Below are 47034 nucleotides of genomic sequence, written 5' to 3' on the forward strand. Positions count from 1 at the left end.
TTCTTTAAGGACAAAGTTTTTTAGCTTAGCCTAAAGATTTTTGGGTGGGTACAAAGAAGATATAAGGGTTAAGGGGGAAAGGTTTTTAGTACATTCAAAAAAATATAGATCTCTGCAACATTTTTGCGAGGGATTGAAACGATATTCATTCACCACTCGATGCCAACAATTTACTAATTGAAATCCCTAAGAGCATTCAGAAATTAACGAGACTTCTAATTGGAATAAATGGTTTAAGTCTTTATCGAAAAACGGAGATTGATCGTAGAGAGACTATAAATGAAAGTCCATTGAAAGACTATGAAATTTCAAATAGGGATTCAGATATGAACATAATCATACTCAACTATATCCCTTTAGTCATTATTTACTGCTTAATTATTCCAATAGTAGTATTATTAAGGTAATACTAAACTTTTTAAAGAGTGGTGATAGTAGTGGAAAATGTACAAATAGATGAAGTCCAACATACCTATTTAGTTTTTAAAAAGCTCGAAAGAGATGACTTTTTATATGAAGAATGGGCAGATTGTCATGATTATGAATCTCTTAATTATAAATTAAGAGATTTATACATTAATCATAATCATAGAGGGATTAAAACACATCTAAAAGATAATCTAATTAATCTAATTACAATTGAATTCAATAGTTACAACTTTGTTTTTACCGAGAAAAAGAACTTATATAGTAATTCCTATCAAATAATTTTAGTGAACTATTTCCCAATCGGATTCTCATTTCCTCCGAACAAAAGAGTTGTTACTGAATTTTTTGATCAAAATGATAAGGATAAATTTATTATCAATGGATCATATACAGAATATATCCCTAAAGAATTAGAAGAAGTAATAATTAATGGAGAATATTTTTTAATTGAAGAAGAAAAGAAATACAATGAAATTGCCAGATATTACTCTGCGATTAACACACATAAGCCCTTTTGTGATTTTTGTGAGGTATATTTTGATGGTAAAAAAACGCTTAGTGAAGGAAAAGAAATGAAACAAGATTTTATTAATTTCAGGGATAATAACCCCTCTAAAGGCGAATACGAATATTTAGACTTGGGATCTTTATTTGTTATCACAAAATTCTTTCCAAAGGAAAAGAATTTTACATAAATTATAGATAAGTCCTACGTGAAAATTTTTCCTTTCATTATATTGGGGGGCATTTTATGGAAAAAACAAACCAAAAAAATGATATAGACAATTATATGGAAATTTTCCAAGACAACTTTATTTTGGCTATAGAAGAAGCCATAAAAAAGCACAAACACAGAGAGATTATGTATTTAAGATTTGGCTTATTTGATGAAGAATTTTATACCCTTCAAGAAATTGGCGAAATGTTTAGCTTATCAAGAGAAAGAATACGTCAAATAATAAATTCTTCAATAAAAAAAATACTTTATCGTGGAAACATAAAGTTTGAGAATTGCAGATACTTTTTAGATACTATTTACAATTGGGTTTCTCCTGGTTGTGAAAATGAGTTATTAAATACGGCCATATTGGTAATGAGATTAGAGACCTTTCCGAGAGTATTAATAATAAATTTATTGTGTAGGTTATGCTTTCATAATGATGATCGCTTTAAAGAAAAGGAAAAAGCAGTTTTAGAATATGTAACTACGATGCAAAATAGTTTAACTGAGTCAAAAGCTGAAAAGGAGAAACAGAAGAAGAAATTTGAACGTATATTCAAACAAGTAATCTGGCAAGATTATCGTTCAACAATTTCTCATACACAGCTCAAGAACATCACACCCAAAAGACAAGTTAATCATAGAATTAGCCATCATTCAGGTTCATTTTATAGTAAAAAAAATGGTACTGATATTGAATACGAATCTTCCTTAGAATATAATTTTTGCTTGTACCTTGAGGAAGTCGATAAGGTAATAGGCTACGTTCAACAACCTGTAAAAATAAAATATACTTATAAGAACCAGATATTCACCTACTATCCAGATTTCTTAGTCGTTTTAGAGGATAAAAGTGGAATTTTAGTAGAAATTAAAACCAGAAACAAAATGGCTTTATTCCAAAATCTAATTAAGTATAAAGCACTTCAACAATTTTGCGGAATTAAAGGTTTCGGATATTTAGTAATTGAGAAAAACCTATCATTATCTGATTATATTCTTCATAAAGTTGATCCAATAAAAAAAGATCAGTTTTTAAAATGTGTCCAACAAAAGGATATTGATTGGATAGAATATAAGAAAATTAGGAATGAATTAGGAATAACAACAAAAGACTTTATTTCATTAGTAATCAACAATAACTTAAAATGGACTTTATTGCCGTTCTCAGTGTCAAAAAGTAACTCTGTTAATACCGATTTCATTGAAAAACATTTATCATTAATGGATAAAAAAGAATTTATTGATTAAAGATCCCCATTTTCTTCTGAAAGTGGAGATCTTTTTAGGTAAAAAAAGTTTTGGGAACCACTAACTTTTACTTTATACTTTTTACAAGTGTATCAATAAAGTCATTATCGTCTACCAATTCAATTCTTTGAACTTGGCCCCACTTTTCAATTTGGATAGGCTCACTAAAAACTTTCATTATCTCTATTTTTCGGTAATGCCTATACGGTTTATGCTGACTATTGAATTCATAATCACCTATTATTCTTCCGATTAATCGCATATTGAACTGTGTGGTTTGACCAACACCAACTATTACATAGTCCCCTGTCTTTGCCCATTTACAAAATTGATCGAACCTTCTAACCAACCTCGGATTATCTAATACACTCGGCAATTGTTGGATATTATAGGTAGTATAATCATTATCAACACCCTTTTCATCAAACCCTATTTCTCTATTACTTACAAATGCATTTGCCCAATCTTTAAATGTTTTCATTGCCCAAAAATTAGACATCGTTAATAACACCTTCCTTTATATCATCACGTTTAATTTTGGAAACTGTCCAGGATACTTACTTAAACACTAAGGGATTGAGTATGGTCAACACATAGAGAGCCATGCTTATTATAAAAAAAGCCGATGTATCAATATAAATGATTACCGTTTGAATAATTCCAAAAAGGAAGGCTTGTCCATAAGCCTCACCTCTTTGTCTTAGAGGAGATTATAAATCAATGTTTTTCTTTATTTTCTCCCATTCTTCTGAAACAGAAGAATTTATTCTATGAAATACCCTACTGGACAAGTGAATACCCATGCTCGCTACAGTCGTTTCATAGCGGAAAACCAAACTTAAAATTAATGAATTAGATTTTCTATTGCCTTTTAAACCATTTGCTAAAAAAACTTGTCTAAGCTCATTGAAAATCTGATTACTGGAATAACGAAGAACTTCTAACCTGATCCATGTCACTAATATGCCCGTTGTAAATATTGTCTGAGCCACTATTGATAAAAGATTAAGATTCGTTTCTCTGAAAAGCAATAACAAAAGCCAAATAATAATATATACAAAAACTTTAATTCGTTCCCACTTCGCCATCTCCTCTGTTACTCTACAGGTAAACAAACTATTTTCGAACACATTCATTCCTAAGCGAAGTAAGGATGGAGATTGAGGGTTATTATAATACAAGTTTGTTTCTTCATCATCAAGCCTTACCCCAAGTGAATTAGATAATAAGTGCGTTCTCCGCTTATTTTGAGCTTCTCTCAATAAGAAGATGCTTACCCAATTACTAAAAGTAAAATATAGAATTGTAATTAAGATAAAAATGATATTCATTGTACTATTAATACCCACATTATTACTTGTAAAAAATACTGCAAACGAGCAAATTACAGACATCCAAAAAAGAATATTGCTTATTTTGCTCATACGAGTTAATCTATTAAAATAGTTTTCAACTGTATCAATTCTTTCTGTAGTCATCTAACTAATGCTCTCCTTTAAAAATCAGGGAATAATTTTTTAATTTCGGATTCTGCGGAAAATGGCATATTATCTTTTTCATATTCTTTTGTTTGTTCTATTATTCTTTTTGCTCTATCCACCTTCTGCTTATACCACTGTGGATCATTATAGCTGTAATTAAGATTTTCAATTGTACTATAAGTAAAGTCTTTTAGACTGTAACAATTCCAATAGTAGTTTCCAACAATCCAGTTTTCCAAGTCATAAGAAGATAAATAACTACCATTCAATCTGTTCCAGTATTTCATTAAACGAACCAAAGGTTTTATTTTTGAATAATATCTAACATTTGCATCAGTCAGGGTTTTATTAAAAGCATTCGGATCAGTTGAAATCCATTCCTCATACAAGGATGCTTTTGATGGAATATAGATTGTTCCCCAAATATCCTTTTTTGCAGGAACCAATTCAAATTTGATATGATTTAGTTCAAGTACAATCGTAGGATGCGATTGATGAATTTCAGAACTACTATAGTAGTAATTAACAAATTCCTTTAAATAGTTTAGTAAGGTTTGTGGCTTATAGCCATTTGGATTTTCAAAAATCACCATATAGTCTACATCAGATCGTTCATCAGCTTTTCTTGGCAAAATTGTTCCTCTTGTATAGGAGCCAAATTTAAAATGATCAATTAACTGCCCTCCGAAATACCTGTTCAATCTATCTGACAAGGTTTCTATAGACCTACTAATCTTATCTTTTTCACCTTGTTTGAGATTCAAATTACTCGACAGATCATCTAAATATGATTGTACGCTCATACATTCCACCCCTTCATATCATTTTAAGAAAATTTTAACATATAACCGTCTATATACAAACGTATCTTCCTCTTCCCCTTTATTAATAACGAAAGACTAATACACTGGATAGGCAATTAGTTCTGCATTAAAGTGAACTTCAAGAAATATATCATTTATTTCAAACTCCTTCATTTGATTAACAATATTTTTTCTGATTCCAAGTAATGTTTTTCTTATTTCCTTCCCATCCATTGAGATAGTGTCTTGTTCTATAGGTAGAAACATTAAACTAAACTTTTCTGGTTCACTGTTATAAAAGTGTTCTACAACCCCTATTTTATAATCTATTAAAAATGTAGTGTGAGGCTCCTCTTTAAAAGGCTTTGCCAACCAATATATCTGATCAAGTGTCATCCACATATCAACATTAATTTTAAGCATCGATATCATCCTTTCATGCTTTGCAAGCTAATCTTAACTTGTACCGTTATGTAGATATTACTCCCTAATCAATTTTATCTTCTATGTATTTAGCACAGGGGTAGTTAAAATAAAAAAGATCTTCTAAAACCACGAAGATCATTTTTATATTTACATCCCTATTCTTCATTATCATTTTCCTTTTTCTTTTTATCAAATACCCTTTTATACGTTTCTTTTACACTATCCGCAGACTTTTCTTCAATAAAATATGCTATGGCCGCTTCACACAAGGCATACGTACCCGCTGAAGCAACAACTCCTGATATTACATTACCCGCAACAGGAATAAATTTTACTATTTGACGAGCAACTTGTCTTAATGCAAATCCTGCGGCCACATTTACTCCTAACGCACTGAAAAACTCAATTACTCCTTTTTTATCAATCTTCTTACCGCCTATCAAAGCAATAGTTGTAACCATTGCGGTCTGTAAACCAGTGATTATGGGTAAATCAGAACCAGGAATAGGATTTGCACCAATCAGCCCCGTAACTCCTGCAACACTTGCTCCAATTCTGCGGGCTACCTTCTTCTGAACGGTTCTTATCTTTGCTAATCTTGCAATTACTACTTGGGCTTCATTGGGTAATTGTTCAATTAAAAAATCTAATAAAGTATCTACGTTCCACCTTATATCGTAAACAATTTCATTATCCTCAAATTCAAGATAACAACAAATTGGTATAACCGTAACAGGATTTGACACCGCTTCACGTAATTTAACTGATAAAACCTCAATTGCATCGGCTATATTTTTTTGTTTTACTGGATGGTCAAAAGGTGGAGTATCAGGTTTTTTGGGACTTAATTCATCGACTTGTGTCACAGCACCGATAATAGGTACATCGTATCCATGTTGTGAATGAATAGTATTCTTTAATTCCAATAATTGTTCTAAATCTTCATCAATTCTTGCACTTACTTCTTTAGCCTTGCTCAAAAACAAAATCGCATCTGGACATTTTTCTTTTATTGATGCCTTGACTTCTTCTAACGCAGATGATTGTGAAAAATCCTCTTCTGGTTTATCCGCTTCACCTAATCCCCTTGTATCAAGTATTTCAAGACTTCCTAATTCTGATTTGTAAGTGTGCCATTTCCCCATACCTGTTTTTGCTTTAACATCGCCAATCTCCGCTCGCATTTCGCCGAAAATAGCATTAATCAGACTTGATTTACCTGCACCCCTTCTACCCACAATTGCAATTCGTGCAGGTCTTGCATCTAATGTAAATGACTTTAAATTATTTATTTCTTCTTTTATTTTACCTTTAATCTTTTCTGGAATCTTTGATTTTAACAATGCTTCATAAATAGATTGCAATAACTCTTCAATTTGTTGATTTTGATTATTTTGACCATCTTGACTATTACTCATTAGATTGCCTCCTCTATCAACTGGTAAATTTGTCCTATCTCAATATTATTATTCCATTATCAAATTATTTTGTCTACTAAACTACCAATGCAAGATATTAATATATAATCCCCTCTACTATACTTTTCCAATAACTATTTACTGGTAATCCCGCTTTTCTTAGGATAACCCAAGTAATTAATTCATCACCATGATTCACCATTTCATCTATTACATAAGTGAGTCTTCTCCTGCGAAATGCTTCAACCGTTTCTAACTGTTTATCCAAATATTCCTTTGTCTTTGGTAGTTTATATAACTTTTTCTCCAACAGTGCTTTCTCTTCAATCATAGTACCCACCTTTGATAGCGTAACACGAACAGGCTTCTGGTCAGGATTTAATAAAGACTCGACAGCCTCCGATATCTTACTTAAAATCTTTTCATCTCGCTCATTCCAATCAATCCTTTCATTATTGGATCTCTTTACTGGTTTTGGGCTATTCAATTTAAGCCACTCACTGTTTGCTCTATACAATCGCATATACAAGGCTTTATTGCCAACTCTTAGTTGCTTAGAGGTTTTACCTGGAAATTCCTTCATTAAATCAAGCCATTTTTGCTGTTCAGGTGAAAGTATCGACTCTGAATTATCCACCTTAACAGTCTTCATATTTAACGAAATCAAAAAACGTTTAACCGTATTAGGATCAGCTCCCATCCTTCGGGATAACTCTCGTAAACTTAATCCGAGCTTTGCCAGTTCTTTCAACTTCGATTCCCAAACTTGTCCATAAGACTTAACTCTCGTTTTCCGAAAACGATCCTGTTTCTCCTTATCTGGCCCTCTCCTTGTATATGTAAATTGGCAGTGAGGACACATAAAAGTCCCAATTGGATTTTTTGTCTTTTCACAAAGGGATAAATCCATTTTCTTAATTACTGCCTGTTTATAGTACTCACATACTGGATTTAAGCAATACCAAGGAGAATATCCAAACGGTAATGATAGTCCTTCATCAAATAATTCTCCTAACGATATATCCAAAGCATTCATAATGAGTATATGACGTAAAGGATGAAAAGACTTTCGATGTTTCTGAACTATCATGGATAACCAGTCGTTTCCACCACTTAACGAACTATAAAATAAGTCTAATACAGATTGGTCATATCGAGTTTGGAAGTAACTTCTCCAATCAACTTGCCTTACTCTACCACTGTAGTATGCTAATCCTTTTGCAATTAATGCCTGTTTATACTTTTTCTCGAACCAATTTAATTCCTTATTCTCAAATCTACTATTTAATAACTCTTTTAGATATGGAGTCAATTGCTTAACATGATGGATGTACTTTTCTTTAATAGCAACCGATAAATTACCTAAAGCATTAGTATCTCCACTTACAACACAGTTATCTTTTGAGGCAAATTCAAAGCGATGCTTACTGCCCCCACTCGCTAAAATTGTACTATTAAATAAAGGAGTAAAATGTTCTAAACAACAATGGATTCCGCTTAATTGATGGGATCTATGGAAATATGGTTCCCCGTATTCCTTTTCCTCCTTTTGAAAACATGATGGGCAAAACCGAATAAACCTATTTTGGGGAATTCCACTTGCATTAATTCCTGAACGTACATAGATGTCTTTACCATCATTTCCTAACATTGACTGTTGAACCTTATCTGCTTGTTTTGTTGGTAAAAAGGCAGAATAATAGGGATAAAGTGTATTTTTGAATACCAACTGGTCTTCACTATACTGTGAAAATAGGGGCATATTAGCAACCATTGCACTAATTCCAGAAGGCAGAAAAACCGAAGTGGTTAAACTTCGGTTGGAAAATAAATCTTGTAAGGTTGCCTTTTCATGTACGTTACCACTTCTCTTGTGGAATCTTGCACACACGCTATAAAGAATTTCATCTGGATATGGTGATGGAAAAAACGTCAAGCTCAATCTAAACAACTCCTTCTATAGTTTTTATTATTCCTGCCTTTTTTAATGACTGATAAGCCGATAAACCTTGTTCTTTTCCCTCTTTTACTATCTTTGGCAAATCAGACTTTGATTCTTCATCAACCTCTTCTTTAATTTCCTTCGTAAGTTCCAATGAATATTGATAAGCCTGTTTCGCCAAGTCATTTACATCCTGAACTTTACTATCCTTTAAAACATCTTTTACCGCCTTTGATGCTTTTTCCTTTGACAACCCTAATAAATTCAAACGAAATATTGCCTCTTCCTGCAACTGTTCCGTTGATACAGTTTTATTAATAGCCTTTGTTGCTTTTATGAAACTGTTCTTTTCCAATACAATTCGTTCTTTTTCAACAGCACTATCAAAAGGAAAATATATATCTTCGTATTTTGCAATTTCATGGATATCTCCCTTACGTAAAGCCTTTAACATTGGTTGTACCAGTTTGAGGTTTTCATTTGCAACCTGAGAAATCAACTTTGGTGAGAGTTCTTCTCTGCCTGTTGAAATTGCCCTAATTTGTGATAAAGCAAATAATTTTACTGCTATATCCAGTATCCCCTGACTCTCCTCATACAAGATATCTACGTATTCTTCTTTAAGTTCTACAGGTTTCCTTACCCACTGATAATTCCAGATAGATTCAATGAATAAACGCCAATACGAATCTTTTTCCATTCTATTAAACACCATGTCCCCTTGACCGCTCCCCCTCCTTGCTTGGCGAAATTCCCTTTGTAAAACAGCCATCGCTGAGGGAGTTCCTATGAGACAAATTGGGATTGAGAGCTGATTTGTCAACCCGACAAAGAAGTTTAACATCAATTTTGCTCCCATTCCTTTCAAGGAAAGATTTTGGATTTCGTCTATTGAGATGAATCCAATAGAATGCCCCCTTATTACCTGGTTCATGATAGGCATTAAAGTGTTTACAGATAACTTGTTTGAACGCCCAAACTTCTCAAAGTAGTTAGTACCTATTAAGTTATCAACAGTAATAAAGAACTGATTTACCAATCCCTTGACAGAGCTATCATGAGGACAATTTAATTGAACGTAAACTAATTGAGTGAACGAGAACGGTTTTCCTTTATAGCCTGAGTGAACAATTGTCTGTGGGTATGTATTAAGTATTCTTGATAAGGTTGTTGATTTGCCCATACCACTTGGGCCGATAATAGTCATACTCCTTGGGATAGAGTCATTTACCCAATTATGATTTTTTTGCTGTATTTCTTCGTATCCCTTCGTAAATCCCTTAGCAAATTCAGGTGTCATAGGATTTCTCCCGACATATCCTTGTCGAATAAGACGTGATATACGATTTTCCAGATCTAAAGTTTGAGGGAAAACCTGATATACATTGAACAAGCGTTGAATTAAATGAAATCGATGATGACCTTCCATCTCTCTTTCCATGGGATCAAAAAAAGGATAATGACTTAATCTCTCAATCACATCTTCCTTTGAAAATATGGGCGGTAATGCCTCAATAAAAGCATTCCCCGTATAATCTCCTATCACTTGGTCATGATAAACAGCTTGAATAAATTTACTCATTCTTTTTTCCCAACCCCTTCTGTTGAAACTTCCTTATTAGAAGCAAGTCATCTGAAAAGTCGATTACCTTTGCCGTTTCATCACGCTTTTCTTGTTCCTGGTTCGATATTAAGGAAGCATGATCTTCTTGAACTTGTTCATTTCTTACCCTATCAATCTCTTTTTTCCTATTATCCTTGATACCTTTGAGGCGTTGATTTTTGCTGACATTTGTTCTATCCCTTTTACTTTGTTTTTCAGCTTCCTTTACAATCGCCTCCACTTCTTCCATCAAGCTAATTTTTTCTTTAAGTCCTGACGTTTTACTTTTTTGTTTAATTCGCTGTTCCGATTCTTGTAAATGCTGTACATCTTCAATAGTTTTATCCTTATAGCGAGACTGATGTTCTAATAAAAAACACCGTTCGAATGTGTGAGTATCTTTATCATGCAGATATATAAAACTAACGTCTCTTGGATCGTAAGTAATAGAAACTTTATAACTTCCAGACATTCTGGCTTTGACAAACCATTGCTCTTTTAATGCTCTTGCAGAACTGTAGTACATCCCTTTCCATTTGATACCATGTCCATTTATTGTTGCCTTAGCTGTAGGTAAGAGCGTTAGCATAAGCTGTTGTTTGCTTATTTCCCTTAGCCTTCCTGCCCTATTTTTCATTCCCCATTCCCACAACTTTACTGGAATTGGCTCAACACCTGCTTCAATCATTTCTTCATCACGAATATAGCCTTCGATAACGTGACTTTGATTGTAATAAATGGCACATCTTATTGCTATTTTCGCCAAATCTTTAAGACAAAGGACTGAGGATAGTCTGTAATCCTTAGCTCCTCTAATCTGGTAATCTGATTGTATAGCTCCTGGAAGTAACGATTTCGCCTGACCGTTAAATATGGAGAATTGCTTTTCGACCAATGATTTAAAATCACCCCTGTACGGAGCAGAATTTTCAATTTTTATATTCAACTGATCAGTTAGAATGGTTGAAGCATTTGATAACAACTCAGCTCTATCAGCAACTATGCATTCTGGCAAATGTGCTGATGGCCATTCATCTTCTGTAATATCAATACCAAAACGTTTACAAAAATCCACCTTGTTTTCTACCATATTCATAAGTGCAATTCTTGCTTGCTCAAAACTTGGCCCTTCAAGGCATACGTGTACAGATAAGACCATTCTGGAAAAGACATCTTTTACAAAATACAACGTACCCCTCCCGATAATAGCCTGCCTATCGAACTCGCTTACAATAAACAGATCTGTTGTGGTAGAATCTATTTGAACCTTTTGCCCTGGTGAACGGACTTCTTGTTGGACACTCCCTAATACAGGTCTATATTGTAATTCATAGCGTCTTTTTCCACGCCTCTTTATTATTTGTTCCGATATATTTTCATTCTTGCGTACCCAATACAAGAATTGATTGTAGCTTGGTAGTTTATCAGGACTGTTTTCCAATTCATCCTTAAAAAACTCTTTAATCATTTGTTCGTAAGTAAAACGGACTGTAACATTACTTTGACGATAATAATATTTCATAACTGCTAACTGAAACTTTTGTTTGGTATCTTCATCAATGTTCGTACCTTCTCCAACAATATCTCCCATTTTTCGAGGGCGGCCCCTTTTTTTATTCCCGCTCTTTTTTTCCACCCCAAGTCCACCACACTTATAATAATCTGGCAGTAAACTGTTTAAATACATCCCCCGCTTCCAGAACCGTTTCAGGATTCTAATAATCTTTTTGTTATTAGTCCTCAACTCCCCTGAAACTTGACGGATAATTTCATTTCTTGTTTTCGAGATTAGTAGCTTTTCAACACCATGTTGTAAAAGGATATTTACAGTTTCCCATGCATTATCACGAATTACTTTAGCTTTTTCAGTAATCTCGTCTTCGGTAATGATAATGCTAAACGGATCATCACTAACAACCGATGCATCTCCAACAGTTAATGCATCCTCAATTTCTTCAACCTTTTTTAACCTTGGTAAAGTATCATCATAAATATTTATTAGAAAGCATGATGTATAAACTTCATTTATCCAGATAATTCTTTCAATGCTATTTGAATCATCTTTATATTTGATTAGCATGTTTGTAGTAAGTATCATATCTATACACCTCATTTTCGCTTAAAATCTTGACTGTATGGCATGGGTACTTAAAGGAAATTGTCTTATTCATATCTACACCGACAATTTTTCTGGCTATCATATGTTTATAGATTGCAATAGCTGTTCCTTGTTCAAGATTAAATTCATCATCAAAACTGGTTAGGATTTCGCTAATCGGTTTATCCTCTCCATTTCCTATCATGTCTACTAATCGCTCTTTGAGAAATGATTGCATTTCATCCTCAATACCGTATTCCTCCAAGTTGTAAAAGGGATGAATAAATTCGATGTTTTTTGCGAGAACCAAAGGAATTTCCTTATTGGTCACGATACCATAATCTACATTTTTCCTATTCCAGTATTCTTGCATTATTTGATATCGCTCAATTACTTGCTTATTCTCTAATTGTCGATAGTCTTTTACGGATCTGGCAAAATAACGTATATCACCGTTGTCTGTTTGCTCAGATAATAAAAAGGTCGTTGTTAGTATGATTGGTTCACCCGTTTTTTGATTAGTCAAACGTTTGATTAACTCAGTATCTAAGTTGGGAACTATTTTATCCATACCTTCAATCAATGGATAATGCTCCTTGATATCTAAAAACTTTCCACTTCCAAGGAACTCATATATATAAAATAATCTTGTCTCAGAGTCAGATAAGAATTCGTGTACTCTATTAGTAATCCAACCTTTAACTCTACTTACTCGACCGCTACTGGAAACTCTTATTGTATTAATAAAAGGCTTATAGTTCTCTTTTTCCCCTTGCCCGTAACCCTCGTTTATCAATTTTGCTATTTTTTTCGTAGTCTGCTCATGTTTCAAAACAGGCATATACTTCATTCCCTTCATTAAATAATTTTCTGAGCAATTATTTAGGCAATAAAAAAGTGCATTTATACCAAAGTCAATACTCCGTCTTTTTTTTACGGAATGACTTGATACAAATGCACTTATTTTTGATTTCTATTAATATAGAAGAAACTCGCAAAAGTTTTTGATATATTAAAGTAATTCAGCCTTTCTTTTCATCTCTTCCCTGCTCGGATTGGTGTAAATCAAACTGGTTTTCAAATCACGATGCCCCGCTTGATTTGCGACTTCATGAATTGAATATCCCGATTCCAAGGCAGTCGTACAGTAATAGTGCCTTAGTAGGTGCGGAGTAATCCTATTGCTATATTTCTTAAAATGTTTATTTATAACGCTTCTGTCCACCTTATCGCTTTCTCTCGATACAAATAAATACTCACTATCGTGAACTCTTACCTTTAGGTATTCCCTAATGGCATTCACAATTTTACTATTTAGGTAAACAATTCTCTGCTTACCACCTTTACCGATTACTACTAACTCTTTACCTTCAAAGCTATAATCACTCAACCTTACATTTAATGCCTCAGTGATTCTTAGACCACCATACGCCAGAAGAGTAACAAGGGCATATAATCTTTTGTCTCCTGCTTCAAGGATCGTTTGTCTAAAATGCTCAACATCTTTTTTTGTAATATCGCATGGGTTTGCATAATCAACTTGAACTTTTACAAAATCCGACTTAGAAATTACATCTTCCTCTTGCACTTTTTCATTTACCAGGAATTTGTTAAAACTATGTAATGAACTTAACTTACTATTTACTGTCTTACCATTCAAGTTCTTACCTTTATGCTTTTTCACATTCAATAAATAAGACTTGTAATCTAAGATATTTTCCCTAAAGAGTTTTTTACAAGAAGTTCCATAAGACTCCTTAAACCATGCAAAGTATTCATTTACATGAGCAACATAGGATTTTATGGTGTTTTCAGATTTGGCTTCATCTTTTAGATAATTCACAAATTGATACACGATATGTAGTTCCATTTGCCAATCTCCTTATTCCATAGAATTATGTTGCACTGGAAATTCGCCTTGCCACAAGGAATTATGTGGCATTCATAATCCATATTTTACTTCAAACATTCTATCAGTGCAACATAAATCCTCTTATGTCGCACTATATTTCTTTTATTTTTTTGCTCCTTAATCAATAAACATTTTGTATAATATTGGATAGAAGGGAGAATAGGTCATGGATTTAGATAAAAAGGAAAAAATTATTATATTAGCTATAATTGCATTTACACCAATTGCTTTAGGAATTATTCTTAATATACCAGGGGGCAGTTTAACAATAGGAGATGAAAATGCATGGGTGGGATTCTTCGGTAACTACTCAGGTGGAATAATTGGTGGATTTGTAGCTTTTTATATTGCAAAGTCACAGGTAAAACAAGAGCAGTATGCAAGATTAAAAGATAAAGAAGATCAAGAACAAGAGAAGATTAGTAAGCATGAAGAACAAGAAAAGTATATTAAAAATATAATTGAATTATTTTTATTAGACGAAATAACCTCCAACTTTAGAACCTTAGCAAAAGAAAAAAGTTACCTTGAAGCATTGGAACGAAGAGCTAAAGGAACTATTAATCCATCTTATACTTTTAATGTACCTTTACATTTTGATGAATTTGACAGAGTTAGGTTTGAACTAATTAAATATAATAATCAAGATGTTAAAGACGTAATTGAATTCTATAGAATCTGCAAAATAATAAGCTATGAACCTGATACGTCAAAAATGTCAAAAGACGATGCAGAGTCAATAGTAAATGTTATTTCAAAATGGAATACTAAGTTGAACAAAAAGAACGGTTAAATAAAGTTTACCGTTCTTTTTTCTGTTGTCATAAACCTATCTTTCAATATCGATATTAAATAACGGCATTAGTTTACCAATTGCATAATCCTCTAAATAAAATCTATTTACAACTTCATCCTTCCCATGCAGGTTTATAAAGCTGTATCCTACATGATTAACAATTAAATCAGCAGTATTAGGATGTTGCATAAACAGCCTCTCAATTCCTCTGCGAAGCTGATCGGAAGTTGATTTTCTTCTATATTTAGACTGATTGATTTGTAAATGCAATGACATTCGCTTCAATATGTTATCAGCACTTTTTCCAACGTATAACGGAATATGTCCTTTATACATTTCAAGCCAACTATCACTTATTTCAATCTCAACTTGGTGGTAATCATCTGATCCACTTTGACCTGAAATCTTTTTCCCTTGTAATGTATATTTTCGGGAACACATTTTCCAATTAAAAGGTTCAAGACTTTCATTTGAATTATTTAGCCACCAAAACACATAAACGCCACCTTTATTTATACCAGTCGGCAATAAGGTATCATTTGAGTTCTTTATTTTCCAACCAGAGGGATACCTCTTATGAAAAGTTCCATCCTTATTTTGTATTCTATCTAATATATCCGTAATAGGTCGTTGTTTAACTAATTCAAGTTGATTAAATAATAGTTCAATATCCTGCGTTAATGATGCCATTTTTTCACCTTTATGTTTCTTTAATTTCCTTATCTTGTTTCAATTCTAACACATAAGCAAAAACACCTACACTTTAGTGAGCAGGTATTTCATGCTTCTTAGCCAAACAAGATTTAGCCCTCTTATTTAGTTTCTCGATTAATCATTCTTGAAAGAATCTTACATATCTCAATGGTTATTCCAGTCAAATCTTGAAAAATTCTTTGGTCTATGGCTCTTTCATTCGAAATAGATAGTAACAACTCATTAACTTTCCTTGCTGAGTTCAATGCCATTTTCAAAGAATAATCTTTCTGATTTTCATAAAACTGACTATTCCCATAGGCGATCCTTACAGGAATGGATGTAACTAATTTCCAAAGTCTTTGTTCTTCTTTTGACGGTAATTTTACTTTTAGCAATTTAATTAAATCAACTAAATCCATTGCCTTCTGATAAACTATTAAATTATGGTAATCTGGCAAATATAACCTTTTATTTTGCATACTATTCCTCCTTGCTGTGGATTTTATATCATATTGTCGGGAATGTTTTTGATAGATAGGGAAATCTCAAATATGAAGAGTTTATCGGGGAACTTTAGAAGTTGAAGTTTATCCTTCCTCTACTTTTGTACAATCTTTTTCATCATTCCAATAATCATTCTTCTGATTTCAATGAGCCTTTCATCGAAATTCTCAAATGTTTTTTCATCTATATAACCGCATCTATAAGATATTTCAAACCACGTCTGTGTTTCGGCCGCAGATCCAAGAGCAATATTCAAGAACTGTAGTTCTTTTTTATAATACATCTGCCCATTTCCTTCACTTAGATTAGCCGAAACTGAGGTTATTGATTTCCATATCTGATTCTTAATAACATCCTTTTCCTCCCATGGTAGTGTCTCAGTAAACTCTTTGACCTCCACCACCAATTGTATTGCTTTTTCATATACAGTGGTTCGCCTTACATCTCGCAAGTATAAATCTTTTAATCGTTCCATAATATCCATCCTCCTAATCTGTTATTGGGTTTAAGAAGCATTATCATATACTTGAAGTTCCCTATGCTTTAATAGGTAATGCCCTATTAAAATTTTTTCTGCTTCTGTTAAATCGAACATGTCTTGAAGACACCAAAGCAAGCCTTCCTTGGCAAACGTCTTCAAAAGTGATTCAATATCAAAAATGCTATAACAAGCACTTTCTCTTGCATTTCTATATTTCCTTTGCGATCTCTCAATAACAACGTTCATGCTATTTACCTCCTAACTCTTTTATGGATTTTCTTTAAAAATTGAATTTCTAATTCTATTTTATTATCTATTGCAACCTATTAATATAGAAAATCGGTTTGAGTATGTCTGAGCTTTTTTAAAATCAAAACCAAAAAATGTTGAGTAAAAATTCAACTTGGTCAAAACATAAACCTATATATGCGGCCGCAAAAATTTATTTGTTGTTTCGATACAGCAATAATCATTGATGTTATGCGAAATCCTTTGTTAATTTCTATAGGTGTCACTCGAAATCCACAAGGATGAAAACCATAACTATTAACTTACAAGCTATGCTTGTTGTTTGAAGTTTCATCCGAAAATCGTAGCTGTCCTTGATTGCAAACTCCTCATAATGTTGAGTAAAAAATCAAGTAGGTCAAAACATAAACCTATATACTGCATCAAAAAAACAATCTACTTCTATCAATGCAGTTATCATAAGGGTTTTACGAATATATCCTTTGTAAATCCTAACAGGGAGATGCGATATCCCATTTCACATTTATGGGTATCTCGTAATTTGATTGGAGGTATAAATCCTATTAGATGTACTATTAACCCTGAAAGGAAAAACATAACTTTTAATAGTCGCTGACGCTTTAAAGATGTGGATAATAAACTCTACTCCGATGTCTATATGGATGCAAACTCTTCATATTGCTTCTGGAAATCAAGTCAATCCTAAAGGCATACGCATTATTACAATAAGTATATCCCACTAAGCAATTATTTGAGCTATTCCTACAGACAATGTGTTGCCTTACAGCGTAATACTGGTTTCTAATGTTATTTGTCTTAGAAGATTATTGTTAAACCATATCGGTACTGTTTTAGACTCCATCACTGTAACTGTAGAGTCATTTAATAGAACTTTTAATTGCAAAGCGTTGCTTTGGTGCAAATCCTACACATATCCTTCAATTTCCTAACGGAGTAGCTTTTTCAATATGCTGACAGCGAACAGTTACGTACAACAGCATATTGCATTCAACCATGGGGGAGGGAGTCTTCAACTTTTTCTGATTATAGTAATTAATACTACAAATTAAAATGAAATAAGTTTAGTTACCCCCTCCCCCCTAAATGATAATGCATATTAGAGTTAGCACAACATCCTTTGAGTTCTGCATATTGTTCGTGACTTTAAAACGTCAGCTTTTTATTAAAATTTGCTTTTCATTAATTGATTACAGTTCTTCTATGTGAATAAAGCAAGGAACAAAAATCAACACTGGATTTACAGCAACCCCAAAGTAGAAGTTGAATTCTATACCATTTAGTGAGCCTTCAAGATATACATAAACAGAAATATCACATTTTAATGCTCGAACATGGTAGAGCAGTTTTACTATATTGTTTCCCTTTGATTAATTGTAAGATTGTGTTGTAATCAATTAAAAACAAGGAGGAAAATGTAATATGCAACAAGTGTTACGTGATTATATTCCAGAACAACTAAAGAAACTAAGCCAATGGATTATTCTTAATAAAGAGAGTGAAGCTCTTTACGATCAAGTGTCAACCGAATCATTGCAAGAATGTTCCAAGATAGACTTATTGTCATTTGAGGAGGCATACAAAATTGCTTATTCAAGAATTTCAAATAGATTAGGATTCGTTTTTACAAAAGATAATCCTTTTGTAGTTGTAACCGTAAAGAACCCCTTCGATTCCCAAGGTGATTTAAACCAACTTGGATCAGAGATATCAGATCAGATTTGCAGTTATACAGAATATATTGACGATGGTATTCAAATCATTTGTGAAGGGATACTTCCCTCTGGAAATCAGAATAAATCATTTGATGATATTGAAATGATTGATAATGGAATCCTTACTATTACAGGTGATGCTATGTATGAAAATGTACAAATATATGAATGCACCAGGGAAGTAGTACAAATCTATAATAAGTATTTCTGTAAAACTAACAATAACCCTAAACAGAAAGTAATTAATTCTTCACCTTCCCCTACTGAGATAATTGATATTCTTCACAATATGGAGCAAGGTACTCAATTAATAGATCTTTTTGAAGGTAATTGGCAACCTTATTACGATTCGCATATGGAGGCAGATATAGCTTTATGCACAGCTCTTGCAGTTGCAACTAATTATAACAAAGAGCTAATAGATGAAACTTTCCGCCACTCAAAATTGTTTAGAGATAGTTGGGACAATAAATATTATGACGAAGGAAGAACTTACGGTGAAGAAGTATTGACCAAAGTGATCAATCCTTCTAATAAGGATAACATTGAGTACCAATCATTCTTAGAACCAACAGATACTTTACCGCCTTGGTATTTAAGTGGAGAAAAAGGTAAGTTATCGTTTATCCCCGCAGTCCTCGCAGAGCATCTTTCAAATAAGGAATCCATTATCTATTCAAATAGCAACTACTATCAATTCCAGAATGGAGTTTACAAGGAAATCACTAATCAAACAGTTAAAAGCATTATTCAAGGTAACCTACTGAAACGTCATGTAAAACCTTCCCATATAAAGGATACAGAAGAATTCCTCAAAATCCTAAATCATCAACCAGACCAAACTCTGAATGGAGAATCCTTGGCTTATTTGATAAATTTTAGGAATGGCATTTTAAATGTTAATACAAAACACTTCTCCCCCCATACTCAACAACACTTTTCTTCAATCCAAATGAATTGCTTCTACGATCTTTCTTCAAAGGCTCCACAATTTCATAAATATTTATCCCAAGTCCTCGATGAAAGCACGATTCCACTTGTCCAAGAATTAATGGGTTATCTTCTAATACCAAATACTCAGGCTCAAAAGGCATTTATCCTCTTTGGGCCAGGTCGCACTGGCAAATCTACTTTATTACAGATAATCGAGATGATAATTGGAAACAACAATATAAGTAATGTTTCATGGCAAGGATTAGAAGATAAGTTTCAACCTGCTACACTTTATGGTATGTTAGTCAATCTTTATGGCGACCTACCCGCCACCTCATTGAAAGATACCGCAAACTTCAAAGCTCTCACAGGAGGGGATACAATTAACGCCCAATTTAAAAACAAACAGATCTTCTCATTTAAAAATAAAGCACGTCTTGTATTTAGTTGTAATCAACTCCCCCATAACAATGTAGATCGAACCGATGCCTTTTATCGCCGAATAATCCTCGTTCCCTTCATTAAACAAGTTCCATCAGACCAAGTTGATCCCAACCTTATCCAACAACTGAAAAAGGAAAAAGAGGGTATCGTTCAATGGGCATTACAAGGCTTATACCGTTTAATGAAAAATAGCTTCAAATTCTCTGAAAGTGAGATTGCAGATTCTATCCTTGAAAAATACAAAACGAATAATGATAGTGTACTTTGGTTTATGAAGAATTATTGTGAACTAAATCTTGATACGAGATGCTATAGCCAAGATTTATATACTGCTTACAAGTCCCAATGTAAAATAAATGGACTGCAAGCTAAAACACAACCACAATTCAACGATGATATTATCAATTATGCAAATGGCAGTGTCCTAAAAGACAAAGAAGGAAAAACGAAAAGAGCTATCTATCGTGGAATTTCACTTTTAAAATTCTAAACTACCAAGATAATCACCATTATTCCCTATGCGACAAAATCGCACTTATTAAGAACTGATTCGACAAAATAAGTGCGATTTTGTGTTATATTTTCGCACTCTATGAAATAGAATAAAGAAACTACTAAAAAAGGAGGAATTTCCAATGAACAAACAGTTTAATTTTGCCATTGATTGCGGAAAATCCGAATGCAAATATGTCGGTAAATTTAATGGCACGTTACACTTAAAAAAGTTCAAAAATAGTGTCATAGAGATTGATGATCTTGGTGCTGAAATTGCACTAAATAGTTTTAATGTAGAATACGAAGGTAGGAATTTCCTAATAGGAGATATGGTTGGTGATAATATAGACTATGAGTTAAGTAAACAAAATCACAGCCATAGATTATCCATATATTTAGGGATTACAAGGCTCCTTGAACAAGCTGAGAAGGCGAAAGAGTCCATAGCTTTTGCCCAAATAAATCTCGCAGTAAATATTCCCCTGAACTTATATAAGTCCCAACAGAAGAAAACAGAGTTTGCGGAATACCTCAGAAATAGCGGTCAACTGATAGCAATGAGCGTTAATGGAAAACCATTCACTTTTCGTATTCAATCCATCCTTTTACTTCCCGAAGGGCTTGGTAATGTCTATCAAAACATGGATGAATATAGGGATAAGAGGCTTTTAATTGTAGACATTGGTAGTCTTAATGTAAATTACCTGGAATTATCTAACCTTGTTCCACAATATGATAAAATGGCAGTCAGCACACTTGGTATTAATATTCTGCGTGGGGAAATTGCCGAAACACTTAGTAGTAAGTATGGCACGATGATTACTGATGAAGTTGTGGAACAGATCTTCAAGGAAAAGTATCTTTACTTAGATGGTATTAAACAACCAGAAAGTAAGGACATTGTTGAAAAACTTATTGAAAATCACTTACAGATGGTATTAAACTACGCTAAAAGTCGTAAGATTTCCTTTTCGAACACGTCAGTAGTTTTTGTTGGAGGCGGTTCGGTTCTTCTTCAAGATTTCATCTCAAAGTTACCCTTCGCTATCATCGCTCCTAACCCTCAATACGCAAACGTCTTATCCTTTCTCAAAGTATTAGAGGCAAAGACCGTTGTCAAAGCGTAAACTTTCCATTAGCATTAAACGGAAGTACGATGATGTCTACACCTTTTTAAACTACTTGAAGGACAACAAGGAGAATGTCAGTGATTATATTTGTGGATTAGTAGAAGCTGATATGAATAAAAAGAATAAACCAGATACTTTTATTCAGGATGAAGTACGGAAAGTTGTAATTGAAACACTTCTTGCAGGTAATTTAACTCTAAACCAACTTGCCGATAATAAAGTAACTCATTCAAATGAGGACAAACAATGTAGCGAAGATATTGATTTGCTTAACCAATTGTTCTAATTAATACAGGGAGACCGTAATTGGTCTCCCTTTTAGCAATATTATCCCACACCCAACGCTTTAAACACTGCGTCAATAGGCTCTGAATAGAAAATAGGTTGAACTTTAATTAACAAATCTGATGGAACAGTTTGAAAATCCACAACGGATGATGCAGGGATTAATACCTTTTTTGCTCCCGCATCCACACAAACTTGCAAGATGTTTGCCAGTTCTTCTACCTTCTCTATTGTTCCCCCCACCGTCATGTTACCTAAAACAACGGTACTTTCTTGTACAGGCTTTTCTAATGCCCCTGAACATAATCCAATTAGCTCTGCTACAGCCAATTGAGGGGTTAAACCTATTCCTTGTAGGTCAGCAATATGCATTAGGTAGTCCTTTGTTTTTATTGCGATAGAACCACTTATGCTTTTACTGTTAGCAGTAAAGTAACGGTATGCTGTGTCTAAACTTTCTTTGACTCCTCGGTTAGATCCTACACCAGACTTTTCAAATTTACCCGAACCAGATACAACCTGATTTTCAAGTTTGAAGACTCCAATCATACCCGATTCACCGACTCCAACCGTATAAACATGACCTGGTTTCCCCATACCTTCTGGAATTAGCTTACCCCCGCCTTGTTCGGGAACTGATACATGTTCTTCTTGTAAAGATTCCTTGTCGATATAGGAAAACATTACATCGTAGAATTCCATACCGCCAATTTTCTTTAACTGTTCCTTTACACGTCTGCGGCCTTCAAGAGCATATTGTAGAACTTCCTCAACATCCTCTCTTGTAAATTCTCCATGAGGATATAATAACTTCATAAGCCCTGAAACAGTTTTTCTTACACCAATAACGTCACGTTGGTTCAAGTTATTGCCAAGTTTAAAGAACTGATCAATCGAATCCCCAAACGATCTCTTTCTCATTTCTCTAAAATACTCAGCTAAATAATCCACTATAAAACCATAGCGATCTGTAAAAAAATCGGGCCGCATTTTCGGAATCTCCCATCCAGGAAGATAATAATGCATTCGATCAAAGAAAGCCGAGTCATTATTCATTCCTTCTGGAAATGGAGCAAATAAGTGGGATGTTTTGATTAAAGAATCAACACTTTGATTGATATTCCCCACAAAAACCATAGAAGCTGATGCTGTTTTCTCTTCCTTTCCTCTGGCAAAGGAGCCACTCGCCATATAGTCTTTCATGATTTGAATACCATCTTTGTCCTTAAACTTTATTCCCGCTACTTCATCAAACGCTACAACATCCCACATACCAACAAGACCGACTGTCCTTGATGACATATTGTAAAAAAGATTGGCAACTGTTGTCTGACCACCAGAAACCAATATGGAATTTGGACTGATTTCTTTATAAACATGCGATTTCCCCGTTCCCCTTGGGCCAAGTTCGCACACATTATAATTGTTTTCTACGAGTGGTACGAGACGTAAAAGTAAATGCCATTTAACACGATCATTTAGTTGAGTTGGTTCCATTCCAGTTGAACGAATAAGTATATCAATCCATTCATCCTTGGTGAATTCCTTTCTCCCCTCGATGACTTCGTTGATATCCATGTTAGGCATTTGGATTGGTTTCAGGTTGCTTATGGTAAAGGGACTCATATTCTTCTGCTCTTCATCGTAGAAGTAGTCGATTTTTAACATCGACCAAATACCTCCCAATAATAATTTGTCATATTCTTTTACATATTGAGCAGAAATCGGAACATCTTTTAATCCTAAATTTGAAAACTCTGCCTCATATATATCCTTCTTCGGATTTAGTCGAACTGTTACTTTATCAATAATGGAATACTGCCCTAACTCACGTATCTTACTTTTGATTTTTTCAGCCTCATCAGGTCTTACAAAATTTTCCGAAAGGATCTTCTTTACCCTTGAAACGCCTTCCTTTATGCTTTCATCATCATCAGTGGCCGCATACATACCTAATAGGTATTCTAAGACATAGACAGGTACGTTTGCCCCCTCTTTAATGAGCTTAGTAAGGTCTTTTCTAACGACACGACCTCCAAATACCGAATTTAGTTTTTTATCTAATTCAAGTGTATTCACTTCATTCACGTTCTCCAATGGTTTCCCTCCCTTATCTTAAAAATCAAAATCACTAACAATTCCCAAGTTAATGTTAAAAGGTATTCTTTCGAGGATTACTCCTGTTTCCACATCTTTCATCGTTAAGTAATAATGTTTATTTTTATCATAAGTAATGGTTTTTAAGGCAAAACGGAGCTTAAATGTCCGTTCTTCTGGATTTTCTGAGGTTCTGTCCCCAATTATAGTCTCCTCATTAGAAATGACAGCTCCATTTTCGTCTGCCATATAAATCATGACTGTTCTTGGGATAACCTTTTCCTCTACCTTTTCCGTCTGGAAGAAAGATAAATGGAAAAGACTGTTTGTTATTTTTCTTGTTGTGTTAGTTAGTTTAATGTCCACTTTCACAATTTCACGACTGTTAGCTTGTCCTCTTCGGATGTTTTTGTATTTGATTAAAGGTACAACTACTTCTTGTAGGCTTGCTCCCCCATGAACAAAATTGACACCAGATCCTTGTATCTTAAAACGTATTGTAGCTTTTGGTACATAAACGTTCAATTGATGCTCGTTTTTAATGATAGAGTCCATGTTAATGTTGAGAATTCCATCCATCTGTCTTTTCTCTTTTGAAAGCATATATCTTCGCTTCACTTCAATTGTTTGGATGTCCTCTTTATCAATCTTATCACTCTCTGCTAATGCATCTCTTTGATAGACAAAGCCATGGTCAGCCGTAATAAGAACATTAGTTCCAGATAAATCATCCCGAATGATCTTTATGAGCGTGGATATTTCGTCAATCGCTCTTTCAACAGCATCGAACGTATAGATTTCTGTCGATGCTTTATCGCCCATAGCGTCAATGGTGTCATGATAAATGTAAATTAATTTTTTCCCTTTAAAATATTCTCTCCTACCTGCCTTGTTCATCGCAAAAACTTCTTGGGCATGGACAGCAACACTATCCGAAACAGATGATTCAATAATAGCCTTACGATTTTCAAGACCACTTGAAGACTTCCCATTTACTAAAACTCTGGCATTTTCATCAAAATCTACCTCTTTGTGTGGTAATAGTGAAGCCATACCGAGCTTTGTAACAGAAGGAGCGACACTAAGGACAGGTTCAATTTCACATGCCCCCATCGTTTCGGCATTTAATTTTTCTGCAATTTCTACCCCAACCTCATAACGAAGGGCATCTGAAATAATCACGAAAATCCTTTCAGCCTTCTGAACCTTTGGAGCAACATATTGCCTATAAAAATGTTGCTGATTTGTGATTCCAGGAAGTGTCCAGTTATCCTTCAAATCTGATTCTACAGCATGTGACCAATGAGAGCTTAAATCTCCCATAAACCAATTAGTATATAGATTTTCTACCATTGCTCTTAACTTTTTCAAGATCTCGCTATTTGGCTCATTATCAAAGGCAACATAAAACTTGCGGTAATATGTATCCATTTCATGATATTCATTCACATAACTCTTCCACATGTCTGTAGCAGATACTTTTGGTATTCCTGAACTATACTTCTTATAGAACTCATACATTTTAACCGTATAGAATAAAGCCTCGTAGATGTATTGGAACTTATCATAAAAGTGCTTTACTCTTCTTAAATTAATTAGTTTAATATACTCTTCATAATCTTCATGTGACGCTTCAAGACTGTTCGCAATATATATGATGATTGCTTTATCAAAATAAGAAAACGTGTCTGCATTTTTAAAGGCTTCAATTGGTAATTGATTAACAATGTTAGCCAACTTAATTTCCTTTTCTACAATTTCCGCTAATTCATTGTAGATAGCATAATCAGACTTATGGTGCATCCAATGGTCAATGAAAACCAATGCATTTGACCTGTTTCTTTCAGCGATAAAACTTTTTATGTTTGAAAGTGATGATTCTTCCACAGAATGACTTAGCGTAGTTACAGTTAAGTGCATAAGTAAAGTCTTCAATGATCTATCTTCTCTATCGTATCCATACAAATTAGATAGGTACTTCCAAAACACATTTATATCAAAATACTTCTCCATTAAAGTTACGTATTTGTTATCTTCGTCGGAAAGACCTTCCTTTAATACCGTTTTAAGAATCTCCTCAAAATCAGGTGTCTTTAAGTTACACAAAACACTCATAATACCTATTTCGATTGTCTCTTCCGTATAGGACTGATACCCATAGGACTTAAACTTCTGTGAGTGTTTTTTGTTGAAAAACTTCTCATACTTCTTCACAACTGCTCGTAATGACGAATCAATTCCTAAATCATCCAATAACAAGGAAATCTTATCTGCATAAAATGTTTTCGAATAGTAAACCGTATCAATAAGCCAATTTTCTTCCACACTTAAATCATTATTTGTATAAATGAGATAATGAGAATTGGGATCTTCCTCTTCAAGTAAATACTTGGAATAGAAATTGTTTTGATCAGTCAATAGATGAACCTTTACATTATCAATAGAAAGATGACCGATTTCTTCTACAAACTCTCTATCCTTATCAACCCAAAATACAATTTTTCTTTGTTCACCATCATTTAGTGGTTCATTAAACGTTGCAGTTAATGTAGAAATTATTTGATCTAAATTCAAGTGCACTCACCCCTTTACAATAAACTCCATAAAACAAGGATACACCAGTCATAACTGGTATATCCTCATGACTGCTCATATTTTTGCTACAAGCCCTTTAAACTTCTCATAATTAACTTTTACACCATCATCTAAATCAATTTCGATTTGCATATCAGCCATATGATGCAATAATTCATCATACTCTTTTAGCTCTTCAATTTTCTTGTCTAATGTCTTCAATTCCTTCTTTGCGTTACTGATTTCTTTGGTTGTTGAGTCACCTTCAATAATACTGACAAGAGACTTTCTCTCAACATCCAAACGAATCTGGTACTCATGAAGATATTCAGTACGAATACGGGATAATGTTGTCTTATCATAGCGATGCATATAAATTAAACATGTAAATGCCTTTTGTTTGCCAGAAGTAAATAACCAATATATCGGTCTCTTCTTATAGGTTTGTACATGATCCTTGAAGAAATCATTGAGTAAATATCTCCTAATCGTTTCCTTTGAGGTTTCCCCTTTTTTCCTTCCAAGCATATCTGCAATATAATCAAGATTTTCAGATAATTTCTCTTCACCGAATGTAGTTTTAACAAATTCAACTAACTGTGAAACTAAATCATCTTCAAAATAAGATCCATACAGGATTGGAAGTATGTTGTCGTTATCAACTTTAAACCTTCTATACTTATCTTGATTAAATTGGCCACCCGCAAAGATAAGACCTTCTTCATCTAATGAATATCTTCCGAACATGCAACCAATTGCATATGACAAAAATGACCTTATTTCTCGTTCATTATCAGCCTTTCTTAGCGTTATGTCCTCTTCATTTACATCTGCTAATATTTCATTTTCCAAGCCAAAAATTTGAATTATTGACTTGTTCAATTCATTTTCATTACCAAGCAAGAGATTGAACCTCTCTAAAGCGATATTTTCCCAATTTTTATAAGCAACTTTGATTTCAGGGGTATTTTGCTTATACCTTAATAAAACATGTTGTTTAAAGTCCCATGATGTCTCAAATGAATCCCAATCTTCTTTTGATATTGATACGTTCTCTTCTGCCAAAGAGGTAACATGATTTTCTACTTCCTTCTCTACATCAACAACGATTGGTAAATTTGCAACATCTCCAACCTGGAAATTCATGGTTGGATTAAAAAACTTCAACATTTCAAACGTCACTTTTGAATTTAAAAACCCAATAAAATAATTAATATTCTTTTTTGGAAAAAGCGATGAACCTGCTACATCGAAGAGTGAACCTTGTGGAGTATATCTACATGAAAAATTAGATGAACTAATAAAGCTCCACGTAATACTCTCTTTAAAATAATAACCTCTATCCTTTACAACATAATCAATATTTCCTTTTAAATATGGATATTTTTTATTAACATAATCTTTTATCTCTTCCCCATCATTAAACCAATTTACAACATATTCTCTATTTCCATACCATTTTCTAATGTTTCCACCTTTATTATAGGGGAACCATTTGTATTTACTTTCCTTTGCTTCGGCATTTGAATTTGCATCTACACACAATTTGGAAATTCCAACTTCAAACCATCTTCTTAAAAACATATCATTATTAGAAGTTTGAAGACCAGGCTGTAAATAAGCGTAGTCCCCAATTTTAGGAAGGTCATTAAATAATGAAAGCATTTTTTTACTTGCCCAATAGGCTATTGTACTATCAGGAATCAAAGCAAAATCATTACTGTTTGAATGAAATCTGTAATCAACATTTTCATCTCTTACAGCTTCAAGAGTCTTTATTGGCTGATTTTCACTTCCAGTGAATTTAGATAAACTAATGAACTCTCCATGCAAATTACCATTGTAGTTTCTTACAGTAAATGTGCAAACTGGTACAGTTACGTCAGGGAATGAGTTATATTCTAATTGGATAAGTGAACTTATATTTTTCTCAGCAATAATATATTCTCTTAACTTCTTATAGGATGAAATAAACATCCATACAAACGGTGTTACGAAACCAAGTTGTCCTTTTAATTTAACCCTACTAAAACAATATTCCATAAATGCAGAGAATGTATCAGCTTTGGCTTCCGAATAATTTTTCTTGAGATATTCTGACAGTTCCTCTTTCATATACTTACTTCCCATATATGGAGGATTGGTTATAAGAATATCATAAGCACTATTCATAATTTTAGATTGTATAATTAAATCAGGTAATACCCCTAATACTTTCTTTCTTTGCTCTTCTTCAAAAAGATCGTTGGCAGGATTCTCCTGAATATAGGCTAACCTGCTCTCGAAATATTCTACATCAACATCTCCAACTTTTATTAAGGAGCCGATGGTTTTGGCATCTTTGAACTTTTCAATAAATTCCTTTGTTTTGTCAAAATATACGCTACTATTATCCCCAACAATATAAGTAATGTCTTCGTCATCTAATGTATTCGTTTCTTGTATTGAAGCTAAGTTAAGTGTTAAACCCTCTCTTTCTATACTTCTAAAGAAACGATTGTTGTACTCCAATGCTTTCATAACTACAGAAAAACATGCAAGCTGATAAGCACGATCATCTATATCTAAACCATAGAGATTATTTTCAATAATCAACCTTGGGATTTCTCTTTCCATGTATCCACACTTACTATAGATTTCATACAACACATCAAACATATAGACAAGGATATGCCCACTACCCATCGCAGGATCAAAACACTTGATTTCTTCTACTTTTAATTCTTTATTGATATAAGGAGAAAGTTTCTCCTCAAAATTAGGCTCTGGATTTGTACTTTCAAGATAGAATTCCCATTTCTTTATGAGATCTTGATGTTCAGGATAGGATTCAACCCAATAACGACCTAATGAATTTTGCACCATATAACGTACTATCCAATCAGGTGTGAAAAGTTGTGTAGCATACGGAATTTCTTCTGTTTTGTACTTCTTTTTTGCTTTAATTACCCGATCCTTTTCCTCAGCTATATAATATTGATAAAGCCAACCAATAATTTCAACCTTTCTCCAATTTTTTTCAGGAATCAACTCAGTATTAGCCATTTGGCGAATGAAGGAGTCTTTTGCTAACAACCCTTCTGGAAAAAGGATTTCTGTATAATCATCAATAGTCTCGAACATAAAAGGAAGAAATCGATTCAAGTCGTTACAATGTTTAATAATTAGGTATTTGAAAAGTTCTTCTGTTTTGTTATTTAACTTCAACTCGTACACGTACTCTTTATCAATCTCTAAATCCAACTCTAACGCATCATTTAACATATCTGGATCGGCACTATTTGGGTTCGTGGATGAAAGAACACGTACTTCTGTTGGAAGGTACTCGTTGACCTCCATGTAACGTAATGCTGTAAAACGGTTAAACCATATATAGGCGACTTCTTCCATAACCTGTTTAAATCCGATTTGATTAATACGAGCAATTAATTTGTCTCTTTGAATTTTTTCTTCTTTTGAAAGCTGTTTGCCATCTATAAAGATGGCATCCGAGCTTTCAATGTCTGCTTTTTTTATGCTGTCTTCCGTAATTCCGATTTTCATTGCCTTTGCTTCAACTTTTTTCAAGAGTTCTTTTCTGGCACTTGTCGCAAAGGTTCTCAGAGCTGATTTATTCATTTGAACATCTCCCGCTTATTCAATAAATTCAATGTGTTTATTTGATTTAATGATTTGCTTTAACTTATTTGAAAGGGTGTTAATGTACTGGTCAACATCCTCCTCAGAATTCAAAGTCCTAACGACAAGTAGTTCAGAGACTTTAACCTGTTGCTTTTGAACTGTTACAACTGTTCCTCCATCATTCGAATCATTTGCTCCATTACCTTCTCCTACTTGTCCTGCTTCTTCCTCTTTTTTTCTTTGCCATTCCTGGATTTCCTGGTTAATTGTACGTTCATATTTTTCCTTAAAACTTACACTTTGCGAAATAGTTGCGTCTACTTTATAGATATCAGTAAATCCATCAACAGAATTTAATAAGTCATCGTAATATTTATCTATTCGATCTTTCGTATCAGAAGAAACCCCATACTGTTTCGCCAATAAGGAAAGGTGATCATAGTCAACCTTGATTTTTTTCTTAGCATTTTCTTTTTTCTCGGTTAGAACATCATTAATTTGATCATTAATTTTTTTTATGATTTCTGGTATCTGCTTTATTTTCCCATATGGAACAGGATCATTTAAAATATCTTTTAATTGTTTTGCGTACTTATCAGCTTCTTCACCTATGAGATATGCTTTATTTTCTTCATGCTTGTTGATTGCTGTTAATCCTTTATCAAAGATATCTTTTTGATCAGTACCGAAGAAGCTCTTGATATAAGTCATGTCCTCTTCCCAATAACTAAGATCCTTTTGAAGTTCTTTCATTGTCGCAAAAAATGAAGCATTATCTAATCCTTTATTGAATTCTCCAAAATACTCTAATCCTTTATTAAGCAAACTCATACCAGGATATTTTCTACCTTCGTAACGAGCCTTGAACGCATTTATTTCGGCAACTTGTTTTTCAATGAGTGTTCGAATTTCCTTTACTAAGCCATCTTCATCATCTGGCAAATCCGTCTTATTAAATACCTCTTTACAAACCTTTTTAGCTGTTCTAATAAGAGCTTCGTCTACTTTTACTCGTTTAAAAATTATTCCTTTATCAACCTCGGATGTTTTCGTTAAAACTGTAACTATCTTATTTGCACTTTCTTCTGGTTCCAAATACTCAGCATTGTAACGGAGGCGAATTTTTTGTTCTTTTAATAGTTCTGCAATTAAACGCTGAATATCGAGCAGTCTCCAACCATATGGCTTATCATTAAAACGATCTAAGATAATTTTGATTCGAACTTGCTTATTAATGGATTCTTGTAGGCTAATAAAGTCAGAAATTTCCTTGATAGCTAACTCATTAGGCACTTGCTTTATTTCAGTGCTGAAAGACATTTGCTCGTCTTTTACATTTAAAACAGATATAAGTTCTCTCTCACTATCTAAGAAGTCCTTTATATACCCTAACTTCGTATATACATTATCAACTAATGAATGGAAGGCAGTATTAAATTTCTCTCTTACAGACGAACCTTTCACATCAGCATTATCTCCATTAATGTAGAATTTTCCTCCATTTACGGCATCCTCTAACAATTCTCTGACTCTTCGTCTTCTTTCACGAACTTCTGCTTGTTTATTGTTTAAGATATTTTGAATGCTCTCAGGAAGCTGTGTAATATTCTTTTTCTTGCGATACTCCTCAATTTTTAGAACTTCTTCCATTTCCTCTACATAGGATTCATTCCCACCAAGTTTAATGATTAATTCGTCATTTCCAGAGGACATCATCATAATTTCCTGCTCTGATTTTCCATAGTGATCAGATAATGGCGAAAGAATATTGATTCCTATACTTGATGTTTGATTACCATAGTTCTTTTCATCCATCTTTTGATTGTAGGAAAAAGAATAAACATTTGAATATCGGTATTTCTTTTCATCATAGAGATCTTGGAAAATGTAATTCGCAAGTTCCCTTTTTATAAGGTCTTCATCTACATTAATTGTTTTGATTTCTCGGTTAATGTCCTGCTCGTCATCAGTTAGGAAGATAAAGTATTCACCATTTTTTTGAACAAGCGTTTGGGAAATCAACTTCCGTAAAGACACTTTAATTCTTTCTTTCAGCTCCAATTTATCTTCATCAATGTTTGTTACCATCAATGTAGCAATATTGTCGATGTTTGCAGGAAGCTCTTTAATGTATTTAATCATGAACAACACTTTTAACAAGTTCATGTTAAATTCATCATCTTTAAGAGCAGGATTTTCATATGCCCCTTCAATTACCCTCGATATTGATGGGTTAAGGAACTCTTTAATTGTATCGTAGAATGCGTGGAACGGAATTAATGTTCCCTCCTCGGCATCCTTATAACGTAGTCCCGCTTCTTTAAATGCTGATAACATAGATCGTTCACCCTCGGATAAATGCTTTCCTGATGAACCATGTCTCCTTACTTGTTCAAAAACATTTTGCAGGAGTTTAAACTGATAAGGAATAAACGGGTAAACATCTGCGAATTCTTGCTCATTATCATATCCTCTTAAATCTGCTGTACTTTCTTTAAAGCTAATTAGGTTCTTTAAGATTGCACTTTTTTCTGGATAAATTAATTTTAACTTATCGTTAGCAACCTCTTTTTTTAATAGGATACGTTTCTTGATTACTTCATCCACAGAGATAGATGAAAGTGATAGCCTTGTATCAAAGCGGCCCTGAATGCGTGAGAAGTCATCTCCCTTTACCTTAACAATACTATCGATACTCTCTTGGGAAGTAACCATAATCCACACCTTCCCTTTCGCATGAGTTCCTAAGTCCTCTGCAAGCGTTTGAAGGTTAAGCATAAGATTACGACTATCACCAATAAACTGACCAATTTCATCCACTAAAAAGACAAGATGAAAATTTTTACCCTTTTGATCAATGTAATCTTTTACATCCTTTGCAAACTTTTCAATACTGATTTCAAAGTTATTCACACCGTTTTCAAACCAATTTCGTGCTGATTCCTGGCTCATGTCAGTTACCTTCGTTAAGGCTCCAATAACATAGTCTGCATCAAAATAGAAAGTGTTACGGCGGTCTACCCACTCTTCGCCTGAAAGTGCCTTAAACTCGTCTCTAAACGCCTTATAGACACCCTTCTGATCTAAGTATTTCTCCATTTCAGCGACACCAGGAATATCACCGAAATACCCCCTGTGTTCATAGAATACCTTCATAAATACACGTAGAATTGCATCCTCTTTTGACTTGCTATCTAATGATGCTTTAGAATCAATGTTGAAAAGGATAACCTCGGTCTCTACATCAGCAGTACGATTCATATTTGCTAAGATTAACGGATCTTGTAATTTATCTTGGAAGAAGTCGATTGCGTTTTTATCTTTTACTTTTTTATTTTCAAGTAAATAAGCAAGGATTTTCAGGAAGTGTGATTTACCTGAACCAAAAAATCCAGAAATCCAGACACCCATCTTATCAGTAACACCATCTATCCCTTTTTGATAATTCTCATAAAACTTGGAGAAATGTTTGTTCAGCTCTCTTGTGACGACATATTCATCAAGCTCTTGATAAATATTATCCTCGTCTGTCTGAGCTACTTTAATAACGCCTCTTATGTCTCTTTCAATATCTTTTTGAAACATATCTTTAATGATCATTTGAATCCCCCTCTTCTCTATTCGACCAATCGAAATGCTCTGTAATAATTATCATCTTTAAACTTTCCAAACAATTGAAGTGATTGGGTATCATATTTTCCAGGGAAAAACATGATAACAGGTATTTTATCAATTACTTCTTGTAGGTTATTTAAAATAGTATGTGATCTAACAAATGGATAAACCTTGCCTACACCAGTAATAAATACAACATTGTTATCACCCAATTGTTCTTTAATCTTCCGCAAAAATATATCAGGCTTAGCAAATGTAGTCATTGCTTTATATAGAGCATCTTTGCCCTGTTTCTCCTCTACATCAAAAACTCGGTCAAAAATCCTTTTTTCCTTTGCAATATCAAGTAATATCTTGTATAAGTCAAATTCAATAACTCTGCGATTAGAGCCTTCGTAACTGAATTCCTTTTTTATATGATTAACATAATCCCTTACGATTAACTCTTCATTTGGTTCATAGTCAAAAACATAAAAACTAATCTCATTTCCAAGCCCTCGGCCTTGGATGAACTTGTCCTCTTTAATTTTTGGAATAATTTTATCAAGTCTTCGATTTATATTAGCCATAAGTATTTTCCTTTCACTCACCCATTGCTTTTAAATACGCAGTATCACCCATAATATTTAGATGACTCTTTAAACCTTCATCTATTATCAGTCTATTTAATTCTCCTGTTTTTTTATCCACTATCATCCCTGCTTCATACAATAACTTGATATATACTTGCTTTAATTTAGCAACCGTCTTTTCAGTCCACTTTGCCATTTTTTCATTCTGTTCAGATTTAATAATAAAAAACGTATTTATGTCTTTCTTTTCCAAAAGGTAATTATTCATTTCCAGTTTCTCTCTAACAACTTCATTCATAAATTCAAAGAAAAGCCTATCTGTTTTCATTATTGCATAAAGGTTAATTATCTTGCCTAATTCTAATTGATCTTCTAATACCATTTGTTGCAACTCTTCATTTAAGGCATTTGCCCTTCGCATTACAGAAGGAAATACACTTTTCATACTCGTTTTTATTTCATATTGAAATAGATTTTCTTCAAACACTTTCTTCTTGATGTCCGAATCAGACAGACCTTCCCTTTTCAATTTCAATACCTTTTTCAACTCCAAAAATGAAAACGAAGCTCCTGTCAGTGTTGCACTATATTCTAATTCTTTAGTCATGTATTCAAATCCTTCCATAGTAGTAATTATGACCTACTATCAATACCGCTTTTTATAATCCGCTCAATCACTTCAAGCCTTCTCTTTCCACACTGTTGCTTTAAGACTGTAGTAAACTCCCCCTCTTTAAGCATTTTATTTGGATTATTTATGTACACGTCTTGAACACTTTTGATAAGCGTATCTTCATTTAATTCATCATTCCAATAGGCATCTACAATTCCATTAAGAGACACTGCAAGCTCTCTTTGTGTTTTGTAAAAAAGTTTTACTTGCAAAAAGACCACCTCAAATAATGTCTATACTAAATATTATTCTACTCTTATTTTATTCTTACTCGAATTGAAATGCAAAGAAATCTGTAAAAAATTGAGAGTGCAGTTTATCCTACACTCTCAGCTAATTTGATATTAAGTTTCTAACAATCCTTCCCTATGTTTCTCCCACATCTGTTCTTGCGATACTGTACCCAAATAGAACGTATAATTCGATAAATAGAAGATATACTTATCCATCAGTTCAACCAATTGATCAATCTTTTCAAATTTATGTTCAAACTGCTCTACGAACGATACAACCCTCATATTCTCGTCATCGTACACTACAGTATTTCCAATCACATCCTCTAAAGCAGTCTTTCGTTTCGCTACCTCTTGGTATATATCTTCTGTTTGATTTCCAAACTGGCAACTAACATAAGCCTCTCCTTTGCGGTTAGAATAAACAAGTTCGAAATCACATAAAGTGCGGCCCGCTCCATACCTTAATTTATTTGTATCAATGGTTCGTTTCTCCCTAAAAATGTTGGGGTATTTTATTCTACCCCGCAATTCATTGATGATGTAGGCGTTGGTTCGTTCTCGATCTGTTATTCTTTCAAACTTGTATTCTATTTTCTCGCTAATACCTTTACAAGAGCTGACATATTTATCAAATATGTCATTGTAAGTATCTACGGCATTTAACTGTTTCAGATTGTCCATAACGTGCAATATATGCATGTTATCCAGATTTTCAAGAATCGGAAGTACACTTGAATTAACCTCTACTGCATAGAACTCAATTGTCTTATCTTTTAACTCACAAACCATATTTGCGACCAACTCTATGGCTTTTGCAGAGAAGTCTTTTGCACCCCAAATGATTATGCTATTATGTGGTGCTTTTTCAATAATTTCTCCTATCGATTTTATATGACGATCTTTTTCAGATGCAAAGTCAATTTGATTTTCTACGAATATAGACTTACCAGATATAGTCAAACCAAAAATATCTATTTGCTTTCCCTTATGATAATGCTCCCATTTTAACTGTTCGACCTTTTCTGAGATAATATCCTCAATAGCCTCTTTATTTAACAAAGCAATGTACAAATTCAGGTAGTTCTCTTTATCACCTTTTGCAATCCCCATAATAACTACTCCTTTTGAAAAAAAACAGAGAGGATAATTTATAGATTTCCTCTCTATTACTTTCTTAATTATTATGCTCCTGTTTCAAGTTGTCTACCGCTTCACTGATTTCATAAATATCAGCTATTAATGTATCTTTATCCCATCTAACCTCATAAACTACATCAATCAAATCTAATAACAATGCAACCGCCTCTGAACTAAACTTATTTACTCCATCTACTGTAAACTCTCTCGAAAACAGTAATTGTTCCAATGAAACTACATTATTACTATTTTTAGAACTCACTTCTAATAAGTCCACAGGTTCTACGCCTAATGCAGAAGCCAACCTTTCTATTACTGGATATGTTGGACATTCACGATCGCCCTTTTCAATTCTATTAATATAACTCTCAGAAATTCCTGTTAATTCCTTCATTTCACGTAAGCTCAATCCTCGCTTTTTACGAAGATGTTTTACCATACTGGCGAAGGACTTGTTTACTGCTCTTACATCTCTCATTTCCTACCATTCCTCCTGTATTTCGCTAAGCGAAACTCCTTTTTATGTTGAACCCTATATTATAGATAGATGGTATATAAAAATAACTCCGAACGAGGTGAAATATGTAGAAATTTGAAGAAGAATTACGAGGCTTTAATATGATTATGTTGCTCTTTTAACGACATCAAACCATTTTCCATTGTCTTCATAAATCAGGAAGAAGCCTAACTGCAATAAAAGGCTTCTTCCACTGGTGGTACAACCATTACATCTATTGGCTAAAATCTACTTAAATACTCTGAAAATCTTTCTACCTTATATGTATGGCTTTCCTCCGTTTCATACGGACTTTCTTCAAGAAACACTTCTACCTCATGATCAACTGGCATCCCGTTAGATACCAATTCTCGCATCAGTTCAATCTCAACCATTTCTACTTCTTTATTTCTCCCATTCTTGCCGACACCTTCTAAGAAATGGTTAATATGTTTATCCCGATAGTTTTCTAAGCAAATCGCCTTGAAATTGCAACGTTCACATACTTTTTGATTTTGAGCCTTGGGGAATGCATCCATAACATCTTCTTCACTTACACTTATATTTTCCTCTAATTTCATTATTCTGTCGGCACTTTGTTTTATCAGTGTTTTTACCTCTTTAAATCCAGATGAATCCACTTTATAGGATTTATTTTTACCATCCTCTAAGTATTCATTTGTCACAATCAAGTCATTTATATTTGCTCCATATGTCGATTCTGCATACATTCCATATATTGAAAGCTGTATTGGATCAAACGCACTCTCTTTACCTGATTTCCAGTCCACGATTCCCCATTCATTGCAATCAGTATCAAAATAAATCAAATCTGCTGAGAGATTAACTTTTATCCCATCTAACATAAAGGAGCGGTATTTCTCCGACTCCATTATTTTCAACTTCCCGCTATATATCTTTTCATTTAAGGTAAAAGAGTTTATAAATCCATCTACACAGGTATCCACCTTTCTTCTGATGAACTGCTTAACTTCTTCTTTTAACCGACTGCTATCGTAATATATTTCAAATAACATAGAATTGGCTGTGGGATCTTTGTACCAACGTTCAAACCCCCTCTCTGCCTTTTTGTAAATTCCCTCGATATTTTTATAGAGTGCCTTCTTTATTTTCGAAGCATTTAGAAACTCACCTGTTTCAAATAATGTTCGTATTTCACTTTCTATTTCTTGATGAATCTGATTACCTATTAGCAAGTACACATTAGTCATATTTTTTAACCGCCAAGCAAGTTGCAGTAGCGGTGGCTTCGTTTCATATTCCCCTCTTTTCGCAAAATAATAGTTCAAAACGTACTTTGTTTCGCACTCCATCATCATTTTATGTTTTGTTAATGACCATAAAACAGAGTATCTCCCCATTTTGTCCACACCTTCCTGATATGGTTTTCTTTGCAACAACATTATAAAAAAGACACCTAACTCTTATTGAAGTTAAGTGCCTTAAATATAAAAATATGAAATTGTCCTTTCTTGTATGAAATGACTGTTCTCATTGGTATTCTCCCATAAACTAAGTAATTTTCATTATCATAACACAGAAACAAGTGTTCGTAAATGTAGCAGTTCCATTACTGTAAATCGTTAAATTCAGTGCATGACTATCGTATAAACATCGGTAAATTAACACATTTTTAGATGACTTTGAGATACTTCCTCACTATATATGACATAATCAATATCGACATATTATCTAATGGATATCGGTTAATGATCTAATTGATGATGCACCATATTTTTAAAGTAATAGACTGTTTAATCACTCAATTTTTTATTGTTATCTGCTAAACATTTATCAAGATCGACCTCAAATTCAATCCAACAGCCAACGCAACGTATTTTCCCTCTGTGAATTACATAATCACCAATATTAACTCCACAATCTACGCACGTTTTATTTTCCTCTTGTGTGTAATTTCCGCTATGCAACCTGTCTTCCACCATGCTCGCTCCTTTTTTAGACTTTCATTCTATCGGTATTAGAGGTGCAAAAGTAGATAATGACCATCTACTCTCAGAAACTTGTAATCATGATACTAATTGAAATAACTACACAGTTCGGCTGTAAAGAACGATCGTCAACTCTTTTGTAGATTATTTATTTTTTCATAAGCCCCTAAGTAGCTTTATTAACCGCCGATTTTGCCTTGAAATCTCAGATTCATAATCGTCTGGTAACTTTGTAATCTTCTTCGGTATCGGTAATCCTCTTGCCTTTTTATTCTTGGTAGAATCATTATTTATAAGTTCATCCAGAGAAATACTACTTTCATATAAAATTCCAGGATCAAAGTCAACATCATTTGCCCACATTACCGTTCCTGCAACCTCATCTAATTTTGCCGTCATAAATACCTCTATATCGTTAATTATCTCTTTCATTAATCCTTCCTTATTATGCAGAAACTCACGCATGTCTAATAAACGATAATCGCTATTTTCAAATTCCAAAATTAGCTTAAAGGTTTTTGTCGGGTAAAACGATAAAACTCTCACCATTCCTTCCTCCTTTTAGAACCACAAACACATAATAGTTTTCCGATATTTTCATAATAACAGCCTATTAGCATGTATTTTAAACAGTTCGAAGTCTTCATCTAACTTTTCTTTTGAATAGATCCCATTTTCTAATGCCTGCCTCCAAATATCACTTCTTTCCCAAAACAATCTGACTTCCTGTTTAAACTCTTCTACCGTCATATCCTTATAGGTCTTACTACTACCAAGAAACTCAGATAAATCCTTCAAGGCATTATCATATTTCTCTTTTAACTGAGTTAGGTCAAGTTCACGTTCGGAATTCAATACTCCCGCCCCCAATACATCAAAAGTGTTTTCCTCATTTGTGTCTTTTGTTTTTTACTATGACTTTTGAAGTAATCAAAGCTAATCCGATTATTATTAGAATCGCCGTTGCAGATACGGTAATTAGCACTTTTCATCCTTCCCTTCATTCAATTGTTTAATCGAACAAGAAATACATACTATTTTCATCTGTAACTTAGATACTCCCCGATCTACTACCTTCGTTCTCGGAAGATTTGATTTTGTTATTTCTCCCTTTTAATTCCCGCTTTCTTTTCCCCTCTTTTGTTTAGCCATTCATTCCTTGTTCCTTGGAGTTCTTGCTCGAACAATGAGATCCTTCGCAGAAACATGAGTGAAACACATTTGACCGTCTTCTTCCCAAACCCTTTCTACAATAATTCCGTAATCACTTATATCTTTAAGAATTATTACCTGATTGACCTGTAGTTCTTTATCTGTTTCAATTAGCGTACCGTCTACTGCATCCATTCGATATTGATAGACCTCTTCAAAGTCATCATACGTCTTACGTAGCGGGTGGAATAATAACATTTAGAACATCTCCTTTTAGTTTTTTACAAATATCTATTTTTTGTGTCAATCACTATTTCGCCCTGTTATTTAACATTCTTTTTACAGCATTATGGCTACTTCTGTGAAATGGATTATTAACCTTTTCAAAAGGTTGCAAATACCTAACGTCAATTCTTATATTAGGATGCATCTTCTGTATCCTTTGATAGAGTAAAATTAATTCAGACTGTAGCTTTTTTAAAGAGGCATTTCTTTTAAAAGTAATTTTATTGTGCAAAAAACCCTCAATATCATCTACATCTGAGTAAACAGTAACCTTCTCGCAACCAGGCATCATATATTTTTCGAAATTCGTTAAGGCAAAAATAAGAGCTTTTAATTCCCCATAAATTGGCTTATCTACACAATCCTTTGGAGGATAGGCATATTGCTGTTTCACAATAATGCTTCCATTGCCTACATAAGTACATGCACACGCCATTTGGCTTAAATCTCTACTTACAGAGCAATCACAGTAACATGCCAACGAATCATAACTTAAATATTGCTCAAATATCATTTCTTTTAATTCCTCGCTTATTTGGCTCTCACGTTCGCCCCAAAATCGAGGCTTTGTTACACGCTTTAAGTTTCCTTTTTTAATCGCCATTCCTTCACCACCTCATTATTTTGCAGGACAAGTAACTTTTTGCTGAGAAATATAACAATATTAGAACAACCAGGTCTTCAAAAAATACCCAACTACTAACCCAATCATAAGTAGAGTGATTTTATTGGATATGCCAATTACATAATATTGCATAACCCCATTCGCCTCTATTTTTGATATTACCTTTTTCAATTTAATCCACCCCTTTCTAAAATCTGATGTTGTTTTTCAGACAACAGCATCTAAAAATAGAAAAAGCTCGGATACAATCGTATCCGAGCCTAATTTTTCCATTTATTAATTTGTGAGGTTTTCCAATTAAATTCCCCATCATTTTTCACCTATTTGAAATCAATATTTATATTATCATAAACGAACTTCGCCTATTACGTCAATGAACATGTTACTCAATTACGAACCTAAGTTTAATAGCACTTAACGCCAATATTTGATTTTGTTCATCCAAATTGCCAAGCAATTCAACCACTGTACCGCATGGGTAATTGTTGTAAAGATTAAACCCCAATTTAACTAAGGATTTTGAACTACTGGACAGGCTTGTTTCATTAAAGCCCTCAATCCTTATCATTCTTTCCTCAAAATCATAAAAATGGTGAATCTTGTCTGCCAATTCATTGTTCCCTGCAAAAATATAAAACAATGCTTTTCTCTCAATATCCTTTTCATACGTTCCATCCTGATGTAAGAATAAATCTAATTTGTTCTTATGTTCCTGACCTATAAACATAGAAATCTCCTCCTGCTTTTTTGAATTTCTATGTTATATGCGGAAAAGTTGATAAAATAACGGGGCAAAAATTAAACCTGATGTAAATTGTTTATTATTAACCCTACCAATTTATCAATTTCTTCTTTCCTATGAATCTTAACATCTGGTGTTTCCACTTCGTTCCCTAAATCAAATCCTTCATTAAGTAATTGTTCCTGATTCAAGACATTGTTAAAAATAACAATATGAATATGGTCATGATCTCGCCTTGGTGCAGATGATAATAACCGCTTCCTCGGTTTACTTGAATAATAGTAGAAGAGTACACCATATCCTCTATTCGGAGTCGGTTTCTCTCCTATTAGTTTTACAATCCCCGCTTCCAGTAAACTTTTTTCCAAATGCTCCATTAACAGTTCAGAATTCTTGGTTGCTTGATAGATTTTCTTAGTTTCCGAGGTATTCTATCTAACGTTATATAACATTCGAAACTCTCCCCCTAAATGTTTCAAAAGATTCCCATTTATTACAAATAGAATAACATAAAAAATAGAAGTTACATATTAATGGTGGGTACATTGCCATTAACGGAACAAACGTTCTATAATTAATTATTATAGTTTTTAAGGAGGGCAATTTAGTGACGATTCGTGATCGAGGTAAACTTAAATGGCAATCAGCATTCTTTATGCCAGAGCATGTTAAATGCTTCGAGATCTAAAAGTAAATGAACAAAAAGTTGAAAAACCTATCCTTGATGAATACCAACTTGATGAATTCGAGCAGAAGATCTGCTTAGCAATGGAATTTTCTTATCAGCTAAAAGTTAAGACATGGGAAAAAGGATTCTTTAAATGTTATACAGGATTAATCCATAGACTTGATGCTACTAACAAGAGTTTATTTATTGAGCAAGAAGAACATATTATCAATCTTAGCTTTAGTGACATTGTAAGTTTAGAATTAGAAAATGAATAAAGGCATTATGATAAAGGTGAATTAATGGGAAAGAAATAACAAGCACGCTTATAGCGTGCTTTGATATCCATTGCCATTTGTCTAATATTGCGAACCCAAATACCCTTCTATATGAGCCTTCACAATGAGTGCCATCCTTTTTAAGTCTTCATTTGTCAAAGGTACACGAACAACCGCCTCTGGTTTGTTTCCATTGAATCTCGGTACTATTAACCCCGTTTCAGTCAATTCACCTTTACCTGTTTCTGCGGATAGTATCCAGTGTACTCTGTCACCAGGAGTGATTTTGAATTGGCGAGAAAGACTTTTTCCATCAGCACGTTCTTTTCCTCGCCTTTTTAGCGTCTCTGCTGAAATACCGCCCATATCATTCCAGATTTCTTTACTGTATTTGTACCCTCCTTTTTGTTGTTCTTCCCTTGCCTTAATCGCTAAAGCACTTATCCTTCCACTTAAAACATCGTTGGAAAGAACCAAGAACTTATCTATATCTACGTAGATAGCAATATCGTGCTTTATTCGTTCACCCTTATCCTTAGTCACATCATACTCTAAAAAATTCATTTGAACTTTTCCTATTTGAAATGCACTGTTTAATACTTCCAAAAATACATTTTTTCCATCAATTCGAATGATTTGATTCGATTCAGGCATATCATGTCATCTCCTCAAACTAATTCTCTTGCAATAGTAGTAACGCCTACTGCAATGTTAGTTTGTTTCCAAAGACTTTTTTTAGCCTAAACTTTTTATTATGCTATAATACGTAAACTTTTATGCAAATTATTTTTTACCAAACACTCTTTTAACAACATAACATTTTTAATCTTTGTCATTGTTGAAAATATAAACAAACCTTGATTTAATAGGAATTAATCAAACCGAACACTTTTCAAAAATCAAATTAAACTTTGATGTAATTAATGCGAAATAAGGGTTTGGTAATATATGTATATCTTTGTAGATATCCATTTTGTATTTTTTAATTGATTGTTTCAGCATCATAAAAAAACCGAAGGATATGAACTCATTTCACCTTCGGCTGATACTCTTTATATAGTTTTGATTGTGTTAGCAACTTTTTCTTTACCTTGAAATGGAGCAAACTCTTCCTCAAAACACATAAACCAATAATCCGATTGGTCTTGTTTACATAAAGCCTGTCTACATTCCATTAAACCCGATGGCGTAAAATAATACGCATCTACTCTTTCTATATCATTATCACTGTCATAGTAACGGTAGATCATCAATGCATTTGACTTTTGAATGGAATTCTTTTTATAAATTAATTCATTTAAAAAGTCTATCCTTTCAAATGATTCGATATTTTGTATTCCAATAACATTGTGTGGAATGAATGCCTCTTCCGTCTTGGAAAAGAGTTTTTCAATTGTATCCACATCTTTACTCCATACGTTTTCTCTTTCTAAATGTAACGCAAGATATAAATAGTTCTCTTTATCCTTTCGAGCATCCCACTTCCACCATGACAAATCCATCGGCCTTGAACGACCTTTAATTCGGTCAAACTTAGAATCCTCAACAAATGCATCGAATCCCAACAACTCACCTAAATTAGCGAAATAATCTATTTCCCTTTTGGTAAACATGGAACGATTATGTAAATGGGACAAATTCATTCTTCGATAATTTCGAACGTACCCATCAAAAAATTGCATAAGATTAAAATATTGTTTTTGCAACCGAAGGAAACCTCACTTTCTCCATTAATGTCTATAAACTTCTCTTTTTTTCATATTGTTTTAATCGAGGAAATTCCTTTCCATTAACAAATAGATAATACTTTCTTACCGCATTCTGATAAACATTGTGATGTAATCCATCATTCATCTCCTTTTGAATTCGAAGTAATAGACTATACATCTTCTCGTCACCCTTTACTTCATTATCCAAATTTACATTTAATTGCCTCTCAACCATCAATGCTTTTGCAACCCTTGAATTAACCGCCTTCACCTTACTTTCAATATCACTATTGTTAATAAGGAACTGTTTGAACTCTACCTCTCTCATTTCATATCCCCCATTCAGCATTTTTCTAAATAATACCATATAAAAGTGTAGTTGTGATTTAGCAATTTCGTGATCAAACACTGGTGTTTAGCCATTTTTGATCAAATAACGGTTGCATAACCATCACCTTGCCCGTAAAATCATTTTTCTTAATAAAAAAATAGACCACTCAATAATGAGCGGCCAGTTTCAGGTGACTTAATTCCCTTTAATACCGATTTGTTATCGAGAAGAAGCCATCAGAAAGTTTGAGACAGTTGGTATTGCTTTTATCACCTTTCATTTCGAAATTTATCCAATAACCTATTCAGCTCTTCCCCTATTTGAATTTTTGTTCGAGCGTCTTGTTTTTCCTGTTCACTTTCAGTTTCTAACCATTCATATGGGTCATCTATATTATTAATTGACTCAGTAAGAAAGCTAATATTTTGGTAAATATATTCTTCAAACAACTCTTTTTCTAATTCATTATTATAGATTACAATACCTTTATAAAATCTTTTCTTCGCCATAACAGCCTCATGGTCATCCTCTGATAAAAATTCATGCAAAATATAATCCAACGATCCCTTTATGTAGTATTTATATGAAATTGCCCCATTGAACTTAAATTTATTTTCAATAAACCCCCATTCTGGTACAACAGTTAAGTATCTCCCACTATCCAAAATAGTAAATCCCTGACTATACAGTTTTGTTCCAAAACATTTAATTTCTAAAGTTCCATAAGATGTACTAATATTCATCATTAAATATGAATAAAATTCTGGATGTCCACTTCTATCATCATCTTCCAAAGTTATAGTGAATTCGGGGTTAAAGATGTTATAAAAAGTATCCTCTTTTCTTTTCCACTCACTTTTTTGTTGTAGCTTCTGCTTAATTTGTTCTAATGGCGGCCTATTAAGTAAAAACCGCTTTCTCCATAAATATTCGATGTGGTTAATGTCAGCACTTTTATCTATATCGGTATTTACGTCACCAGTACGAGTATATATTGCGTTTGCTCTAACCTTTCTCTTTTTATCAGAATAATCATCAAGAATAAAGAAAGGTGTATCCGTACTATTTTTTATGATCAGAAGGTCAACTTGTTTATCATAAAAATCCAATGTCTTCATTTCAATTGTTGGCCTAATACCCCCACTGAATTTTTTGGACTTTAAAAAATCAATAATGCCTTGTTGATTTCTACGGTTTTCATCATTTTCTGTGCCTTTTATTTCATAGTCGTCACTAACTCCAAAGATTATATAACCATCCTTATCAGCCCTGTTATTCGCCATACAAATTATGTCATGCAATAAGTCCGCTTTATTCGGGTGATGCTTTTCCTTGAAATCCCAATAGTCCCCTTCCCTTTTAGAAGCTATTAGTAATTCAATTTCCACTAATAGATCGTAAATATCCATTATAATTTCCCCGCTATTCAATCAAAGTTTTTATTTTCTTCATACTCTTCTATCCTAATGTCTTATTAATATACTCCTGCCAGTATTCTTCGTCACCCTCAATATCATGAAGCCAACAATACATTAATAATATTTCAAGTAATTGTTTTTTTCCTCTGATAAAAGGCTTTTTGGAAATTCTTCTATGTAATGAATTAATATTGAATAAATTACTTTTTTGTTTATAGTCATACTCATATTTCCGCCAACTATCTTTGCTTCTAATTCTATGCTTTGCTTCCCAAGTTTCCTCATTATTAAAAAAGCGAGACACATAATCTGATGCAAAAGTAAGCAAATTCACTTGATATTTGTCCCATGTCTTTTTAATCCACTCTTCTACTTCCTCTGAGATATAGATATTTTCGAAATCCATTCTTGGATTACTTTGAATTCGATGATGGTCTTTGATAAAAAGGAAAAGCATTTCCGTCTGCTCTTTCAGAAAGTGATTTTTCTTTATGAGTTGTGCATAACAATCATATGAAGCACTGCGAAACTCTTGATCAGTGTTGTATATATAAAATAAATCATCTTTTTTAAGGTAACTAACAATGGAACGATTCAATTTTTTGTCAAAATCATCATAAATTCCAACTAACCATTCCTGAATTTCTGATTCATAATGCCGAAGGGATTTTTTATACTTTTCAAGTCGTTCTTCGTTTAGCACTGTTTTTTCATCCATTTTTGAATCATCAAGGTATTGATTGAAATACTCGAATATATAGTTCATACTCGTTTGCATGTTCTGAGCTTTTGACTCAATATCAAATTCATTCATTCGATCTTCCTTTTTTCTTTTTGAAATGTACTCTTCAAGAGAAAGCATCCATTTTCACATCCTATCATTGCTTTTTCCTTGCCGTTTTATTAATTATACTAAATTTATCCTATTACCCTTAATCCCTAATCGTCTACTTTGTTCAGCCATAAAAAAGTTTAGGCAATCCTCCACCCGCTTTTTTCAGCACAA

The 47034-nt window shown here is 33.4% G+C and carries 43 protein-coding genes; 7 read left to right on the forward strand and 36 right to left on the reverse strand.

Annotation, left to right across the window (positions count from 1 at the left end):
* The first annotated feature begins 437 nt into the window (after positions 1-437).
* On the forward strand, positions 438-1124 hold the full coding sequence (locus MJG50_RS17870; protein ID WP_240257126.1) for a hypothetical protein: 687 nt from the start codon (positions 438-440) through the stop codon (positions 1122-1124).
* Between the two features lie 56 nt (positions 1125-1180).
* Entirely contained in the window at positions 1181-2401 is a 1221-nt protein-coding gene (locus tag MJG50_RS17875) for a sigma factor-like helix-turn-helix DNA-binding protein (RefSeq protein ID WP_240257127.1), read from the forward strand.
* Positions 2402-2468: 67 nt separating this feature from the next.
* Here MJG50_RS17875 and MJG50_RS17880 read toward each other — a convergent pair whose 3' ends face one another.
* From MJG50_RS17880 to MJG50_RS17925, 10 genes are all read right to left on the reverse strand, one after another.
* Entirely contained in the window at positions 2469-2900 is a 432-nt protein-coding gene (locus MJG50_RS17880) for a DUF8426 domain-containing protein (protein ID WP_240257128.1), read from the reverse strand.
* Between the two features lie 211 nt (positions 2901-3111).
* Positions 3112-3879 (reverse strand): hypothetical protein, encoded by a 768-nt coding sequence (locus MJG50_RS17885; protein ID WP_240257129.1) that lies wholly within the window; start codon positions 3877-3879, stop codon positions 3112-3114.
* A gap of 17 nt (positions 3880-3896) precedes the next feature.
* The gene (locus MJG50_RS17890) at positions 3897-4685 is read right to left on the reverse strand and encodes an SMODS domain-containing nucleotidyltransferase (protein ID WP_240257130.1); all 789 of its coding nucleotides are present in this window, start codon (positions 4683-4685) and stop codon (positions 3897-3899) included.
* A gap of 96 nt (positions 4686-4781) precedes the next feature.
* Complete coding sequence (locus MJG50_RS17895) at positions 4782-5108, reverse strand: hypothetical protein (RefSeq protein WP_240257131.1); 327 nt, start codon at positions 5106-5108, stop codon at positions 4782-4784.
* A 158-nt stretch (positions 5109-5266) separates the two neighbouring features.
* A complete protein-coding gene (locus tag MJG50_RS17900) occupies positions 5267-6529 on the reverse strand; it encodes a GTPase family protein (protein WP_240257132.1) in 1263 nt (420 codons plus the stop codon).
* Between the two features lie 97 nt (positions 6530-6626).
* A complete protein-coding gene (locus tag MJG50_RS17905; RefSeq protein ID WP_240257133.1) occupies positions 6627-8471 on the reverse strand; it encodes a TnsD family transposase in 1845 nt (614 codons plus the stop codon).
* 1 nt (position 8472) lies between these two features.
* Positions 8473-10053 (reverse strand): ATP-binding protein, encoded by a 1581-nt coding sequence (locus tag MJG50_RS17910; protein WP_240257134.1) that lies wholly within the window; start codon positions 10051-10053, stop codon positions 8473-8475.
* Entirely contained in the window at positions 10046-12172 is a 2127-nt protein-coding gene (locus MJG50_RS17915) for a TnsB C-terminal domain-containing protein (protein ID WP_240257135.1), read from the reverse strand. Before MJG50_RS17915 ends, MJG50_RS17910 begins: the two co-directional genes overlap by 8 nt.
* Positions 12138-13013 (reverse strand): TnsA endonuclease C-terminal domain-containing protein, encoded by an 876-nt coding sequence (locus tag MJG50_RS17920; RefSeq protein WP_240257136.1) that lies wholly within the window; start codon positions 13011-13013, stop codon positions 12138-12140. Before MJG50_RS17920 ends, MJG50_RS17915 begins: the two co-directional genes overlap by 35 nt.
* A gap of 171 nt (positions 13014-13184) precedes the next feature.
* Positions 13185-14042 (reverse strand): tyrosine-type recombinase/integrase, encoded by an 858-nt coding sequence (locus MJG50_RS17925; RefSeq protein ID WP_240257137.1) that lies wholly within the window; start codon positions 14040-14042, stop codon positions 13185-13187.
* Between the two features lie 208 nt (positions 14043-14250).
* On the opposite strand from MJG50_RS17925, the gene MJG50_RS17930 reads away from it, so the two are divergent.
* Positions 14251-14877 carry a hypothetical protein gene (locus MJG50_RS17930; protein ID WP_240257138.1) on the forward strand — a complete coding sequence of 209 codons (627 nt, stop codon included), beginning with the start codon at positions 14251-14253 and terminating at the stop codon, positions 14875-14877.
* A gap of 36 nt (positions 14878-14913) precedes the next feature.
* Here MJG50_RS17930 and MJG50_RS17935 read toward each other — a convergent pair whose 3' ends face one another.
* The 4 genes from MJG50_RS17935 to MJG50_RS17950 form a co-directional block, all read right to left on the reverse strand.
* The gene (locus MJG50_RS17935) at positions 14914-15570 is read right to left on the reverse strand and encodes a hypothetical protein (protein ID WP_240257139.1); all 657 of its coding nucleotides are present in this window, start codon (positions 15568-15570) and stop codon (positions 14914-14916) included.
* A 122-nt stretch (positions 15571-15692) separates the two neighbouring features.
* Positions 15693-16055 (reverse strand): four helix bundle protein, encoded by a 363-nt coding sequence (locus tag MJG50_RS17940; protein WP_240257140.1) that lies wholly within the window; start codon positions 16053-16055, stop codon positions 15693-15695.
* Between the two features lie 119 nt (positions 16056-16174).
* On the reverse strand, positions 16175-16555 hold the full coding sequence (locus MJG50_RS17945; RefSeq protein WP_240257141.1) for a four helix bundle protein: 381 nt from the start codon (positions 16553-16555) through the stop codon (positions 16175-16177).
* Between the two features lie 30 nt (positions 16556-16585).
* Complete coding sequence (locus tag MJG50_RS17950) at positions 16586-16807, reverse strand: hypothetical protein (RefSeq protein WP_240257142.1); 222 nt, start codon at positions 16805-16807, stop codon at positions 16586-16588.
* A 1443-nt stretch (positions 16808-18250) separates the two neighbouring features.
* Here MJG50_RS17950 and MJG50_RS17955 point away from each other — a divergent pair.
* From MJG50_RS17955 to MJG50_RS17965, 3 genes are all read left to right on the forward strand, one after another.
* Positions 18251-20410 carry a phage/plasmid primase, P4 family gene (locus MJG50_RS17955; protein WP_240257143.1) on the forward strand — a complete coding sequence of 720 codons (2160 nt, stop codon included), beginning with the start codon at positions 18251-18253 and terminating at the stop codon, positions 20408-20410.
* 145 nt (positions 20411-20555) lie between these two features.
* The gene (locus MJG50_RS17960; RefSeq protein WP_240257144.1) at positions 20556-21542 is read left to right on the forward strand and encodes a ParM/StbA family protein; all 987 of its coding nucleotides are present in this window, start codon (positions 20556-20558) and stop codon (positions 21540-21542) included.
* Entirely contained in the window at positions 21529-21831 is a 303-nt protein-coding gene (locus MJG50_RS17965) for a hypothetical protein (RefSeq protein ID WP_240257145.1), read from the forward strand. Before MJG50_RS17960 ends, MJG50_RS17965 begins: the two co-directional genes overlap by 14 nt.
* A 41-nt stretch (positions 21832-21872) precedes the next feature.
* Here MJG50_RS17965 and brxL read toward each other — a convergent pair whose 3' ends face one another.
* From brxL to MJG50_RS18045, 17 genes are all read right to left on the reverse strand, one after another.
* Positions 21873-23927 (reverse strand): protease Lon-related BREX system protein BrxL, encoded by a 2055-nt coding sequence (brxL, locus tag MJG50_RS17970; RefSeq protein ID WP_240257146.1) that lies wholly within the window; start codon positions 23925-23927, stop codon positions 21873-21875.
* A gap of 18 nt (positions 23928-23945) precedes the next feature.
* Positions 23946-26501: a BREX-1 system phosphatase PglZ type A gene (gene pglZ, locus MJG50_RS17975; RefSeq protein ID WP_240257147.1), complete on the reverse strand. Its 2556-nt coding sequence runs from the start codon at positions 26499-26501 to the stop codon at positions 23946-23948.
* A 75-nt stretch (positions 26502-26576) separates the two neighbouring features.
* The gene (gene pglX / locus MJG50_RS17980) at positions 26577-30119 is read right to left on the reverse strand and encodes a BREX-1 system adenine-specific DNA-methyltransferase PglX (RefSeq protein ID WP_240257148.1); all 3543 of its coding nucleotides are present in this window, start codon (positions 30117-30119) and stop codon (positions 26577-26579) included.
* A 15-nt stretch (positions 30120-30134) separates the two neighbouring features.
* Positions 30135-33722: a BREX system P-loop protein BrxC gene (gene brxC, locus MJG50_RS17985; protein ID WP_240257149.1), complete on the reverse strand. Its 3588-nt coding sequence runs from the start codon at positions 33720-33722 to the stop codon at positions 30135-30137.
* Positions 33723-33739: 17 nt separating this feature from the next.
* The gene (locus tag MJG50_RS17990) at positions 33740-34306 is read right to left on the reverse strand and encodes a DUF1788 domain-containing protein (protein ID WP_240257150.1); all 567 of its coding nucleotides are present in this window, start codon (positions 34304-34306) and stop codon (positions 33740-33742) included.
* Positions 34307-34319: 13 nt separating this feature from the next.
* Entirely contained in the window at positions 34320-34916 is a 597-nt protein-coding gene (locus tag MJG50_RS17995; protein WP_240257151.1) for a DUF1819 family protein, read from the reverse strand.
* A gap of 26 nt (positions 34917-34942) precedes the next feature.
* The gene (locus MJG50_RS18000; RefSeq protein WP_345893251.1) at positions 34943-35203 is read right to left on the reverse strand and encodes a TIGR04540 family protein; all 261 of its coding nucleotides are present in this window, start codon (positions 35201-35203) and stop codon (positions 34943-34945) included.
* Positions 35204-35326: 123 nt separating this feature from the next.
* Positions 35327-36328 (reverse strand): hypothetical protein, encoded by a 1002-nt coding sequence (locus MJG50_RS18005; RefSeq protein WP_240257153.1) that lies wholly within the window; start codon positions 36326-36328, stop codon positions 35327-35329.
* A gap of 64 nt (positions 36329-36392) precedes the next feature.
* The gene (locus tag MJG50_RS18010) at positions 36393-36833 is read right to left on the reverse strand and encodes a helix-turn-helix domain-containing protein (protein WP_240257154.1); all 441 of its coding nucleotides are present in this window, start codon (positions 36831-36833) and stop codon (positions 36393-36395) included.
* 260 nt (positions 36834-37093) lie between these two features.
* Positions 37094-38275 (reverse strand): PD-(D/E)XK nuclease family protein, encoded by a 1182-nt coding sequence (locus MJG50_RS18015; protein ID WP_240257155.1) that lies wholly within the window; start codon positions 38273-38275, stop codon positions 37094-37096.
* 702 nt (positions 38276-38977) lie between these two features.
* Positions 38978-39367, reverse strand: coding sequence for a DUF2442 domain-containing protein (locus MJG50_RS18020; RefSeq protein ID WP_240257156.1), 390 nt, complete (start codon positions 39365-39367; stop codon positions 38978-38980).
* 51 nt (positions 39368-39418) lie between these two features.
* Entirely contained in the window at positions 39419-39676 is a 258-nt protein-coding gene (locus MJG50_RS18025) for a hypothetical protein (protein ID WP_240257157.1), read from the reverse strand.
* 297 nt (positions 39677-39973) lie between these two features.
* Positions 39974-40231 carry a hypothetical protein gene (locus MJG50_RS18030; protein WP_240257158.1) on the reverse strand — a complete coding sequence of 86 codons (258 nt, stop codon included), beginning with the start codon at positions 40229-40231 and terminating at the stop codon, positions 39974-39976.
* Between the two features lie 52 nt (positions 40232-40283).
* Positions 40284-40862, reverse strand: a complete 579-nt coding sequence (locus MJG50_RS18035) for a hypothetical protein (RefSeq protein ID WP_240257159.1) — start codon at positions 40860-40862, stop codon at positions 40284-40286.
* Between the two features lie 60 nt (positions 40863-40922).
* Positions 40923-41054 carry a hypothetical protein gene (locus tag MJG50_RS22220; RefSeq protein WP_275695658.1) on the reverse strand — a complete coding sequence of 44 codons (132 nt, stop codon included), beginning with the start codon at positions 41052-41054 and terminating at the stop codon, positions 40923-40925.
* A 211-nt stretch (positions 41055-41265) separates the two neighbouring features.
* Positions 41266-41610, reverse strand: coding sequence for a DUF6075 family protein (locus MJG50_RS18040; RefSeq protein ID WP_240257160.1), 345 nt, complete (start codon positions 41608-41610; stop codon positions 41266-41268).
* Between the two features lie 71 nt (positions 41611-41681).
* Positions 41682-42002: a hypothetical protein gene (locus MJG50_RS18045; protein ID WP_240257161.1), complete on the reverse strand. Its 321-nt coding sequence runs from the start codon at positions 42000-42002 to the stop codon at positions 41682-41684.
* A gap of 295 nt (positions 42003-42297) precedes the next feature.
* Between MJG50_RS18045 and MJG50_RS18050 the strand changes: the two genes are divergently transcribed.
* Positions 42298-42570, forward strand: coding sequence for a YolD-like family protein (locus tag MJG50_RS18050; protein WP_240257162.1), 273 nt, complete (start codon positions 42298-42300; stop codon positions 42568-42570).
* A gap of 81 nt (positions 42571-42651) precedes the next feature.
* Here MJG50_RS18050 and MJG50_RS18055 read toward each other — a convergent pair whose 3' ends face one another.
* The 5 genes from MJG50_RS18055 to MJG50_RS18075 all read right to left on the reverse strand — a co-directional run bounded on the left by MJG50_RS18055 (position 42652) and on the right by MJG50_RS18075 (position 46890).
* Positions 42652-43224: a hypothetical protein gene (locus tag MJG50_RS18055; protein ID WP_240257163.1), complete on the reverse strand. Its 573-nt coding sequence runs from the start codon at positions 43222-43224 to the stop codon at positions 42652-42654.
* Between the two features lie 398 nt (positions 43225-43622).
* Entirely contained in the window at positions 43623-44183 is a 561-nt protein-coding gene (locus MJG50_RS18060; RefSeq protein WP_240257164.1) for a hypothetical protein, read from the reverse strand.
* A 124-nt stretch (positions 44184-44307) separates the two neighbouring features.
* Positions 44308-44607 (reverse strand): hypothetical protein, encoded by a 300-nt coding sequence (locus MJG50_RS18065; RefSeq protein ID WP_240257165.1) that lies wholly within the window; start codon positions 44605-44607, stop codon positions 44308-44310.
* 272 nt (positions 44608-44879) lie between these two features.
* Complete coding sequence (locus MJG50_RS18070; RefSeq protein WP_240257166.1) at positions 44880-46019, reverse strand: AlbA family DNA-binding domain-containing protein; 1140 nt, start codon at positions 46017-46019, stop codon at positions 44880-44882.
* Positions 46020-46068: 49 nt separating this feature from the next.
* On the reverse strand, positions 46069-46890 hold the full coding sequence (locus MJG50_RS18075) for a hypothetical protein (protein ID WP_240257167.1): 822 nt from the start codon (positions 46888-46890) through the stop codon (positions 46069-46071).
* Positions 46891-47034 lie beyond the last annotated feature (144 nt).

The sequence above is a fragment of the Fredinandcohnia quinoae genome, from assembly GCF_022427965.1.
GTDB classification, from domain to species: domain Bacteria; phylum Bacillota; class Bacilli; order Bacillales; family Bacillaceae_L; genus Ferdinandcohnia; species Ferdinandcohnia quinoae.

Bases quoted from the DNA above. Each gene is read 5' to 3' on its own strand.
- MJG50_RS17875 (WP_240257127.1), top strand. From the start codon at position 1,181: ATGGAAAAAACAAACCAAAAAAATGATATAGACAATTATATGGAAATT.
- MJG50_RS17880 (WP_240257128.1), bottom strand. From the start codon at position 2,900: ATGTCTAATTTTTGGGCAATGAAAACATTTAAAGATTGGGCAAATGCA.
- MJG50_RS17885 (WP_240257129.1), bottom strand. From the start codon at position 3,879: ATGACTACAGAAAGAATTGATACAGTTGAAAACTATTTTAATAGATTA.
- MJG50_RS17890 (WP_240257130.1), bottom strand. From the start codon at position 4,685: ATGAGCGTACAATCATATTTAGATGATCTGTCGAGTAATTTGAATCTC.
- MJG50_RS17895 (WP_240257131.1), bottom strand. From the start codon at position 5,108: ATGCTTAAAATTAATGTTGATATGTGGATGACACTTGATCAGATATAT.
- MJG50_RS17900 (WP_240257132.1), bottom strand. From the start codon at position 6,529: ATGAGTAATAGTCAAGATGGTCAAAATAATCAAAATCAACAAATTGAA.
- MJG50_RS17910 (WP_240257134.1), bottom strand. From the start codon at position 10,053: ATGAGTAAATTTATTCAAGCTGTTTATCATGACCAAGTGATAGGAGAT.
- MJG50_RS17915 (WP_240257135.1), bottom strand. From the start codon at position 12,172: ATGATACTTACTACAAACATGCTAATCAAATATAAAGATGATTCAAAT.
- MJG50_RS17920 (WP_240257136.1), bottom strand. From the start codon at position 13,013: ATGCCTGTTTTGAAACATGAGCAGACTACGAAAAAAATAGCAAAATTG.
- MJG50_RS17925 (WP_240257137.1), bottom strand. From the start codon at position 14,042: ATGGAACTACATATCGTGTATCAATTTGTGAATTATCTAAAAGATGAA.
- MJG50_RS17930 (WP_240257138.1), top strand. From the start codon at position 14,251: ATGGATTTAGATAAAAAGGAAAAAATTATTATATTAGCTATAATTGCA.
- MJG50_RS17935 (WP_240257139.1), bottom strand. From the start codon at position 15,570: ATGGCATCATTAACGCAGGATATTGAACTATTATTTAATCAACTTGAA.
- MJG50_RS17940 (WP_240257140.1), bottom strand. From the start codon at position 16,055: ATGCAAAATAAAAGGTTATATTTGCCAGATTACCATAATTTAATAGTT.
- MJG50_RS17945 (WP_240257141.1), bottom strand. From the start codon at position 16,555: ATGGAACGATTAAAAGATTTATACTTGCGAGATGTAAGGCGAACCACT.
- MJG50_RS17950 (WP_240257142.1), bottom strand. From the start codon at position 16,807: ATGAACGTTGTTATTGAGAGATCGCAAAGGAAATATAGAAATGCAAGA.
- MJG50_RS17955 (WP_240257143.1), top strand. From the start codon at position 18,251: ATGCAACAAGTGTTACGTGATTATATTCCAGAACAACTAAAGAAACTA.
- MJG50_RS17960 (WP_240257144.1), top strand. From the start codon at position 20,556: ATGAACAAACAGTTTAATTTTGCCATTGATTGCGGAAAATCCGAATGC.
- pglX (WP_240257148.1), bottom strand. From the start codon at position 30,119: ATGAATAAATCAGCTCTGAGAACCTTTGCGACAAGTGCCAGAAAAGAA.
- brxC (WP_240257149.1), bottom strand. From the start codon at position 33,722: ATGATCATTAAAGATATGTTTCAAAAAGATATTGAAAGAGACATAAGA.
- MJG50_RS17990 (WP_240257150.1), bottom strand. From the start codon at position 34,306: ATGGCTAATATAAATCGAAGACTTGATAAAATTATTCCAAAAATTAAA.
- MJG50_RS17995 (WP_240257151.1), bottom strand. From the start codon at position 34,916: ATGACTAAAGAATTAGAATATAGTGCAACACTGACAGGAGCTTCGTTT.
- MJG50_RS18005 (WP_240257153.1), bottom strand. From the start codon at position 36,328: ATGGGGATTGCAAAAGGTGATAAAGAGAACTACCTGAATTTGTACATT.
- MJG50_RS18010 (WP_240257154.1), bottom strand. From the start codon at position 36,833: ATGAGAGATGTAAGAGCAGTAAACAAGTCCTTCGCCAGTATGGTAAAA.
- MJG50_RS18015 (WP_240257155.1), bottom strand. From the start codon at position 38,275: ATGTTGTTGCAAAGAAAACCATATCAGGAAGGTGTGGACAAAATGGGG.
- MJG50_RS18030 (WP_240257158.1), bottom strand. From the start codon at position 40,231: ATGTTATTATTCCACCCGCTACGTAAGACGTATGATGACTTTGAAGAG.
- MJG50_RS18035 (WP_240257159.1), bottom strand. From the start codon at position 40,862: ATGGCGATTAAAAAAGGAAACTTAAAGCGTGTAACAAAGCCTCGATTT.
- MJG50_RS18040 (WP_240257160.1), bottom strand. From the start codon at position 41,610: ATGTTTATAGGTCAGGAACATAAGAACAAATTAGATTTATTCTTACAT.
- MJG50_RS18045 (WP_240257161.1), bottom strand. From the start codon at position 42,002: ATGGAGCATTTGGAAAAAAGTTTACTGGAAGCGGGGATTGTAAAACTA.
- MJG50_RS18050 (WP_240257162.1), top strand. From the start codon at position 42,298: ATGCTTCGAGATCTAAAAGTAAATGAACAAAAAGTTGAAAAACCTATC.
- MJG50_RS18055 (WP_240257163.1), bottom strand. From the start codon at position 43,224: ATGCCTGAATCGAATCAAATCATTCGAATTGATGGAAAAAATGTATTT.
- MJG50_RS18060 (WP_240257164.1), bottom strand. From the start codon at position 44,183: ATGTTTACCAAAAGGGAAATAGATTATTTCGCTAATTTAGGTGAGTTG.
- MJG50_RS18065 (WP_240257165.1), bottom strand. From the start codon at position 44,607: ATGAGAGAGGTAGAGTTCAAACAGTTCCTTATTAACAATAGTGATATT.
- MJG50_RS18070 (WP_240257166.1), bottom strand. From the start codon at position 46,019: ATGGATATTTACGATCTATTAGTGGAAATTGAATTACTAATAGCTTCT.
- MJG50_RS18075 (WP_240257167.1), bottom strand. From the start codon at position 46,890: ATGCTTTCTCTTGAAGAGTACATTTCAAAAAGAAAAAAGGAAGATCGA.